The 56340-nt window shown below is 73.1% G+C and carries 48 protein-coding genes and 3 pseudogenes; 26 read left to right on the forward strand and 25 right to left on the reverse strand.

What is annotated here, in order from left to right; translation table 11 throughout:
• Window positions 1-67: 67 nt before the first annotated feature.
• Window positions 68-1447 carry a cytochrome P450 gene (locus AB0A97_RS25735; RefSeq protein WP_361154213.1) on the reverse strand — a complete coding sequence of 460 codons (1380 nt, stop codon included), beginning with the start codon at window positions 1445-1447 and terminating at the stop codon, window positions 68-70.
• A gap of 34 nt (window positions 1448-1481) precedes the next feature.
• Between AB0A97_RS25735 and AB0A97_RS25740 the strand changes: the two genes are divergently transcribed.
• Both AB0A97_RS25740 and AB0A97_RS25745 read left to right on the forward strand, forming a co-directional pair.
• The gene (locus tag AB0A97_RS25740) at window positions 1482-1883 is read left to right on the forward strand and encodes a hypothetical protein (RefSeq protein ID WP_030021429.1); all 402 of its coding nucleotides are present in this window, start codon (window positions 1482-1484) and stop codon (window positions 1881-1883) included.
• 169 nt (window positions 1884-2052) lie between these two features.
• Entirely contained in the window at window positions 2053-2949 is an 897-nt protein-coding gene (locus tag AB0A97_RS25745) for an aminoglycoside phosphotransferase family protein (protein ID WP_361154216.1), read from the forward strand.
• A 41-nt stretch (window positions 2950-2990) separates the two neighbouring features.
• Here AB0A97_RS25745 and AB0A97_RS25750 read toward each other — a convergent pair whose 3' ends face one another.
• The 4 genes from AB0A97_RS25750 to AB0A97_RS25765 all read right to left on the reverse strand — a co-directional run bounded on the left by AB0A97_RS25750 (window position 2991) and on the right by AB0A97_RS25765 (window position 8383).
• On the reverse strand, window positions 2991-4976 hold the full coding sequence (locus tag AB0A97_RS25750) for a primary-amine oxidase (protein WP_361154218.1): 1986 nt from the start codon (window positions 4974-4976) through the stop codon (window positions 2991-2993).
• 3 nt (window positions 4977-4979) lie between these two features.
• On the reverse strand, window positions 4980-6587 hold the full coding sequence (locus AB0A97_RS25755) for an APC family permease (protein ID WP_361154221.1): 1608 nt from the start codon (window positions 6585-6587) through the stop codon (window positions 4980-4982).
• Window positions 6588-6745: 158 nt separating this feature from the next.
• Window positions 6746-7699 (reverse strand): hypothetical protein, encoded by a 954-nt coding sequence (locus AB0A97_RS25760; protein WP_361154223.1) that lies wholly within the window; start codon window positions 7697-7699, stop codon window positions 6746-6748.
• Window positions 7700-7996: 297 nt separating this feature from the next.
• Window positions 7997-8383 (reverse strand): peptidase inhibitor family I36 protein, encoded by a 387-nt coding sequence (locus AB0A97_RS25765; protein ID WP_361154226.1) that lies wholly within the window; start codon window positions 8381-8383, stop codon window positions 7997-7999.
• A 235-nt stretch (window positions 8384-8618) separates the two neighbouring features.
• On the opposite strand from AB0A97_RS25765, the gene AB0A97_RS25770 reads away from it, so the two are divergent.
• Entirely contained in the window at window positions 8619-9257 is a 639-nt protein-coding gene (locus AB0A97_RS25770; RefSeq protein WP_361154229.1) for a hypothetical protein, read from the forward strand.
• Between the two features lie 43 nt (window positions 9258-9300).
• On the opposite strand, the gene AB0A97_RS25775 is transcribed toward AB0A97_RS25770, so the two are convergent.
• Window positions 9301-10956: an FAD-binding dehydrogenase gene (locus AB0A97_RS25775; protein WP_361154231.1), complete on the reverse strand. Its 1656-nt coding sequence runs from the start codon at window positions 10954-10956 to the stop codon at window positions 9301-9303.
• Window positions 10957-11190: 234 nt separating this feature from the next.
• On the opposite strand from AB0A97_RS25775, the pseudogene AB0A97_RS25780 reads away from it, so the two are divergent.
• The 8 genes and pseudogenes from AB0A97_RS25780 (at window position 11191) to AB0A97_RS25815 (ending at window position 18170) form a co-directional block, all read left to right on the forward strand.
• A pseudogene (locus tag AB0A97_RS25780) lies at window positions 11191-12079 on the forward strand (DMT family transporter).
• Window positions 12080-12304: 225 nt separating this feature from the next.
• Window positions 12305-13255 (forward strand): MBL fold metallo-hydrolase, encoded by a 951-nt coding sequence (locus tag AB0A97_RS25785; protein WP_361154234.1) that lies wholly within the window; start codon window positions 12305-12307, stop codon window positions 13253-13255.
• A gap of 149 nt (window positions 13256-13404) precedes the next feature.
• Window positions 13405-13938, forward strand: a complete 534-nt coding sequence (locus AB0A97_RS25790) for an NUDIX domain-containing protein (protein ID WP_361154237.1) — start codon at window positions 13405-13407, stop codon at window positions 13936-13938.
• A gap of 110 nt (window positions 13939-14048) precedes the next feature.
• Window positions 14049-14459 carry a DUF202 domain-containing protein gene (locus tag AB0A97_RS25795; RefSeq protein WP_125047986.1) on the forward strand — a complete coding sequence of 137 codons (411 nt, stop codon included), beginning with the start codon at window positions 14049-14051 and terminating at the stop codon, window positions 14457-14459.
• Between the two features lie 3 nt (window positions 14460-14462).
• On the forward strand, window positions 14463-14801 hold the full coding sequence (locus AB0A97_RS25800) for a DUF202 domain-containing protein (protein ID WP_361154239.1): 339 nt from the start codon (window positions 14463-14465) through the stop codon (window positions 14799-14801).
• Window positions 14802-14932: 131 nt separating this feature from the next.
• Window positions 14933-15991 (forward strand): phosphotransferase family protein, encoded by a 1059-nt coding sequence (locus AB0A97_RS25805; protein WP_361154241.1) that lies wholly within the window; start codon window positions 14933-14935, stop codon window positions 15989-15991.
• Window positions 15992-16000: 9 nt separating this feature from the next.
• A complete protein-coding gene (locus tag AB0A97_RS25810) occupies window positions 16001-17215 on the forward strand; it encodes an acyl-CoA dehydrogenase family protein (RefSeq protein WP_361154243.1) in 1215 nt (404 codons plus the stop codon).
• 55 nt (window positions 17216-17270) lie between these two features.
• A complete protein-coding gene (locus tag AB0A97_RS25815) occupies window positions 17271-18170 on the forward strand; it encodes a bifunctional helix-turn-helix transcriptional regulator/GNAT family N-acetyltransferase (protein ID WP_361154245.1) in 900 nt (299 codons plus the stop codon).
• A gap of 18 nt (window positions 18171-18188) precedes the next feature.
• On the opposite strand, the gene AB0A97_RS25820 is transcribed toward AB0A97_RS25815, so the two are convergent.
• The 3 genes from AB0A97_RS25820 to AB0A97_RS25830 form a co-directional block, all read right to left on the reverse strand.
• Window positions 18189-18785 carry a TetR/AcrR family transcriptional regulator gene (locus tag AB0A97_RS25820; protein ID WP_030021412.1) on the reverse strand — a complete coding sequence of 199 codons (597 nt, stop codon included), beginning with the start codon at window positions 18783-18785 and terminating at the stop codon, window positions 18189-18191.
• A 107-nt stretch (window positions 18786-18892) separates the two neighbouring features.
• Window positions 18893-20548, reverse strand: a complete 1656-nt coding sequence (locus AB0A97_RS25825) for an AMP-binding protein (RefSeq protein ID WP_361154247.1) — start codon at window positions 20546-20548, stop codon at window positions 18893-18895.
• On the reverse strand, window positions 20545-21339 hold the full coding sequence (locus AB0A97_RS25830; RefSeq protein ID WP_361154250.1) for an SDR family NAD(P)-dependent oxidoreductase: 795 nt from the start codon (window positions 21337-21339) through the stop codon (window positions 20545-20547). Before AB0A97_RS25830 ends, AB0A97_RS25825 begins: the two co-directional genes overlap by 4 nt.
• Window positions 21340-21590: 251 nt before the next feature.
• Between AB0A97_RS25830 and AB0A97_RS25835 the strand changes: the two genes are divergently transcribed.
• Both AB0A97_RS25835 and AB0A97_RS25840 read left to right on the forward strand, forming a co-directional pair.
• Window positions 21591-22937 (forward strand): DUF1343 domain-containing protein, encoded by a 1347-nt coding sequence (locus AB0A97_RS25835; RefSeq protein WP_361154252.1) that lies wholly within the window; start codon window positions 21591-21593, stop codon window positions 22935-22937.
• Window positions 22938-23037: 100 nt separating this feature from the next.
• Entirely contained in the window at window positions 23038-24054 is a 1017-nt protein-coding gene (locus AB0A97_RS25840) for a methyltransferase (RefSeq protein WP_361154254.1), read from the forward strand.
• 81 nt (window positions 24055-24135) lie between these two features.
• On the opposite strand, the gene AB0A97_RS25845 is transcribed toward AB0A97_RS25840, so the two are convergent.
• Window positions 24136-24567 carry a hypothetical protein gene (locus tag AB0A97_RS25845; protein WP_361154257.1) on the reverse strand — a complete coding sequence of 144 codons (432 nt, stop codon included), beginning with the start codon at window positions 24565-24567 and terminating at the stop codon, window positions 24136-24138.
• A gap of 244 nt (window positions 24568-24811) precedes the next feature.
• Between AB0A97_RS25845 and AB0A97_RS25850 the strand changes: the two genes are divergently transcribed.
• The 6 genes from AB0A97_RS25850 to AB0A97_RS25875 all read left to right on the forward strand — a co-directional run bounded on the left by AB0A97_RS25850 (window position 24812) and on the right by AB0A97_RS25875 (window position 32767).
• A complete protein-coding gene (locus AB0A97_RS25850) occupies window positions 24812-26119 on the forward strand; it encodes an MFS transporter (RefSeq protein WP_361154594.1) in 1308 nt (435 codons plus the stop codon).
• Window positions 26120-26352: 233 nt separating this feature from the next.
• Window positions 26353-27720, forward strand: a complete 1368-nt coding sequence (locus AB0A97_RS25855; RefSeq protein WP_361154259.1) for a serine-threonine protein kinase — start codon at window positions 26353-26355, stop codon at window positions 27718-27720.
• Window positions 27721-28157: 437 nt separating this feature from the next.
• Complete coding sequence (locus AB0A97_RS25860; RefSeq protein WP_361154262.1) at window positions 28158-28775, forward strand: hypothetical protein; 618 nt, start codon at window positions 28158-28160, stop codon at window positions 28773-28775.
• A gap of 78 nt (window positions 28776-28853) precedes the next feature.
• Window positions 28854-29738 carry a 3-keto-5-aminohexanoate cleavage protein gene (locus AB0A97_RS25865; RefSeq protein WP_361154265.1) on the forward strand — a complete coding sequence of 295 codons (885 nt, stop codon included), beginning with the start codon at window positions 28854-28856 and terminating at the stop codon, window positions 29736-29738.
• Between the two features lie 19 nt (window positions 29739-29757).
• Window positions 29758-31137, forward strand: coding sequence for an OFA family MFS transporter (locus AB0A97_RS25870; RefSeq protein ID WP_361154267.1), 1380 nt, complete (start codon window positions 29758-29760; stop codon window positions 31135-31137).
• A gap of 187 nt (window positions 31138-31324) precedes the next feature.
• A complete protein-coding gene (locus AB0A97_RS25875; protein ID WP_361154270.1) occupies window positions 31325-32767 on the forward strand; it encodes an amidase in 1443 nt (480 codons plus the stop codon).
• Window positions 32768-32858: 91 nt separating this feature from the next.
• Here the strand turns inward: AB0A97_RS25875 and soxR are convergent, their stop codons facing one another.
• The 4 genes from soxR to AB0A97_RS25895 all read right to left on the reverse strand — a co-directional run bounded on the left by soxR (window position 32859) and on the right by AB0A97_RS25895 (window position 36163).
• Window positions 32859-33506 carry a redox-sensitive transcriptional activator SoxR gene (soxR, locus tag AB0A97_RS25880; RefSeq protein ID WP_361154273.1) on the reverse strand — a complete coding sequence of 216 codons (648 nt, stop codon included), beginning with the start codon at window positions 33504-33506 and terminating at the stop codon, window positions 32859-32861.
• Window positions 33507-33607: 101 nt separating this feature from the next.
• Window positions 33608-34069, reverse strand: a complete 462-nt coding sequence (locus tag AB0A97_RS25885) for a MaoC family dehydratase (protein WP_361154275.1) — start codon at window positions 34067-34069, stop codon at window positions 33608-33610.
• Window positions 34070-34272: 203 nt separating this feature from the next.
• The gene (locus AB0A97_RS25890; protein WP_361154277.1) at window positions 34273-34899 is read right to left on the reverse strand and encodes a TetR/AcrR family transcriptional regulator; all 627 of its coding nucleotides are present in this window, start codon (window positions 34897-34899) and stop codon (window positions 34273-34275) included.
• 112 nt (window positions 34900-35011) lie between these two features.
• Entirely contained in the window at window positions 35012-36163 is a 1152-nt protein-coding gene (locus AB0A97_RS25895; RefSeq protein ID WP_361154280.1) for an acyl-CoA dehydrogenase family protein, read from the reverse strand.
• Between the two features lie 106 nt (window positions 36164-36269).
• Between AB0A97_RS25895 and AB0A97_RS25900 the strand changes: the two genes are divergently transcribed.
• A complete protein-coding gene (locus tag AB0A97_RS25900) occupies window positions 36270-36917 on the forward strand; it encodes a TetR/AcrR family transcriptional regulator C-terminal domain-containing protein (protein ID WP_361154282.1) in 648 nt (215 codons plus the stop codon).
• Between the two features lie 83 nt (window positions 36918-37000).
• Complete coding sequence (locus AB0A97_RS25905) at window positions 37001-38011, forward strand: urea transporter (protein ID WP_361154285.1); 1011 nt, start codon at window positions 37001-37003, stop codon at window positions 38009-38011.
• Here AB0A97_RS25905 and AB0A97_RS25910 read toward each other — a convergent pair.
• The 6 genes from AB0A97_RS25910 to AB0A97_RS25935 form a co-directional block, all read right to left on the reverse strand.
• Window positions 38008-38262, reverse strand: a complete 255-nt coding sequence (locus AB0A97_RS25910) for a hypothetical protein (protein WP_361154287.1) — start codon at window positions 38260-38262, stop codon at window positions 38008-38010. The two genes, AB0A97_RS25905 and AB0A97_RS25910, sit on opposite strands and share 4 nt — an antisense overlap.
• 153 nt (window positions 38263-38415) lie before the next feature.
• Window positions 38416-39498 (reverse strand): Zn-dependent alcohol dehydrogenase, encoded by a 1083-nt coding sequence (locus tag AB0A97_RS25915; RefSeq protein ID WP_361154290.1) that lies wholly within the window; start codon window positions 39496-39498, stop codon window positions 38416-38418.
• A gap of 114 nt (window positions 39499-39612) precedes the next feature.
• Window positions 39613-41031, reverse strand: coding sequence for an aldehyde dehydrogenase family protein (locus tag AB0A97_RS25920; protein WP_361154292.1), 1419 nt, complete (start codon window positions 41029-41031; stop codon window positions 39613-39615).
• Between the two features lie 139 nt (window positions 41032-41170).
• Window positions 41171-41941 (reverse strand): class I SAM-dependent methyltransferase, encoded by a 771-nt coding sequence (locus tag AB0A97_RS25925; protein ID WP_361154295.1) that lies wholly within the window; start codon window positions 41939-41941, stop codon window positions 41171-41173.
• A 71-nt stretch (window positions 41942-42012) separates the two neighbouring features.
• Complete coding sequence (locus AB0A97_RS25930; RefSeq protein WP_361154297.1) at window positions 42013-43314, reverse strand: MFS transporter; 1302 nt, start codon at window positions 43312-43314, stop codon at window positions 42013-42015.
• Between the two features lie 3 nt (window positions 43315-43317).
• Entirely contained in the window at window positions 43318-44832 is a 1515-nt protein-coding gene (locus AB0A97_RS25935) for a citrate:proton symporter (protein ID WP_361154300.1), read from the reverse strand.
• 282 nt (window positions 44833-45114) lie between these two features.
• Here AB0A97_RS25935 and hmgA point away from each other — a divergent pair, with 282 nt between their 5' ends.
• The 3 genes from hmgA to AB0A97_RS25950 all read left to right on the forward strand — a co-directional run bounded on the left by hmgA (window position 45115) and on the right by AB0A97_RS25950 (window position 48177).
• Entirely contained in the window at window positions 45115-46440 is a 1326-nt protein-coding gene (gene hmgA, locus AB0A97_RS25940) for a homogentisate 1,2-dioxygenase (protein WP_361154303.1), read from the forward strand.
• A gap of 48 nt (window positions 46441-46488) precedes the next feature.
• Entirely contained in the window at window positions 46489-47238 is a 750-nt protein-coding gene (locus tag AB0A97_RS25945) for a GntR family transcriptional regulator (protein WP_361154306.1), read from the forward strand.
• 69 nt (window positions 47239-47307) lie between these two features.
• Complete coding sequence (locus tag AB0A97_RS25950; protein ID WP_361154309.1) at window positions 47308-48177, forward strand: poly-gamma-glutamate hydrolase family protein; 870 nt, start codon at window positions 47308-47310, stop codon at window positions 48175-48177.
• A 504-nt stretch (window positions 48178-48681) separates the two neighbouring features.
• On the opposite strand, the gene AB0A97_RS25955 is transcribed toward AB0A97_RS25950, so the two are convergent.
• The 4 genes and pseudogenes from AB0A97_RS25955 to AB0A97_RS25970 all read right to left on the reverse strand — a co-directional run bounded on the left by AB0A97_RS25955 (window position 48682) and on the right by AB0A97_RS25970 (window position 53234).
• Entirely contained in the window at window positions 48682-50508 is a 1827-nt protein-coding gene (locus AB0A97_RS25955) for a trypsin-like serine protease (protein WP_361154312.1), read from the reverse strand.
• Between the two features lie 596 nt (window positions 50509-51104).
• Window positions 51105-51267: pseudogene (locus AB0A97_RS25960) on the reverse strand (tautomerase family protein); the annotation flags it as partial.
• A gap of 120 nt (window positions 51268-51387) precedes the next feature.
• Window positions 51388-51633, reverse strand: a pseudogene (locus tag AB0A97_RS25965) (3-ketoacyl-ACP reductase); the annotation flags it as partial.
• A gap of 239 nt (window positions 51634-51872) precedes the next feature.
• Window positions 51873-53234 carry an MFS transporter gene (locus tag AB0A97_RS25970; protein ID WP_361154314.1) on the reverse strand — a complete coding sequence of 454 codons (1362 nt, stop codon included), beginning with the start codon at window positions 53232-53234 and terminating at the stop codon, window positions 51873-51875.
• Window positions 53235-53504: 270 nt separating this feature from the next.
• On the opposite strand from AB0A97_RS25970, the gene AB0A97_RS25975 reads away from it, so the two are divergent.
• Window positions 53505-54710: a type ISP restriction/modification enzyme gene (locus tag AB0A97_RS25975; protein ID WP_361154597.1), complete on the forward strand. Its 1206-nt coding sequence runs from the start codon at window positions 53505-53507 to the stop codon at window positions 54708-54710.
• Window positions 54711-54768: 58 nt separating this feature from the next.
• A complete protein-coding gene (locus tag AB0A97_RS25980; protein ID WP_361154317.1) occupies window positions 54769-55974 on the forward strand; it encodes a CaiB/BaiF CoA-transferase family protein in 1206 nt (401 codons plus the stop codon).
• Window positions 55975-56007: 33 nt separating this feature from the next.
• Here AB0A97_RS25980 and AB0A97_RS25985 read toward each other — a convergent pair whose 3' ends face one another.
• Window positions 56008-56271 (reverse strand): hypothetical protein, encoded by a 264-nt coding sequence (locus AB0A97_RS25985; RefSeq protein WP_073768393.1) that lies wholly within the window; start codon window positions 56269-56271, stop codon window positions 56008-56010.
• Window positions 56272-56340 lie beyond the last annotated feature (69 nt).

Below are 56340 nucleotides of genomic sequence, written 5' to 3' on the forward strand. Positions count from 1 at the left end.
CCGTGCCCGGCCCACGACCGCTCCGGCCGTACGTCCGTCCGTCCCCCGCCCGCCACTCCCCCGCCCGTCACCCCACCGCGCGCAGCCGCACCCGCGCCGGACCGGCCGCCTGCAAGGTGATCCCCGCGGTGAGCGGCACGTCCCGGTCCACCGCCGTCAGCTCGTACGAGCGCAGCAGGACCGCCGCCGCCAGCACGGACTCCAGCATCGAGAAGTGCTGTCCGATGCAGGCCCGCGGGCCGCCGCCGAAGGGGAACCACGCGTAGCGGTGGCGCGCCGCCTCGCGCTCCGGTGTGAACCGCAGCGGGTCGAAGCGTTCCGGGTCCTCCCACAGGTCCGGGTGCCGGTGGGTCACCCAGGGCGAGACGATCACGTCGGCGCCGTCCGGGATGCGGTAACCGCCGATCTCGGTGGCCGCGACTCCGCGCCGGCTGACCACCGGCGCCGCCGGGTACAGCCGCATCGCCTCCTTGAGGGCCATGGTCAGCCGCGGCAGCCGGTCCAGGTCGGCGGCCTCGGGGTCGCGCCCCGCCAGTACGGTGTCGATCTCCTCCCGTACCAGCGCCTGTTCTCCGGGGTGCCGGGCGAGCAGGTGGAGGGTGAAGGCCAGCGAGGTCGCGGTCGTCTCGTGCCCGGCCAGCAGGAAGACCAGCACCTGTTCGCGGATCTCGGTGGCGTCCAGGCCGCCGTCCTCCGCGGTGCCCGCGCGGGTGAGGAGCGAGAGGAGGTCCGCGCCCTCGCCGTCGCCGGGCGTCCTGGCGGCCCGCCGGCCGGCGGCGATGCTGTCGCAGACGGCGTTCAGCTCGGCCGTCGCGGCGGCGGCCTTCCGGTTGGCGGGGGTGGGCCAGTGGCGGGGCAGGTTGCGGGGCGAGAAGCCGCGCCGCACCACATACTTGTTGATCACCGGGAAGCAGCGGTGCACGGTGGCGACCGCGGCCTCCACGTCCGTACCGAACAGGATGCGGGAGACGGTGCGCAGCGCGAGCCGGTTCATCTCGCCCACCAGGTCGACGGTGCCGCCGGCCGGGGTACGCCAGCGGTCGGCGACGGCCTGCGCCTCGGACGCCACGGCCTGTGCGTACCCGTCCACCCGGCGCTTGGTGAACAGCGGCTGCACAATACGGCGTTGACGCAGGTAGTCGGCGTCCTGACTGGTCAGCAGGCCGTTGCCGAAGGACTGCCGGACCTCTTCGTAGAACGGGTGGTCCTTGCGGAAGTTCGCCGCCCCGGACGCCAGGACCTGCTGGCTGCCCTCGGGCGAGAAGACCGCGTGGAAGACGCTGCGCAGGCCGGGCGGCCCGGCCACGAAGCGGACGATGTCGCCGTGTTCGCGCCGGGCGCGCGTGAACGTGTCGAGGGTGGACCGCCGCAGGTCGAACATCGAGCCCAGGAACGGGACTCCCTTGGGGCCCGGTATGGGCGGGGCGGGGTGCGTCGTGGAGGTCATGGGGGCGATACCTACCCCGCGTAGCATGGGCCGAATGATCAATAAGCGTTCCGGCCGCGCGCCCGCCGAAACCCCGTGCCGCGTCACCGTCTGCCGCGGTTGCTGCTGCGGCGATCCGCGCAAGGTCCCGGGCGTGGACCACGCGGCGCAGATACCCCGGCTGCGGGCCGCGCTGGCGGGCGCGGCCGAGGTCCGCGCCTCGGACTGCCTGGACGTCTGCGACCAGGCCAACGTCGTGGTGGTCCAGCCGTCCCGCGCGGGCCGGGCCGCGGGCGGACGCCCGGTGTGGCTGGGCCTGGTCAACGACGACGGGGCGCTGGACGACGTCGCCGCCTGGATCAAGGCCGGCGGCCCCGGCGTCGCGGAACCGCCGGGAGTGCTGGACCTGTACACGTTCACCGTGTCGCGCCGGGTGCGGGAGGCGCTGGAGGACTGAGGGCCGGTGGCTCACGGGCCGAGGGGTACGGCGCGCGGGTGACATCCGCCGGGAAGCCGCCGCTGATCGCCGGGCTCCCGCCGCGAAACGCCGGACCACCGCCACGGAACACGGGCGTCGGCCGGACATCCGCCCTTCTCCGGCGGCCCGCTGGGGCATGATGGCGATCATGACGGATGAACGTTGGCCGGAGGCGGCAGAGGTGGCCCGGCTGGCCCAGGACGCCGTTCCCGGCGCGGCCGCGGCCGATGTCCGGCCCGTCGGCGAGGGCGGCGATCACGCGTCCTGGTGGGTGGGGCCGGACCACGTGGCCCGGTGCGCGCTGGACCGGGGCGGCTCGGAGCGGCTGCGCCGGGAGATCGCGTTGCGCGAGCTGATCGGGGACCGGGTCGGTGTGCCGCTGCCGGTCAGTGTGGCGAACGGTGAGTGGGCGCGCGGACGTGCCTTCACCCTGGACACCCGGCTGGGCGGGGTCTCCGCCGAACTGCGCCCGGTGACGGCGGCGGGCGAGTCCGAGCTGGCGCGGCTGCTCGTCCTGCTCGCCGAGGTGCCGGTGGCGTCCGCCGAGGCGCTGGGCGTGCCGCCGGAGGCGCCGCGCAACATGCCGGGGCTGCTGCGCCGCGCCACGGCGGCGGCGGAGGCCGTCGCCGCGCGCGGCGAGTTCGCGTCCGGCCTGCTGCCGAGACTGCGCGTGCCAGGGGCGGAGAGCGCCACGGCACCCGGCACGCTGGTGCACAACGACCTCAAGGGAGAGCACCTGCTCGTCGCCGAGGACGGCCGGATCAGCGGCGTGCTGGACTGGACGGACGCGGTGACCGGCGACCCCGCCGAGGACGTCGCGGGCCTCGCGATCTCGGTCGGCGCGGTGGCCGCCGTACGGATCGCGGAGGCCGCGGGATTCGACCGCGGCGGGTGCGCCCGCGCGCTGCAACTGGCCCGCTGCGACACGCTGACGCTCCTCTCCGACCGGCTCCGCGGCATCGACGACAGTCCGCTGCCGTTGCTGCGCGCGCAACTGCGGCGCGCGTGGGAGCCGACGCCGCTCGACGGGCCGGACGGAGCCTGAGGACCCCGCCGCCGGCCCGCTTCACCCACCTGTCGGACCGCTCACCTCCCCTGAGCGTGGCAGGGCCCGCCCGCGCCGCTCTCCCGGGGCAGGTCCAGTGTCGGGTTCCGGTCGAAGAACCCGGTCGGCCGGAGGGTGAAGCCGCAGCGGTCGACCGGCATGACCGGCCAGTCCTCCAGGCGCGGCAGGTGGGTCGGCCCGAAGCAGTGCCAGAGGGTGAGGGCGGTGTTCTCCAGGGACTCGCCGGGGCGTGACCACTCGGGGACGCCGGCGCCCCCGGGGTGCTGGTTGGGGTAGTCACCGTCCGGGTAGCGGCGGCCGGGCGCGCTCCGGGTGATCCACAGGTGCTTGGCGGCGTAGGCGACCCGGGCGGCGACCGCGGAGCCGGGCTGCGCGAGGAGCGGCGGGCCGGACGGCTGCGGGGTCAGGGTGTAGGCGACGGGCTGTCCGGTGCGGTTGCGGGCGGTGGGGTTGGTGATGCGCCAGCGGCGGCCGACGGCCGGGTCGGCCAGCCGTCCGGCCTCCCCGGAGTCGGTGACGGGGGTGGCGCGCACGGTGAAGGCGTTGCCGTTGGGGTTGTCGGGGCCCATGGGAATCCGGACGATGTCGACCTCCTCCACCGTGTTCGCGTGGCCGTCCACCGCCGGGTCCAGCCGCGCGCAGAACAGGTGCTGGTGGTACGGGGCCTGGAGGCCGGGGGCGATCTCGGTGGCGTACGGGGAGACCGTGCCCGGCTCGGAGGCCGAGGTCTGCACCAGGCCGGTGGACTTGACCTCGAACTCGATGCCGCCGTCCTGGTACAGGTACCAGGAGAAGCCGTAGTCGTAGTTGCCGAGCGTGGCGACGCACGAGACGACCAGGCGGCGGGAGCGGCGGCTCTCGGCGGAGAACCCGCTGAACATGTTGGTGTGCTTCCACAGGAGGCCGTGGTCCTCCTCGTGGATGCAGACGGCGTTGGGCAGCGTCTGCGGCATCCCGTGGTCGTCGGGGAGGACCGCGTCCACGTACCGGATCTCGCCGAGGCAGTCGCAGCCCAGCCGCAGCGCGTTGGCGTTGCGGCCGAGGGTGTACTCGCCGACGTCCAGGTAGCAGATCCAGTTGCGGTCCGCGCCGGGGTCGGCGTACGGGACGGCCATCTCGGCGAGCGAGGCGCGGTGCAGTACGGGCCGTACGCGGTCGCCGTCGCGGTAGGACAGTTCGTGCAGCACCAGGCCCTCGCGGGAGTTGAAGTCCAGCCGCAGTGACCAGTTCTGCCAGGTCAGGCGGTGTCCGTCCAAGGTGAAGGAGGGGCCGTCGGGCTGGCTGATCTCCAGGGCCTTCAGGTCGGTGCGCGCGGGGCCGTTGAACTCCGCCTCGTAGCGCCCGCATGCGGCGGGCACCGGCACCGCTCCGGTGTCGATCAGCCGGACGACCCGCCGCTCGGTCAGGTCCACGTCGGCGACCAGGCCGCCCACCGGGTGGGCGAAGGGGTTGTCGGCCGTCTCGCAGCGCAGGAACGTCAGCGAGCGCAGCATCCGGCGCCCGGTCTCCTCGGCCCGGCCGAAGTTGCCGGCCGCCAGCGGCGCGCAGACGGCGAGCGAGGTGTCGGTGATGCCGCGCCCGGCCATGGCCTTGCGCCAGCCCGGGTCGGCCTTGACGATCTCGTCGCAGCGTTCGTACTCCTCGAAGAGGACCGGCGGCTGGCCGTCCGCCGCCGGGTCCAGCGGGCGGTGGGCGAGCAGGACGCGGGCGCTGACGTCCACGACCGCTTCGGCGGCGGCACCGGTCGCGGTGTCCAGGAGGGTCACGCGCAGCCGGCGGACGACCGGGGCGCCGGGGCGGTGGGCGGCGACGGTGTGCCGGTCCGGCTCGTCCAGCAGGACGAGCGGGAACCGGGTGGTGCCCCCCACCAGGCCCGCGCCGTGCAGGACGTCGCGGGCCGCGGTGATCTCGTCGGCGGTGAGCGGGTCGAGGGGGTGCGGGTCCGGGGCGTGCGGGTCGGGAGGACGGGGAGCGGGCGGCTGCGGTTCCGGCGTGCTGTGTGCCATCGGTCAGCTCTCCTCACGCGGGGACGACGGGGACGACGTACTCGCCGCCTTCTCCAGTTGAAACGCTTCGTTGCCCAGACCGATACGGGCGTGCACCTGCGGCCGCCGGGCGCGCAGGACGCGCCCGTACCCGAGTCCGACCAGCGCCGCCAGCCCGATGACCCCGGGCAGCACCCAGGTCAGCGCCGAGCCCTCCGCCGCGCTGACCAGGACGCCGAAGTCCTTGACGGCGTAGACCAGTACGGTCAGCAGCGCCAGCGCGGCCAGTCCGGCGGCCAGCAACCGCCCGGCCTGCGCCCGCCCCGCTCCGCGCCGTACGAAGAACGCGATGACGGCGACGGACGCGGTGGCCATCAGCACGATCACGCCGAGCGCGCCCACGTTGCCGCCCCAGGTGAACAGCTTCAGCACGGGGGTGGTGGGATCGCCGTCCGGAGTGCGGTCGGTGAGCGCGAAGGCGCCCACGACGAGCAGCGAGATGACGGACTGGAGCAGCGAGCCGAGCGCCGGGGCCCCGCTGGACCTGGCGGTACGGCCGAGCGCGGCCGGCAGCAAACCCTCGCGGCCCATCGCGAAGGCGTAGCGGGCCACCACGTTGTGGAAGCTGAGCATCGAGGCGAAGATGCCGGTCACGAAGAAGAGGTGCAGGAGGTCGGTGAACGTGCCGCCGAGCCGCGGGCCGGTGAGGGCGAAGATCAGGCCGGGTCCCTCCTTGCCCGCCGTACCGACGACGTGGTCCGGGCCGGTGGCGACACCGATCAGCCAGGAGCTGAGCGCGAAGAAGACCGCGACGAAGCCGACGGCGAGGAACATCACCCGCGCCACGACCGTCTGCGGCCGGCTGGTCTCCTCGGCGTAGACGGGGGCCTGTTCGAAGCCGACGAACGCGGCGACGGCGAAGCACAGCGCGGTGCCCAGGCCCGCGCCGCCGAGGGTGGCCGGGTCGAAGGCGTGCAGCGACAGGCCCTGCGGCCCGGGTGCGGCGGCGAAGGCGATGTCGAAGACGGCGATCAGGACGACCTCGGCGGCGAGCAGCACCCCCAGCACCTTGGCGTTCAGGTCGATCTTCAGCGCGCCGAGCACACCGATCAGGGCGACGCCGAGCAGCGCGGGCACCCACCAGGAGACGGTGACACCGAAGTACTGGTGCAGCAGCCCGGTCACCTCGAAGCCGAAGATGCCGTAGATGCCGAACTGCAGGGCGCTGTACGCGGCGAGCGCGACGAAGGAGGCGCCGGCACCCGCCGTGCCGCCGAGGCCGCGCGCGATGTACGCGTAGAAGGCACCGGCGTTGTGCACGTGCCGGCTCATCTCCGCGTAGCCGACGCTGAACAGCGCCATCACCACACCCAGGATGACGAAGAGCAGCGGCTGCCCGACGATGCCCATGACCTGGTACGTGGTGACCATGACACCGGCCACCACCATCAGGGGCGCGCTCGCGGCCAGCACGGACAGCAGCAGCCCCGCGGTGCCGATGCGGCCGGCCCGCAGGGCCCGCTCCTGCCCCTTGAAGGTGCTGATCTCCCCTGGACCGCCGGGACTTCCGGCACGTCCCGTGCGGTACGTGCGTCCCTGGTTGCCCTTGTTACCCGTACTGCTCGTCAGCATGGCGCGGAGGTGTCCTTTCCGTGGAGCGCGGAGGCGGGGGTGCGCGTCGTGCGTGGTGCGTGGTGCGGGTGGTGCTGCGTACGTCGTGCCGGCGGTGCTGCGTGGTGCCGGTGGTGCAGTGTGCGTGGTGCGTGCGCCGGGTGGGCCGGGCGCCGGGGTCAGGCGGTGCGGAAGGCCGTGGCGCGGGCCGCCTTGAACGCCTTGCGGGCATCCCGGTCGGGGTAGGACCAGGGGGCGGCGGTGACGTGCGGGCCGATGCGGTGGAAGAGCGCGGCGGCCTCCGCCATCCGCCCCTCGTGGTACTTGGCGTGCGCGAGGAAGTTGAGATCCACCTTGCGGCGCGGGTGGTCCTCGCCCTCCCACTCCAGCCACCAGTCGAAGGCCGCCTTCATGACCTGACGGGCGCGGCGGGTGGACCAGTGGCCGGAGGCGGCCGGATCCGCCGGTTCGAGACCGGCGGCGGCCAGGGCGCGGTAGCGCTCGGCGTGGGCGACGACGGGCAGGATCGCCAGCGGCGAGTCGGCGGGGGCCTGTTCGGCGGCCCAGTACGCGAAGTCGTAGACCTGGTGCAGCGGGTCGTCGGCGCCGTTCTGCCGCTGCTCGGCCAGGCAGGCGGCCATCAGGTGGTGGGCGTGGTGGTGGTCGGGGTGCCGGGCCCGCACCTGGTCGAAGGCGTGCTCGCGTTCGTCGGGGGTGCCGGTGCGGCGGGCGAGAATCAGCAGGCCGAGCCACGGGGTCGGGTCGCGGGGCGCCATGGCGGCGGCGAGCCGGCAGGCTTCGCGCGCTGCGTCCTGGTCGCTCCGGCCGCGCAGCGCCTGGAAGACCAGGGCGCAGGCCAGCAGGGCGGCGGCATCGGCGCTGTCCGGTTCGGCGAGACGCCAGTCACCGGCCCAGGCGGCGCTGGCCGCGCCTTCGGCGAGCACCACCAGCCGGTGGCCCCGCAGGTCCCAGTCCGTACCGGTGTCGGCCAGCAGGGTCCGTACCCGGACCCAGCGCCCGTGCGCCAGGGCGTCCACGGAGGCGGCGAGTTGGACGTCGTCCAGGGCCGGGTCGAGGACCGGCGCGTCCTTGCGGCGGGACCGGCCCAGCGGCAGGGGTGGCGGAGGGGTCACGGGCAGGAACACTCCACGACGCGCTTCACCTCCGGACGCGCCACATCCCGGACGCGTGTGAGCAGAATCGGTGCACTGATCGACACCAAAAGGTCACGCACAGCAAACCGGCCGACACAGCTTCGCGTCAAGGCGGTTCGAAGAATGACCGAAAAGCCAACTCCCTTGCACGTCAACACACTTGTCAACAAGCAGCGGGGCGCGGCGGCCCGGTGGACCGCCGCGCCGGGAGAGCCGGGAAAGCACCGCCGCTCCGCCGGACCGGGGCCCGGCGGAGCGGCGGCAGGGGATCAACCGTCAGGCCGCGCATCCGCCGTCCGGCATCGGACGGAGCGAGCTCACCGACCTGTCGAATTCATTGGTGAGGTTCGTGCCGGAACCAGGGCCGACAATCTTGAATTCGCCCTTGTAATTCTCGTCGCGGTACAGACACCAGTCGTCCGAGGTCCTGTTGAACACACTTCGAGCCTTGTCGTTCCAACCGGGAGTATTGCGGAGGTCGGCGACAGCGTCGTGGACTTCCAGCTTGGCGCCCACGCCGCCATGCTCCTGGAACAGGCAGACAGATTCATCAGCGCATTCGTACGGAGTTGCAGCCATCACGGTCTGCGGCGCCGCAGCCACCAGAAATCCTGCGGCCGCCGCGACAGCCAGCCCCTTTGTGGACATGACAATCCAGCGCATGGTTTTTCTTCCCTTCTGGCAAGAAACTTTGAATGTCCTTCGAACCAGCGAAGCGGGCAAACGTCAGGGCCATGCGATCGGACACGGAATCCCGCCCCTACCGAAAGGCCCCGCCCCCTTCCAGAACGAGCGTATGGCGCCGGACAAAAGCAGGAAACACCCGCGAGAGTGAATCGCCGCAAACCTGGGCAGTGATATCTTTTTGAGACTGCTGAAATGACGACAGGAGTCCGCCGTGGGCGACACGAAGCATGTGGTCATGCGCCTGAAGGACGTGCACTGCATCAACACCGAGGACATCACCGGCGCCGACGACTTCTATGTCGCGGGCGGCGGCGGGACGGGCCCCGAGTCGGGGCGTCGGCACACGGCCGTCCTGACGAAACCGATCAAGATCAACGACAACGACCGCAAACAGTTCCCGGACGCCGAGTCGGTGATCTTCGAGGGCGATGTGAAGACGAGCGATTTCGTGGAGGTCGCCCTTCAGTTCTTCGACGAGGACTTCAACGCGGAGAAAGATTTCGACGCCAAGTACCAGGCGCTGACGGCATCACTGGTGGCCGGCATCGGTACGGCGGTCGGTGCGGTCGCCACACCCGCGGCGGGAGCCGTGGCGGCGGCGATCCTCACCGCGACGGTCCCGGCGCTGGCGAAGGTGCTCGACACCATCGACAAGGACGACGTTCTCGGCACCGTGGAAAAGCGCGTCGCCGTCAAGGACCTCCAGACCGGCCGAAACGGCCCGTGGACCTGGAAGCTCACGAACAAGAACCCGGTGATTCATGAAGGCGTGCCGTCCAGCGCGCAGTCGAACGTGCCGGGATTCAGCGACTGGGAATACGCCGTGCGGTACGAGATCGACGTGACCTGAACCCGTTCCCGGCACTCGGCCCCGTCACTCGGCTCCTCCGTATTCAGCCCACCGCCTTGGCCGCCGCCCGGCCCGCGGTGCGTCCCGAGAAGATGCAGCCGCCCAGGAAGGTGCCTTCCAGCGACCGGTAGCCGTGCACGCCACCGCCACCGAAGCCCGCCGCCTCCCCCGCCGCGTACACGCCCGGCAGCGGTTCGCCGCCCTCGGTCAGCACCCGTGAGGACAGGTCGGTCTCCAGGCCGCCGAGCGTCTTGCGGGTGAGGATGTTCAGCCGTACGGCGATCAGCGGGCCGGCCTTCGGGTCCAGCAGCCGGTGCGGTGACGCGGTGCGGATCAGCCGGTCACCCAGGTACTTGCGTGCCCCGCGCACGGCGGTGACCTGGAGGTCCTTGGTGAAGGAGTGGGCGATCTCGCGGTCGCGCGCGACGATCTCGCGGCGCAGCGCGGCCTCGTCGAGCAGCGGTTTCCCGGTGAGCTGGTTCATCCGCCGTACGAGATCGCCGAGGGAGCGCTCGACGACGAAGTCCGCACCCCGGTCCATGAACGCCCGCACCGGGCCGGGGGCGCCGGGCAGCGGACGCTTCAGCACGTCCCGGACGCTGCGCCCGGTCAGGTCCGGGTTCTGTTCGGAGCCGGAGAGGGTGAACTCCTTCTCGATGATCTTCTGGGTGAGGACGAACCAGGTGTGGGCGTGGCCGGTCCGCATGATGTGTTCGAGGGTGCCGAGCGTGTCGAAGCCGGGGAAGAGCGGTACCGGCAGCCGTTTGCCGTGCGCGTCCAGCCACAGCGGTGACGGGCCGGACAGGATGCGGATGCCGTGCCGGGGCCAGATGGGGTTCCAGTTGTCGATGCCCTCGGTGTAGTGCCACATGCGGTCCCGGTTGACGATCCGGCCGCCGGCCGCCTCGGTGACGCCCAGCATCAGGCCGTCCACGTGTGCGGGCACCCCGGACAGCAGGTGCTCCGGCGGTGTGCCGAGGCGTGCGGGCCAGTTGGCGCGCACCAGGTCGTGGTTGCCGCCGATGCCGCCCGAGGTGACGATCACGGCCTGGGCGCGCAGCTCGAAGGCGCCGGCCACCTCGCGGCTGCTGGGTGCGCCGCGCCCGGCGTCCGACGGCTCCAGGATCTCTCCGGTGACGGTGTCGACCGTGCCCGCGCTGCGCGCCAGGCCGGTGACGCGGTGCCGGAAGCGCAGCTCCACCAGGCCGCGCGCGACACCGGCCCGCACCCGCCGTTCGAAGGGTTCGACCAGGCCGGGCCCGGTGCCCCAGGTGATGTGGAAGCGCGGTACGGAGTTGCCGTGCCCGGTGGCCTCGTAGCCGCCGCGCTCGGCCCAGCCGACGACCGGGAAGAACCGCACGCCCTGCCGGTGCAGCCAGGGGCGTTTCTCCCCCGCCGCGAAGTCGACGTACGCCTCGGCCCACTTGCGCGGCCAGTGGTCCTCGGGGCGGTCGAAGCCGGCCGCGCCGAGCCAGTCCTGCCAGGCCAGCTCGTGGGTGTCGCGGATGCGCAGCCGCCGCTGCTCGGGCGAGCCGACGAGGAAGAGGCCTCCGAAGGACCAGTGGGCCTGGCCGCCGAGGCCGCTCGCGGGCTCCTGGTCCAGGAGGATCACCTTGCGTCCCGCCTCGGCGAGCTCGGCGGTGGCCGCGAGGCCCGCCAGACCCGCTCCGATCACGATCACATCAGCGTCGTAGGCCATGGCCGCCAGTCTTCTCTCCTCGCCGCGGCGCGCCGGAGGGCCCGGCCGCCATCGTGGCTACCGATCCTCAGCGCGGGCGGACCGCGCGTCAACCTCGGGTTCCGGCGCCACTCGTACGGGGTACTCGGGCGTGCCCGGTGCCGAAGGGCGGGCGGCAAGCGGGCGACGGGTGGCCGCACGGGCGACCAGGTTCGGCCAAGTCCCCGCCTCACCGGCGGACTTGAGGTGCCTGACGTGACGGTGGTCCTGCTGGCCGTGAGCGCGGCCGGCTGCCTGGGCGTCGGATTCGTGCTCCAGCAGGGTGCGGCCCAGTGCGCCCCGATGCGGAACTTCCTCTCCCTGCGCCTGTTGCTCGACCTGGCCCGGATGCCGCGCCGGTCGGCCGGCATCGGATGCATGACCGCCGGCATGGCGCTGGGCGCGGTGGCGCTCGGCATGGGGGAGGTCACCCTCGTGGAACCGCTGCTCGCCACCAACCTGCTCTTCGCCATGGCCCTGTCCCGGTACCTCACCCGGGAGCGGCTCGGCCGGCAGGGGTGGAGCGGCCTGTGGCTGCTGGCGGGCGGGGTGACGGCGTTCATCGTGGCCGGCGAGCCGCACGGCGGCCACGGCGTCACCGATCCGGTGCGGCACCGGCTGGTCATGGGTGCCGTACTCGGCTCGCGCTGCTGCTGGCGGCCTGTGCCAAGCGCGTACGGATGAGCCGGGAAGCGGCACTGCTGGGGGCGGCGGCCGGGCTGCTGTACGGGCTCCAGGACGCCCTGACCCGGATCGGCGGCGAGCGGTTCGGGCGCGGCGGCGGGCAGCGCTGCTCACCGGCTGGGAGCCGTACCCGGTGCTCGTACTGGGCGTCGTCGCGCTGGTACTGGTGCAGAGCGCCTTCGAGACGGCGCCGCTGCGCATGTCGCTGCCCGCGCTGACGGCGGCCCAGCCGCTGGCGGGCATCGTCTGCGGGGTCGGCTTCCCGGGCGACCGGCTGAACGTGACCGCCGGGGCGCTCGCCTGGGAGGCCGCCGGGCCGGCGGCGGTCGTGGGCGGCATCGTCCTGATCGGACGGCATCCGGCGATGCCGGCGGGGGTGGCCGGGCGGCCGGAGCGGGTGCGGGAGTTGCAGGCGGGGTGAGGGAGGGTGGCGGACGGTTCGGGGGCCGCCCGCCACCCCCACCGTAACGTCGTCTCGCCATGTACACGTCGTTCAGCCGGGCCGCGCGAGAGACCCCTTGAGCAGGAGAAACAAGACCTGGCACCCCTTCCCCTTTCCGCGGTCCGGCGCGTTAGCTCTTCGTACGCACCCGTATTCGTACGCACTCCTTACAAGCCACCCGAAGCCCGAAGAGTGAGGCATGCCATGAACGATGCCCGACCCGTCCCGGAGGGCACCCGCAACGCCCGGGACGCCCACGACGCCCGGCACGCCGGGGACTCCGGGGACGCCTGGTACGTCGACAACCGCTGCACCAACTGCGATGTCGCCCGGCAGCTCGCCCCCGACCTGATCATCGAGACCGGCGGCCGCTCCGAGGTCGTACGGCAGCCGCACGGCGCCGCCGAGGAACAGCAGCTCCACGCCGCGGCGTTCGCGTGCCCCACCCGCTCCATCCGGCACCCCACCCGCCGGCTCGACCCGGCCCTGGACCCCTATCCCCTGCGGCTCGGCACCACCGACGTCCTGTTCTGCGGCCACAACTCCCCGCACACCGCCGGAGCCAACTCCTACCTCCTGCACCGCCCCGGCGGCACGCTGATGATGGTGGACACGCCGCGCTGGAGCGAGCCCCTGGCCGCGCGGTACGAGGCGCTCGGGCCCGTCACCGACGTGCTGCTCACCCACCGGGACCACGTGGCGCACGGCCGCCGCTACGCCGACCGCTTCGGGGCCCGGCTGTGGATCCACGAAGGCGACCTGGACTCCGTGCCCGACGCGGACCACGTCCTGCGCGGCACCCGGGCCACGGAGATCGCCGAAGGCGTGCTCGCCCATCCGCTGCCCGGCCACACCGCGGGCAGCGTGCTCTACGTCGCCGACGAGCGGTACTGCTTCAGCGGGGACAGCTTCTACTGGTCGCGCACGACCGGCGACGTCGAGGTGGCGGACACCGTCACCTGGTACTCCATCGAGGAACTGGCCGCCTCCCTGGACCGTACCGTCGCCGGGCTGCGCTTCGAGTGGCTGCTGCCCGGCCACGGCGGACGCAAGCAACTGCCCGCCGACGAGATGGCCGCCCGGATGCGGGGACTGGCCGCCCGTACCCGGGAGCTGCGGCCGCGGCCGGTCGACTTCACGGCCGTGCGGTGGTGAGACGGTCCGGACGGAGATCTCGACAGTAACAATGCCCAGCATCGAAGTGCCCGCATGGCACGGACGGCAGGGGCCGGGACCGGGGAGAAACTGCTGCGCGCCGCGGCACCCGTGCCGCACCGGCCCCCGTGGGCTGGTTGCATGGGGGCATGGACGGACAACAGCCACTGAGCGCGGACGAGATCGTCGACGTCGTCAGCGAGAGCGACGAGGTGGTGGGACAGGCCCGGCGGGGCGACGCCTACGCCCACCGGCTGCGGACGCGCTGCGCCTTCGTCCTCGCCCGCGACGCCGAGGACCGGATCTTCGTGCACCGCCGGACCGCGCGGAAGCTGGTCTTCCCCTCGCACTACGACATGTTCGTCGGCGGCGTGGTCGGCGCGGGCGAGACGTACGACGGGACCGCGCTGCGCGAGGCGGAGGAGGAACTGGGCGTGACCGGCCTCCCACGACCGGTCCCGCTGTTCAAGTTCCTGTACGAGACGCCCGAGCACACCTGGTGGTCGACGGTCTACGAGGTGCGCTGCACGCTGCCCGTACAGCCGCAGGAGTCCGAGGTGGACTGGCACGCCTTCCTCACCGAGGAGGAGTTGGCGCGGCGCATTCCGGAGTGGGAGTGGACGCCGGACGGCATGTCCGCCTGGCAGCGGCTGCTGGAGCGGCGGGCCGAGCGGGAACGGTGACCCCGACGACCGCGGGGAGCGGCGGCCCCGGTGGGCGGCACGAGGAGGGGCGGCCGCCGGACGGCCCCGGGCAAGGGCCCGCCGGACGAGTACCGCGTAGGGTTCTGGCCATGATCCTCACCGACAGACTGCGGTCGATCGGCGCGGGCGTACGGCTGTGGTTCACACCGGCGCGCGTCCGCGAGGAGGGCACGACGCCCGACTACCGCTTCTCCCTCGCCAACGAACGGACCTTCCTGGCCTGGCTGCGGACCGGGCTGGCGCTGGTGGGCGGCGGCTTCGCGGTGGACCAGTTCCTGCCCCGGCTGCACGACGTGCTGCGGGTGACGTTCACGGTGGTCCTGCTGGTGGGCGGCGCGCTGTGCGCGGTGCGGGCGGTCAACCACTGGGTGCGCTGCGAGCGGGCGATGCGGCGCGGCGAGGATCTGCCCGCGTCCCGCTTCCCGGCCGTACTGGCGGTCGCCGTCGGCCTGCTCGCGGCGGCGATGGTCGTCCTCGTCGTCATCGGCTGGACGCGCTGACCGATGGCCGGTTCCTTGCCACGGGAGCGGCCGCGTCCGGCCCGCGACCCCGGACTCCAGCCGGAGCGCACCCGCCTCGCCTGGCGGCGCACCACCTTGTCCTGCACGCTGGTCGCGATCCTGGCGGGGCGCCAGGTGGTGCAGCAGCGTGGCCCCGGGCCCGTGGTGGTCGCCGCGGGGGCGCTGGTACTGCTGGTGTGGGTCGCGTTCCTGGCCGCGGCGCACCTGCGGATGCGGGCGATGTGCGCGGACCGGCCGCCGGTCCTGTCCACCCGTACGGCACTGGCCCTGGCGGGCTGCGTCTGCGCACTGGCGGCGCTCGGCGCGGCGATCCTGCTCTGAGGCCCGACCGGCCCTTTCCGGCCGGGTGACCCACACCCCATGCTCTCCCTCTGGACGCCATACCGACTAGTCGGCATGATCGTAGCGGCCGCCCGACCGGAGCGGCCGTCCCTTCCGTACGGAGGAGCACGATGAGCAACGGCACCCCTCCCCCGCGTTCCGCACCCCCGGGCCTGGACCTGGAGCGGCTGCGGGACCACCTGGACCGGGAACTGCCCGGAGCGGTACGGGGACCGCTGGATGCCGAGCTGATCGAGGGCGGCCGGTCCAACCTCACCTACCGGGTCACCGACGGCACCGACCGGTGGGTCGTCCGCCGCCCGCCGCTCGGCCACGTCCTGGCCACCGCGCACGACATGGGGCGCGAGTTCCGGGTGATCAGCGCGCTGCACCCGACGGCGGTGCCGGTCCCCGAGGCGCTGCTGCTGTGCGAGGACGAGGAGGTCCTCGGAGCGCCGTTCTACGTGATGGAGCTGGTCGAGGGCGTGCCGTACCGTACGGCGGAACAGCTCGCCGGGCTGGGCCCGGAGCGGACCCGCGGGGTGGTGCTGTCCCTCGTCGACACACTGGTGGCGCTGCACGCCGTGGACCCGGCGGCGGTCGGCCTCGACGGCTTCGGCCGGCCGGACGGTTTCCTGGAGCGGCAGTTGCGCCGCTGGGGCAAGCAACTGGCGGCGTCGAAGAACCGCGAACTGCCGGGCATCGACGCGCTGCACGAGGCGCTGGGCGCGGCGCTGCCCGCCTCCCCCGCGCCCGCCGTCGTGCACGGTGACTACCGGCTGGACAACGTGCTGGTCGGCGCCGACGACCGGATCACGGCCGTACTGGACTGGGAGATGTCCACCCTCGGCGATCCGCTGACCGATCTCGGGCTGCTGGTGATGTACAGCGAGCAGGAGGACGTGCCCGGCTCCCCGATCGCCACGACGAGCGGCGCGCCCGGCCATCCGGAGGCGGCCGAGCTGATCGAGCGGTACGCGGCCGGATCCGGCCGGGACGTGTCCGGTATCGCCTGGTACACGGCGTTCGCGTACTTCAAGCTGGCCGTGATCCTCGAAGGCATCCACTACCGCTTCACCCTCGGGCAGACCCTCGGCGCGGGCTTCGACCGGATCGGCGAGCTGGTACCCGTCTCCATCGACCGCGGCCTGGCCACCCTCGACACCCTGACGACCGCCAAGGAAGGCTGAGGCACACTGATGGACTTCGCATTCGACGCCCGCACCGAAGAGCTGCGCGGCAGGCTGCTGGCCTTCATGGACGAGCAGGTGTACCCGGCCGAAGCGGTCGCCGAGGAGCAGCGGGCCGCGCTGGCCTCGCCGTGGGAGACCCCGGCAGTGGTGGAGGAGCTCAAGGCCGAGGCGCGCGCGCAGGGTCTGTGGAACCTGTTCCTGCCGGACGAGGAGTACGGCGCCGGCCTGACGAACCTCCAGTACGCGCCGCTGGCCGAGATCACCGGCCGCAGCCCGCAGTTGGCGCCGACCGCGCTGAACTGCGCGGCGCCGGACACCGGGAACATGGAGGTGCTGGCGCAGTTCGGCTCGGAGGAGCAGAAGAAGCAGTGGCTGCGGCCGCTGCTGGCGGGCGAGATCCGGTCGGCGTTCGCGATGACCGAGCCGGACGTGGCCTCCTCGGACGCCACGAACATCGAGACCCGGATCGAGCGGAAGGGCGACTCTTACGTCATCAACGGCCGCAAATGGTACATCTCCGGCGCGATGAACCCGCTGTGCCAGATCTTCATCGTGATGGGCAAGACCGACCCGGACGGCGCCGACCCGCGCCGCCAGCAGTCGATGGTGCTGGTCCCCCGCGACACCCCGGGCCTCGAAGTCCGCCGCGCCATGCAGGTGTACGGCTACGAGGACCACCACCACGGGGGCCACGCCGAGGTGGTCTTCCACGACGTCCGCGTACCGGCCGCGCACCTGATCGGCGAGGAGGGCGGCGGCTTCGCCATCGCCCAGGCCCGCCTCGGCCCCGGCCGCATCCATCACTGCATGCGGCTGATCGGGATGGCCGAGCGCGCCATCGAGCTGATGTGCCGCCGCGCGGTGTCCCGTACGGCCTTCGGCAAGCCGCTGGCCGGGCAGGGCGTCGTGCAGCAGTGGATCGCGGACGCGCGGGTGGCCGTCGAGCAGTTGCGGCTGCTGGTGCTGAAGACCGCGTGGCTGATGGACACCGTCGGCAACAAGGGCGCGCACACGGAGATCCAGGCCATCAAGATCGCCACACCGCGTACGGTCGTGGACATCCTGGACCGGGCGGTGCAACTGCACGGCGCGGGCGGCGTCAGCCAGGACTTCCCGCTGGCGGAGCTGTGGGCGGCGGCTCGTACGCTGCGGCTCGCGGACGGCCCGGACGAGGTGCACCAGCGGTCGCTGGCGCGCCGGGAGCTGAAACGCCACAGGTGACCCGGCGGCGTACGGTCCCTTGCCCCGCCCCGATTTCCCTGACTAAGGTCAGGGAATGGACGCGGTGCAGATCGGCCAGGTGCGGCGGTTCAACCGCACGGTCACCGAGCGCGTGGGCGTGCTCCACGACCACTACCTCGGCCTCGGCCGGCCCATCGGCGAGGCCCGGCTGCTCTGGGAGATCGGCGGGCAGGGGCAGGACGTACGGCGGCTGCGCGAGCGCCTGGGGCTGGACTCCGGCTATGTGAGCCGGCTGCTGCGTTCCCTGGAGGCCGACGGCCTGGTGACGGTGGAGCCGCGGCCCGAGGACCGGCGGGTGCGCACCGTCCGGCTCACCGAGGCGGGCCGCGCGGAGCGCGCCGTGCTCGACGGCCGCAGCGACGAGCTGGCCGGTTCCCTGCTGGAGCCGCTCAACGAGGCCCAGCGTGCCCGGCTGGTCGCCGCCATGGCCGAGGTCGACCGGCTGCTGACCGCCACCACGGTCACGCTGGACGTCGTCGACCCCGGCCACCCGGACGCCCGGCACTGCCTGCGGTCCTACTTCACCGAGATGCGGGAACGGTTCGAGACGGGCTTCGACCCCGCCCGGAGCCTGCTGCCCGACGCGGGCGAACTGCGCGCTCCCAAGGGCCTGTTCCTGGTGGCCCGGCTGCACGGCGAGCCCGTCGCCTGTGCGGGGCTGAAGCTGCCGCCCGGCACCGCCGAGATCAAACGCATGTGGGTGGCCCCGCACGCCCGGCGGCTCGGCCTCGGCCGCCGGCTGCTGGCCGAGTTGGAGGCGCGGGCCGTACGGCACGGTCGCGGCGTGCTCCGCCTGGACACCAACAAGGTGCTCGGCGACGCGATCGCCCTGTACCGCTCGTACGGCTTCGAAGAGGTCGCGGCCTTCAACGACGAGCCGTACGCCCATCACTGGTTCGAGAAGCGGACCGGCGGGGCCCGAGAACTCCCGTGACCCCGTCCGACGGCGCCCTCACGGCCGCAAGGCCCGCAGCAGCAGGTCGGCGAGGTGGTCGGCGACCTGCTGCGGGGCGAGCGGGCCGTCCTCGCGGTACCAGGTGCCGAGGTGGTGCACCGACCCGAAGTGGTAGTCCACGACCAGGTCGGCCGGGGTGGCGCTGCTGAACACCCCGGCGCGCTGGCCCTCTTCGACCAGCGCGCGGAACCGTTCGTGGTAGCGCCGCCGCTCGGCCCGTACCTGCTTGTCCTTCTCGGGCGCGAGATGGTGCATCGAGCGGAAGAAGATCTTCGTGTCGTCGAGGTTCTCGATGGTGGTGACCACGACGTCCGCCGCCGCGTCACGCAGCCGCTGCTCCACCGGCGCGTCGGCGCAGGCGAAGCGGTCCAGCCGCTCCTGCTGGAGCCGCAGCACCCGCCCGTACACCTCGTGCAGCAGGTCGTCCTTGGAGCCGAAGTAGTGGTAGAGGGCGCCCTTGGTCACCCCGGCGGCCTCGACGATCTCCTGCACGGAGGTACGGTCGTAGCCCCGCTCGGCGAAGAGCCGGGTGGCGGTGGCCAGCAGCCGCTGCGCCACGGGTTTGCCGCTCCCGCCGTCCTTCGTGCCGGCCATCGCCCTCACCTGTCCCTCGTGCGTCTCGTGCGTCTCGTGCGTGTTGCTGCTCGTGCGTGTTGCGTCCCGTGCGTCGTGTCGCTGCCCGCCGCCCGCCGCGGGCGCGGTCAGCCGCGCCCGCGCAGTTCCCGCCTGAGGATCTTGCCACTGGTGGTCTTCGGCAGCTCGGGCAGGATCTCCACCTGCCGCGGACACTTGTACGCGGCCAGCCGTTCCCGGCAGTAACCGGCCAGCTCGGCGGGCTCGGCCCGCTGCCCGGGCCGCAGGCTCACATACGCTTTCACCGACTCGCCCCGGTAGGCGTCCGGCACGCCGACCACCGCCGCCTCGCGCACCGCGGGATGGCCGTACAGCACGTCCTCGACCTCCCGCGGCCACACCTTGAACCCGGACGCGTTGATCATGTCCTTCTTGCGGTCGACGACGTACAGCCAGCCGTCCGGGTCCATGAAGCCGATGTCGCCGGTGCGCAGTTCGCCGTCCGGCAGGGTCTCCGCGGTGGCGTCCGGGCGGCGCCAGTAGCCGGGCACCACCTGGGGGCCGCGCACCGCGATCTCGCCCTGCTCGCCGAACGGCACGGCCCGCCCCTGGTTGTCGATGATCCGTACGACCGTGTCCGGGCCCGGCACGCCGACGGCGAGCGTCCCGGAGGACGGGTCCACGGGCGCCTCGCGGCCGGGCGGGACGCTGGCGCACGGCGCGGTGCACTCGGTCAGCCCGTAGCCGTTGTGCAGATACGGGCCGAAGGCCGCCCGGAACTTCTCCACCAGCGCGGGCGGCAGCGGCGCGCCGCCCGAGGAGAGCGTGGAGAACGACGCGAAGTGCTCGCGGGTGACGCCGGGCTGCGCCGCCAGCGCCATGTAGGCGGTGGACGGGCCGACCGTGTAGGCGGGCCGGTGCTCCAGGAAGGCGTCGAGGACGACGCCCGGCTCGAAGCGGTGGGCGAGTGCCAGAATGCCCGCGTTGGTGAAGCAGGCGGCCAGCTCGCAGACCATGCCGGTGATGTGGAACAGCGGCGCCAGCGCGAAGTACGTCGCACCGTCGGGCAGCGCCAGACCGGTGCGCTGCCGCTCGGCGTTGTAGGCGATGTTGCCGTGGGTGTTGGTGGCGCCCTTGGGGGTGCCGCTGGTGCCGGAGGTGTAGCTGATGAGGGCGGTGTCCGCGGCGGCCGGTGGTGTCACGCCGGGCGGCTCGCCCTCGTACGCGCGGGCCGCGGCCAGCAGGTCGTCGGCGCCCTCGCGCGGCCCGAGCCGCTCGCCGCGCAGCACACGGGTGTCGTCGCGCGTCTGGAGGTCCCGTTCGCAGGCGGTCAGGGCGATCCGTACGGACGGGGCCGCGGCGGCGGTCGCCCGCAGGAAGGCGTCCCACGTCCGGTCCGCGCAGACGACGGCAGTGACTTCGGCGTCGGTGAGGACGTGCGTCATCTCGGCCGACTTGTACATGGGGTTGACGGGCACGACGATGCCGCCCGCCTTCCAGACGCCGAGCAGCGCGAGGACGAAGTGCGGCGTGTTCTGGAGCATGATCGCGGCACGGTCGCCGGGCCGGAAGCCGCGGGCCGCCAGGTGCCCGGCCACGCCGTCACTGAGCGCGTCGGCCGCGGCGTACGACAGCCGCCCGTCGAAGTAGGCGAGGGCCGTGCGGTCCGGGGCGCGGCGGGTGGCGTCCCGGAAGGCGTGCAGGGCGGAAGGGTGCGGGTCGACGGGGGCGCGCTGGGCGTCGGTGAGCTGCGCCAGCCAGGGCTTGTCCTCGTAGGTGGTCATCGGGGCGTCCCCTCGGCTTCCGGCGTACGGCTCCCGGCCTGCTCCAGCTTCCGCTGGAGGTGGTTCATCCCGCCCAGCCACCGCTCGGTGTCGGCCGCCCGCGCGGTGTAGTACCCGCCGACCTCCGGGTGCGGCAGGACCAGGAACCGTTCCGCCGCCATGGCCGCGAAGAGCGCGTCGGCGACGGCGGCGGGCTCGATCGCCGTCGGGGTCAGCACCAGGTCCCCGGCCGCGCCGGTGCCCGCGAGCATGTCCGTACGCACCCCCTGCGGGCAGATGGCGTGCACCGCTATCCCCCGGTGCCGGTACGTCAGCGACAGCCACTCCGCGAAGGCGTACGCGCCGTGCTTGGTGACGCTGTACGGGGCCGCGCCGACCATGGTGAGCAGGCCCGCCGCCGACACGGTGGACACGAACCGGCCCGCGCCGCGCTCCAGCCACTCGGGCAGCAGCGCGCGGGCCGCCCGTACGTGCGCCATGACGTTGACGTCCCAGGCCAGCTCCCAGTCGGCGTCCGGCGCCTCGGGGCCGCCGCCGGTGCCGACCCCGGCGTTGGCGCAGAAGATGTCGACGGGCCCGCCGAGCGCCGCCCGGGCCGCCGGTACGACGTCGGAGGCGTCCCCGGGGACCGCGACGGCGCCGAGTTCCCGCGCGGTCCGCTCCGCCTTCGCCGCGTCCAGGTCGTTGACCACCACCCGCGCGCCTTCGGCGGCGAAGCGGCGGGCCAGTGCGGCCCCGATGCCACCGCCCGCCCCGGTCACCACGACTGTCTTGTCCCGTACGGCTTCCACCTGCGGTCTCCCTCGGTCGGCCCCTGACTCGACTGCCAGGCAGACTAACCAGTCGGTATGCCGGAGCGAAAGGGCGCGGACCCGCGGCGGCAGGGGGCCGGCGCCCCGTGGGCCGGACGCGGCAGCGGCGCGCGGCACGCCGTCCGGCGCGTTCCCCCGGAGGCCGCCGGGCGTTAGCGTGCGCACGACACGACTCTCGACACGGCTCACGACTCGGCTCACGACTCGGCTCCGACGGCGGAGGTGGACGCATGACCCTGTCCAGACGGAATCTGCTGGCCGCGACGGCGGTCACGAGCGTGATGGGTGCGACGGCGATGGCGGGCGAGGCGAGGGCGGCGGGCGCCGCACACGGTTCCACGGGCACCGGAGCGACCGGAGCCGGACCGGCAGGGGCCGCAGCGCACGGCTCCCACCTACCCCGCCCCCGTACCCGCACCGGCTTCGACCGCCTGGCCGCCGACGGCTACGCGCTCCTGTCCGGCCGCCGGGTCGGCGTCGTCACCAACCCCACCGGCGTCACTCCGGACGTACGCCACATCGTGGACGTCATGCACGCCGACGAACGGGTGGACCTGGCCGCCGTCTTCGGCCCCGAGCACGGCTTCCGCGGCACGGCCCAGGCCGGCGGATCGGAGGGCAGCTATGAGGATCCCGCCACCGGGCTGCCGGTCCACGACACGTACGGCAAGAGCGGCCGCGCGCTGGCCGACATCTTCACCCGGTCCGGCGTGGACACCGTCGTCTTCGACATCCAGGACGTCGGCGCGCGCTTCTACACCTACATCTGGACGCTGTACGACTGCATGGTCGCCGCCGTCCTCGCGGACAAACGTTTCGTCGTCCTCGACCGCCCCAACCCGGTGACCGGTCGCACCGCGACGGGCCCCGTACTGGACCGCGCCCTGGCCTCCGGAGTCGGCCGCGAACCGATCGCCCTCGCGCACGGCATGACCGTGGCCGAACTCGCCCTCCTCTTCAACGCCGAGTTCGTCCCCCGCGCCGCGGGCCGCCCGGCCGACCTGGAAACCGTCCTCATGACAGGCTGGCGCCGCCGGCACTTCTTCGACGCCACCGGCCTCCCCTGGGTCCCGCCCAGCCCCAACATGCCCACCCCCGACACCTCCCTCGTCTACGCGGGCACCTGCCTCTTCGAAGGCACCAACCTCTCCGAGGGACGCGGCACCACCCGCCCCTTCGAACTGCTCGGCGCCGACGGCATCGACCGCCGCTGGTCCGCCGCCGTCACCCGGCTGGCCACCGACATCGACCTCGCCGGCGTCCGCTTCCGGGAGGCGTACTTCGCCCCCACCTTCTCCAAGTTCCAGGGCAGGACCATCGGCGGCGTCCAGCTCCACGTCCACGACCGCGAAGCCTTCGACCCGGTCCGCACCGGCATCGCCCTGCTGATCACCGCGAAGCAGGTGTGGAACGGCTTCACCTGGCGCCCGGACCACTGGATCGACAGACTGACGGGCACCTCGCGCGTACGGACGATGATCGACGCGGGCGCCGGCGTGGACGAGGTGGCCGCGGCCTGGCAGGACGACCTGGCGCGCTTCCGGCGGGTGCGGCGCGGGTATCTGCGCTACCGGTGACGCCCTCTGAGAAGGGGGCGACGCAATCCGCCCTGGTGGCGCGCGAGGCGTACCCCCATGGTGGAACCCCGACCGCCGCTCGTGGAAGGACCGCGCCCCGATGGCCACCACGCCGCCGTACTCCCCCGCCGTCCAGCTCACCGAACACGCCCTGGCCTATCTCCACTCCGCCGCGCTGCGGGCCGCGGCCCTCCTCGGCGTCGCCGACCACCTCGCCGACGGCCCCCGCACCGCCGAGGAACTCGCCGCCGCCACCGGCACCGACGCCGCCCACCTGCGTCGCGCGCTGCGCCTCCTCGCCACCCGCGACGTGTTCCGCGAGAACCCCGACGGCACCTTCCACCTCACCCCCGCGGCCGACCCCCTCCGCTCCGACGCCCCGTCCTCCATGCGGGACGCCGTCATCATGCTCACCGACGAACCCTTCTGGCGGCCGGCCGGGCAACTCGCCGACACCGTCCGGTCGGGCCGCACCGTCTTCGAGGACATCTTCGGCGCGCCCTACTTCGGCCATCTGGAACGCGTACCGGAAGCGGGCGCCGTCTTCGACACCGGCATGGCCGGCCTCGCCGAGAGCGAGAACGACCCGGTCGCCGCCGCGTACGACTTCCCCGCCACCGGCACGGTCGTGGACGTCGGCGGCGGACGCGGCGGCCTGCTGCGCCAGGTCCTGCTCCGCAACCCGGGCCTGACCGGCATCCTCCACGACCAGGAAGCCGTCCTCCGCCACCACACCCTGGACCACCCCGACCTCGCCGGCCGCTGGCAGACCGACCCCGGCGACTTCTTCACCGCCGTCCCGCCCGGCGCCGACGTCTACCTGCTCAAGCGCATCCTCCACGACTGGCACGACGACGACTGCCTGCACATCCTGCGCACCTGCCGCACCGCCATGACCCGCCCCGGCAGCCGCCTCCTGATCGTCGACGCGGTCCTCCCCCAGGGCAACGACGCCCACCCCGGCAAAACCATGGACATCCTGATGATGACCTCCCTCAACGGCCGCGAACGCGACGAACCCGCCTTCCACCACCTCCTCACCGAAGCGGGCCTCGAACCGGCCCGCACGGTTCCCACGGAGTCGACGCTTTCGATCGTGGAGGCGGTGGTGGGGTGAGGGAGGGGGACGGCCAAGGGGAAGGAGGACGACGGGAGCGGCGGGCGCTTCGGAGCAGACGTCAGGTCGCCTCCGCCGACGTCAGATCGTCTTACGGAAGTCGATCCCCAACGCCGATTCCGCGGACACCGGTACGTGGATGCCGTCCCGCGCCCCGTCGCCGTCGACCACCAGCTCGATGGTCGCGCGGATGCCGGGTCCGGTAGCGACCGTGACCAAGATCTCCTGGGACGCGGCGGAGTTCGCCGGTCTCTGTAGCGTCCACGTACCCGTGCCGCTGAAGGTGTGGGACGGGTGGTAGCCGCTGTAGTCGTCAGGCACCTTCGTCGCGGTCGCCGACCCGTCCTCGCCCAACGTCACCTGCGCGCCGCGAGGTCCTGACCAGGTACCGACGACGTCATCCGGTTCCGCCCTCCCCGGCTCCCACCCGACCCACAGGCCGAACGCGCCGAGCGGCAACAGCACGCTGCCCACTACGGAAGCCGCGATGGCCACCCGAGCCACGGTCTTCATCAGGACGACGCCTCCCCCGTGAACGCCCCCATGTTCCACTCTGTGCGGAAAATCCTACCCATACAGGAAATCGGCGTACTACGGCCTCTCCCGCCACAGCCGTCACTGCCCCCTCGTCTCAGCAAACGAGACGCTGCATCCCACCTATTGACTACCTTGCCAACCCCGCGTGACAGTGCGCCTCGTGCACAGTGACACGACATCAGCAGCCGTTCCGGCGGACGGAACCCCGGACGTGGCGGACATGCCCCCGAGCGAGGGCGCCGCGGCGTCCGGATCTGCCACCGGTCCGGAGAGCCTCCGCCGGGTGGCCGTGGCCTCGTTCATCGGGACGGCCATCGAGTTCTACGACTTCTACATCTACGGGACGGCCGCAGCGCTCGTCCTCAACCAGGCGTTCTTTCCGACGCTCGACCCGGTCAACGCCACCCTCGCGTCGTTCTCCACCTATGCGGTGGCGTTCGCGGCGCGGCCGATCGGGTCGGTGGTGTTCGGGCACTTCGGGGACCGGGTGGGGCGGAAGTCCGTGCTGGTGGCCTCGTTGTTGCTGATGGGGCTGTCGACGGCGCTGGTCGGGCTGTTGCCGGGGTACGGGACGCTCGGGGTATGGGCGCCGTTGCTGCTGATCCTGCTGCGGTTCCTCCAGGGGATCGGGCTGGGCGGGGAGTGGGGCGGGGCCGCGCTGCTGGCGGTGGAGCACGCGCCGAAGAGGCGGCGCGGGCTGTATGCGGCGTTCCCGCAGGTCGGGCCTTCGGTGGGGTTCTTCGCGGCGACCGGGGTGTTCTGGTTGCTGTCGTCGGTGCTGGACGACGGCGCGTTCCGGTCGTGGGGCTGGCGGGTGCCGTTCCTGCTGTCGTTCCTGCTGGTCGGGGTGGGGCTGTTCGTACGGCTGAAGATCAGCGAGACGCCGGTGTTCGCGAAGGTGATGGACGCGCACGAGGCCAGCCGGGTGCCCGTGCTGGACGTCGTGCGCCGGCATCCGCGCGAGCTGCTGCTCGGCGCGGGCGGCATGATCATCGCGTACGGGCTGTTCTACACCGCGACGACGTACTGCCTGGCGTACGCCACCGGCACGCTCGGTGTCTCGCGCAACACCATGCTCGGCCTCTCCCTCGTCGCCTGCCTCTTCCTGGCGGCCGGCACCTGGCTCGCCGCCACCCGCTCGGACGGCGTCGGGCGGCGCAAGCTGGTCCTCACCGGGACGGCTCTCTCGGCGGTCTGGGGACTGATCCTCTTCCCGCTGCTGGACACCGGGCAGCCGGTGCTGATCGCGGTGGCGATCGGCGGGGCGCTGTTCTGCATGGGTGTGGTGTACGGCCCGATGGGCGCGTATCTGCCGGAGCTGTTCGGTACGACGGTGCGGTATTCGGGCGCCTCGCTGGCGTACAACCTGGGCGGGGTGCTGGGCGGCGCGGTCTCGCCGCTGGTGGCGACCCGGTTGCAGGCGGCCTTCGGGTCGGACTCGGTGGGGTGGTACGTGACGGCGATGGCGCTGGTGTCGCTGGTGTGCGTGCTGGCGCTGCCGGAGACACGGGAGCGGGAGCTGGGCTGAGGGGGCGGGCGGGGCCGGCGGATTTCCGCGCGGCCTCGGCAGCCGGGGGCGAGAGTCGGCTGCCGGGAGCGGGAGGGGCGCGCGGCCCGCGCCGGGCGCCGACTGCCGAGAACGGGCCATGCGTGGCGTATGGCCGGATCCGCCTGCCCGCAGGACGATGCGCTGCACACCGCGGCGCGGCTTCGCAACTCCGGCCCGGCAGCGTGGACCGGCGCGCCGCTCAGGGGGTCGTCATGACGGATGCAGCGGGCGGTTCCGGCACAGCGGCGGCCGGGGACATCGGCGTACAGCCGTACTGGGAGCTGACGTTCGACGCCGACGGCGATCCGGACGCCGGGCAGCGTGACCGGCTGGTGGCCGGGGTGGCGCGGCAGCGCGTCACCGACCTGCTGGTGTTCGCGCACGGCTGGAACAACGACCGGTCGATGGCCAGGCGCCTGTACGGGCGGTTCTTCGCCCCGTTCCCCGGTATGGCGGGGGCCGGGGTACGGCTCGGCTACACCGGTGTGATCTGGCCCGCGATGCGTTTCACGGACGAGCCCATTCCGGACTTCGACCCGGTGGCGGCGGGGCCGTCCGCAGCCACCGGGGACGCGGGAGTCACTGGTGCGGCCGGAGTGGCCGGTGCCACCGGCGCGGCCGGGCCGCCGGTGCTGGACGACGCGTCGCTGCGCGCGCTGACGCGTGTCTTCCCCGGCCGGGAGCTGACGTTGCGGCGCCTCCAGGAGCTGCTCGCCGAGCGGCCGGCGGCCCGTTCCGCGTTCGACGAGTTCGCCCGCCTCGGCCGCGAACTGGTGACGGTCCGCGAGAACAGCCCGGCGCACCGGCTGGCCGAGGACATGGGGACCGGCACGCCCGCGATGCTCACCGACGACCCGATGGCCGTGTGCGAGATCTTCACGGCGGCGCTGGAGAAGTGCGGCCACCAGGAGCTGTTCGGTGACGGGCTGAAGCGGCTGTGGAACGGGGCCAAGGAGTTCCTGCGGCAGACGGCGTACTACGCGATGAAGCGGCGCGCGGGCGTGGTGGGCCAGCTGGGGCTGGGCCCGGCGCTCGGCCGGCTGGTCGAGGGCGCGCCGGGTACGCGCATCCATCTGGTCGGGCACAGTTTCGGCGCCCGCCTGGTGTCGTACGGGCTGCGCGGTATGCCGCCCGGCGTCACCGGGGTGAAGTCCGTGACGCTGCTGCAAGGAGCGTTCTCGCACTACGCGTTCGCCGCCCGGCTGCCGCACGACCCGGACCGGGGCGGGGCACTGCAAGGGGTGCAGCGGCGGGTGGACGGCCCGGTGGTGTCCTGTTACTCGCGGCACGACTCGGCGCTGAGCATGCTGTACCCGCTGGCCTCCCGGCTCTCCGGCGACTCGGCGAGCTTCCAGGGCCTGTTCGACCGGTGGGGCGCGGTCGGCCACGACGGCATCCAGGCCGTGGACGGCGCCCGGCGGCTGAAGCTGGGCGCCGCGGTGCCCGGTGAGGGCTGTGTGAGCATCGACGCGTCCTCGGTGGTCCGCGACGGTCCGCCGCCGGCCGGCGCGCACAGCGACGTCTGCCACGGGGAACTGGCACACGTGGTCCTCACCGCCGGGCGGGTGGTGACGAAGTAGGGCGGGGGCGGGCGGCGCGGAAGGGGCCTGTCGGGTTCCGTTCCGATGCGCGTGTCCACCGTCCGGTTCCGTCCGGGCGACGATCGGCTCCGGACCGTGCCGGACCGGACCGGAAGCAGCCAAGTCGGCCGCGGGGCGGATCGACGGCCGCGGTGCGGGTACCAGCAGTCACCGGCGCATCTCTCGTACGGGCTGCCGGTAGCGCGCCGCAGCCGGAAGGCGGACGACCTTAACTTTCTCAAATCCCCACAGATGTACGGTGGATGATGCACACGAGGCGCGCTGAGCGCCGCGGGGGGCATCGGGAGCGAGTGGCGCCTCCGGTGCGGCGCACGTGTCGCCACCACGTATCCGCAAGACAGTTCGATGGATCCGGCGGGCGGTCCGCTACGTCCATTCCCTGTCCAGTCGGGTCCTCCCCACGGAGGTGGGATGAATTGGCCGGTTTCAGAGCTCTCGCAGAACAGGTGCGCAACCCCCGTCTCGTCGCCACGCAGCGGCGTACGGCCTTGCGCAAGTGCCTGGAACGCTTCGCCCCGTACGGGCATCGCGCGACCTGGCACCATCTGTGCACCAGGGCGGGCATCGCGACCGAGGACCGCGAACCCGACCCGGCGCGGCTGATGGCCGCGCTGGAGGAACTGGAGGAGGCCCGCGCCGTCTGGCTCGGGTACGAGAAGGAGTTCGCGGCCCGTCGGCGCCGCGAGAAGCACGACGGCATCCGGCAGCCCAGCGCGCTCGACGACTGGCACCGGCGGACCTGGGGCGGCTGTGACATCGTGCCGTGCGAGGCGCCCCACCGGCATCCGGCGGCGCCGCTGGCCGCGGTGCTGCGCAGCATGATCCGGGCGATGGAGTCCGGCACGCCGCGGTCCGGCTGCCCGGTGTGCGGTACGCGGCACTTCGTGTGGCGTGCGGACCTCGAGCGTTTCCCGGTGGCCGGGCCGGTGTGCCAGGAGTGCGGGATCGTGGCACCGCTCTCGGTGCTGACCCGTGAGGCGCTGGCGGAGGCGCGGGAGTCCTCACGCGTGCGGCGGCTGTACGTGGCGGCCTGAGCCGGGCGGGCCGGGGACGCGGGGCGGCCGCCCCGCCGACGGAACCCGTTGTCAGACCCTGCTGTCATGCTCGTGGGCATGGTGCAGGTATGCCTCAACGGCTCTCGGGACGCCGCCGGTTCCGGGGTGGTGCCGATGGTCCCGGAGGAGCTGGCCGATGCCGCGGGGAAGGCGGTCGCGGCCGGCGCCCGGGACATCCACGTCCACCCCAGGTCGCCGTGCGGACGGGAGTCCCTCACGCCCGGTGTGCTGACGCCGGTGCTGGAGGCGGTACGTGCCGTGGTGGACGTGCCGGTGGGAGTCACCACCGGCGCGTGGGCCGAGCCGGACCCGGAGCGCCGGGTGGCCTGGGTACGGGCCTGGCCGGTGCTGCCCGACCACGCCTCGGTGAACTGGCACGAGCCGGGCGCCGAGGCGGTCGCCGCCGCTCTGCTGGAGCGCGGTGTCGGCGTCGAGGCGGGCATCTGGTCGGGTACGGACGGCGCGGAGCGTTTCGCGGTCTCGCCGCTGGGGCCGCGGGTGCTGCGGGTGCTGGCCGAGGTCATGGACCCGGGCGCTTCGGCGCGGGAGACGGCGCGCGGCCTGCTGCGCGCGCTGGACGCGTACGGCGCGCACGGCCGCCCGGTGCTGCTGCACGGCGAGGACGGCGGGGCCTGGCCGGTGCTGCGGCTCGCCGGTGAGCTGGGCCTGGCCACCCGTATCGGCGTCGAGGACACCTTGCTGCTGCCGGACGGTTCGCCCGCGGCCTCCAACGCGGAGCTGGTGCGGGCGGCGCTGCGGGAGTTGGCGCGGGCGCCGTCGGAGTGCGGTACGGCGGGCGGGAGCGGCGACGGCGTGCGCGCCGGAGAAGCCGGAGAAGCCGGAGGAGCCGGAGCAGGCAGAGACGCCGGAGCGGGCAGGGCGCTTTCCTGCGGGAACGACGCAGGTCCCGGTGGCCGCGGCACTCTTCCCCGGGGTAGGTGAACGATGTACGTTCCGCGTCATGCGCGCGCCCGCCCGTTCCCGTACCGTCGCGCCGCCGGGGTGGAGCCGCTGGCTCGTGCCGCCCGCTGCGCTGTCCATCCACCTCGCCATCGGCCAGGCGTATGCCTGGAGCGTGTTCAAGCCGCCCTTGGAATCCTCGCTCCGGCTGTCCGGCACGGCCTCCGCGCTGCCCTTCCAACTGGCCATCGTGATGCTGGGGCTGTCCGCCGCGTTCGGCGGCACCCTCGTCGAGCGCAACGGCCCGCGCTGGGCGATGTCCGTCTCGGCCGTCTGCTTCTCCTCGGGCTTCCTGGTGGCGGCGCTCGGCGCGGCCACCCGGCAGTACTGGCTCGTCGTCCTCGGCTACGGCCTCATCGGCGGCATCGGCCTGGGCATCGGGTACATCTCCCCCGTCTCGACGCTCCTGAAGTGGTTTCCCGACCGGCCCGGCACGGCCACCGGCATCGCCATCATGGGCTTCGGCGGCGGTGCCCTGATCGCCTCACCGTGGTCCGCCGGGCTGCTGGACACCCTGGGCCGGGACTCCTCCGGCATCGCCCGTACGTTCCTCGTCATGGGGCTGGCGTACGCCGTCTTCATGACGCTCGGCGTGCTGCTGGTACGGGTTCCGCCCACCGGCCCGCACACCCCCGGTGCGGGCCGGGCGGCGGCCGCGCCCCGCCCGCTGGTCACCACCGCGCAGGTCTCGGCCCGTAACGCCGTGCGGACTCCGCAGTTCTGGTGTCTGTGGGTGGTGCTGTGCACGAATGTCACGGCGGGGATCGGCATCCTGGAGAAGGCCGCGCCGATGGTCTCCGACTTCTTCGCCCGCGGCTCCGCGCCGGTGAGCGCGTCGGCCGCCGCGGGTTTCGTCGGGCTGCTCTCGCTCGCCAACATGCTCGGCCGGATCGTCTGGTCGGCCACCTCGGACCTGGTGGGCCGCAAGCACGTCTACCGCCTCTACCTGGGCGCCGGCGCGCTGACGTACCTGCTGATCGCGCTGGCAGGCGACGCGTCCACACCGCTGTTCATCGCGTGTGCGGCCGTCATCCTGTCGTTCTACGGCGGCGGGTTCGCCACCGTACCGGCCTACCTGAGGGACCTGTTCGGCACGTACCAGGTGGGAGCGATCCACGGCCGGCTGCTCACCGCCTGGTCCACCGCGGGCGTCCTGGGGCCGCTGATCGTCAACGCCGTCGCCGACGCGCGCCGCTCGGCCGGGCACACCGGCTCCGACCTGTACACGACGTCCTTCTTCATCATGATCGGTCTGCTCGTCGTCGGGTTCGCCGCCAACGAGCTGGTGCGGCCCGTGCATCCCCGGCACCACGAACCGCCGCCCGCCGCGCCCCGGCCGGCGGACACCGCGCCCACCGCGCCGAAGGGAGCCGCTCCGTGACCGCCCGCCGTACCGCCCTGCTCGTCCTGGCCTGGCTGTGGGTGGGCCTGCCGTTCGGGTACGGCCTTTACGAACTGGCCCTGAAACTGAGACAACTCTTCACGGGATGAGGCCACGCACGACCTCCACCGGACCGGAAAACACCGAGTCCCGGCCTGACCACCGGCACACGCGAAGGCGGACGTCCATGGCAGAACTGCACGACCTGACCGCTCTGGAGCAGGCCGTGGGGGTGCGGACCGGCGAGCTGTCCCCCGTCGAGATCACCGAGCACTACCTCGCCCGCGCCGAGGAACTGGACGCCACACTCGGCGCGTTCCTCACCCGCACCCCCGACCTCGCCCGCAAACAGGCGGCGGACGCGGAGGCCGCGGCCTCCGCCGCGCGCCGCGAGGGCCGGGAGCTGCCGCCCCTGCACGGCGTGCCCGTACCGGTCAAGGACCTGAACCAGGTCGCCGGTGTGCGCTGCACGATGGGGTCACGGACGCTGGCCGGCCAGGTGGCGCAGATGGACGACCATGTCGTCACCAAGCTGCGCCGGGCCGGCACGATCCTGCTCGGCAAGACCAACACCCCCGAGTTCGGCCTGCCCTGCTACACCGAGAACCTCCTCGCACCGCCCGCCCGCACCCCGTGGGACCTGGAGCGTTCGGCGGGCGGTTCGAGCGGCGGCGCCGCCGCCGCGGTGGCCGGCGGGCTGGCCCCCGTGGCGCACGGCAGCGACGGCGGCGGCTCCATCCGCATCCCGGCCTCGGTCTGCGGCCTCTACGGCATCAAGCCGAGCCGCGGGCTGATCAGTTCGGGGCCGCTGCTCCACGACGTGACGGGCGTGGGCATCTCGGGCCCGCTGGCCCGCACGGTCGCGGACGCCGCCGCGCTGCTGGACGCGATGGCCGGCCCGATGCCCGGCGACCCGTACGCGGCCCCCGCGCTGCCGCCGGGCGAGACGTACACCGCGTACGCCGGGCGCGACCCGGGACGGCTGCGCATCGGCTGGCTGACCGACGTGCCCTTCCCCGGTACCGAGGTGCACCCGGACTGCCGGGCCGCCGTCACGGAGACGGCCGCGCTCCTCACGGACCTCGGCCACCAGGTCGACGCGCTGACACTGCCCGCCGACGACAGCTCCCGGCTCGCCTTCACCCGCGTCTGGTCGGTGATCGCCGCCGGCCGTCCGGTGCCGCCACAGGACGAGGCGGACCTGATGCCGCTGACCCGCTATCTGCGGGCGCGTGGCGCGGAGATCCCGGCGGTCGAGTACGCGCGTGCGCTGTACGCCTTCCGGATGCTGGGGCAGTTGTTCGCCGATCAGGTGATGCCGCGGGACGGCGGTTTCGACGTGGTGCTGACCCCGACGGTCGCCCAGCCGCCGCCACGCGTCGGTGAGCTGCGCAACGACGCTGACCCGCAGGCCGAGTTCGCCGCCGTCGGCGCCTTCACCCCGTACACGCCGCTGTACAACGCCACCGGGCAGCCCGCGGTGAGCATTCCGCTGCACTGGAACGCGGCGGGCCTGCCGATCGGTGTCATGCTCGGCGGGCGGTACGGGGAGGACGCGACGCTCGTCGCGCTCTCCGCGCAGTTGGAGGAGGCGCGGCCGTGGGCGGGCCGCAAGCCCGAGGTGTGGTGATCCGGGTGCGGTGACCCGGAGTGCGGTGGCCGGGATGTGGTGCCCTGGGGTGCGGTGCTCCGGGGCACGGTGACCCGGGGCGCGGTGAGCCTCAGCGGCGCGCGCAGCGGTCCCCGTCCCGCGCGCCGGCCGTACCGGCCACGCCGCCCCCACCCGCCGTACCGGACTCTTGCGTCCCGCCACCCCGACCGCCACTCCGACCGCCACTCCGGCCGCCGTCCCGGCGCCCCTCCCCCGCCCCGCTCCCGGACGCGCCACCGCGCCCCCGGGACGGCCCGCCGGTCCGGTCCACACGCAGCCGCCGCGCACCCGGGCCCTGCTCGCCGAGTTCGTCGTACGGGTTCGACAACGCGCAGTTCTGGAGGGACAGGCAGCCGCAGCCGATGCAGTCGGTCAGCCGGTCGCGCAGCTCGACGAGCTGGGTGATGCGCTCCTCCAGCTCCTCGCGCCAGACCTCGGAGAGCCGGGCCCAGTCGTCCCGGTTGGGCGTGCGTTCGTCGGGCAGTTCGGCGAGCGCGTCGCGGATGACGGCGAGCGGGATGCCGACCCGCTGGGCGGCACGGACGAACGCGACCCGGCGCAGCGCGTCGCGGGTGTAGCGGCGCTGGTTGCCCGCGGTCCGGGTGCTGCTGATCAGTCCCTTGGACTCGTAGAAGTGCAGGGCGGAGACCGCCGCGCCGCTCCGCGCGGAGAGCTGGCCGACCGTGAGCTCGTGGACCTTGTAAGGAAGCTGGGGCACGGCACAACCCTAACCGTGGGCAGGCCCGGGGCTGCGGGGATGCGCCCGGCCACGGGCGGCGCGGGCGCCCGGCCGGCGGCGGCGCGGCGGCCGGCACCGGGTCAGAGGTAGAAGCGGCTGAGCGTCTCCGCGACGCAGACCGGCTTCTCGCCGCCCTCACGCTCGACGGTCACCGTCGTCGCGAGCTGCACACCGCCGGACACCTCCGTCACGCCCGCGATACGGGCCGTCGCCCGCACCCGTGAGCCGACCGGGACCGGAGCGGGGAAGCGGACCTTGTCGACGCCGTAGTTGATGCCCATCTTGACGTTGTCGACCCGCAGCAGCTGCGGTACGAGGGCGGGCAGCAGCGCCAGTGTGAGATAGCCGTGCGCGATGGTGGTGCCGAACGGCCCGGCCGCGGCCCGCTCCGGGTCGACGTGGATCCACTGGTGGTCGCCGGTGGCGTCGGCGAACAGATCGATCCGCTTCTGGTCGATCTCCAGCCAGTCACTGGTGCCGAGGTCCTCGCCGACCGCGTTCCGCAGTGCGTCGAGCGAGCCGAACACCCGGGGCTCTGCCATGTCCGTATGCCTCCTCAGGCTCCGCAGACGCGGGCCGTGCCATCGGCCCGCCACCAACTAAGCGCTTGCTCAGCATGTGCGGCGAGCCCTCCCGTGTCAATGCCCTCCGGCCCCCACGGCCCCGGCCGCCCGTTCCGTCCCCGCCCCGGCGCACCCGCTCCCACCGAGGCCGCCCTCACCGGCCCCGCCCACCGGACCCGGCCCTACGGCCGCGCACCGACCATCCGCAGCACCAGCCCGGCGTACAGCTCGCCCACCTCCTCGGGCGTACGGGCGCCCTCGGCCGAGAACCAGCGGGCCACGTCCACACACAGCGACAGCACCGCGAGCGTCGTGCCCGGCACGTCGCCGACCGTGAACTCCCCGGCGTCGGCACCGTCCTGCAGGATGCCGCGCAGTGAACGGTCGGTACACCGCCGCAGGCCGGCCACGTGCGCGTAGTGCTCCTCGCTCAGCGCCTGCAGCTCGTACTGGATGACCCGGGCGGTGGTGTGGTGCCGGGCGTGCCAGCACGCGAAGGCGCGGACGGCGGCGGCGAGCCGCTCGGCGGGGCCGCCGTCGGCGCCGGCCGCCTCCTCCATGATCCGCAGGGCCTTCTCGTGGCCGATGCCGCTGATCCGGAAGAGCAGTTCCTCCTTGGTCCTGTAGTGGATGTAGAGCGCGGCGGGGCTCATGCCGGCCCGGCCCGCGATGTCGCGGGTGGTGGTGGCGTGGTAGCCGCGCTCGGCGAACGCCTCGACGGCGGCACGGACCAGACGGCGGGCCGCTTCCGGGGACACGTCGGCCCAGTCCTCCGCCGAGCCGTCCGCCTGCTCCGCCTCCGTGACCATCGCGCACCCCGATCCTCGGTCCCCCGCGGACCATCCGCGACGGACCGAACACCTTACCCCGCCGGTGAGCAAGCGCTTAGAACCGCCGGGGCGGGGCGTGCGGACCTCGCGGTCAGAACGCCGACACCCCGGTGAGGGCCCGCCCGATGACCAGCTTCTGGATCTGGCTGGTGCCCTCGTACAGGGTCATCACCCGGGCGTCGCGCAGGAGCTTGCCGACCGGGTACTCGTCGATGTAGCCGTAGCCGCCGAAGACCTGGAGCGCGTTGTTCGCGGCGCGTACCGCCGCCTCGGAGGCGAACAGCTTCGCCTTGGACGCCTCGGTGGCGAACGGTTCGCCGCGGTCGATCAGATCGGCGACCCGCCAGGTCAGCAGGCGCGCGGCGTCCACGTCGACGGCGATGTCGGTGATCAGCTCCTGCACCAGTTGGTGGTGGGCGATGGTCCGGCCGAACTGCTCGCGTTCCGTGGCGTGACCGACGGCGGCGTCCAGTGCGGCCTGTGCGATGCCCACACAGCCGGCGGCGACCGACATCCGGCCCTTGGCCAGCGCCGACATCGCAACGGAGAAACCTTTCCCCTCCGGGGCCAGCAGGGCGTCGGCGGGCACCCGCACATCCCGCAGCACCAGTTCGGCGGTGGCCTGGCCGCGCAGCCCCAGCTTGCCGTGGATCTCCCGGCGCTCCAGACCCGGCGTGTCCGTGGGGACGAGGAAGGCGCTGATCCCCTTGTGGCCGGGGGCGTCGCCGGTACGCGCGAAGAGCAGCACCACGTCGGCCCAGGTGCCGTTGGTGATGAACATCTTGCTGCCGTCGACGACGTAGGAGTCACCGTCCCGCACGGCGCGGGTGGCCAGGTTGCCGGCGTCCGATCCGGTGCCGGGCTCGGTCAGGCCGAAGCAGCCGATGGCCTCACCGGAGGTCAGCGGCGGCAGCCACCGCCGCTTCTGCGCCTCACTGCCCCAGGCCGCGACCGTCTTGGCGACCAGGCCCAGGGACACGGAGACGATGCCGCGCACCGCGGAGTCGCCGCGGCCCAGTTCCTCGGTCACCAGCGCGTAGGTGAGGTGGTCGCCGCCGGAGCCACCGTACTCCTCGGGGACCGTCAGGCCGAGGAAGCCGACCTCGCCGAGCTTCTTCACGATGCCCCGGTCGACGCGTTCGGCGCGGTCCCAGGCGGCGGCGTGCGGTGTGATCTCGCGGTCGACGAAGTCCGCGGCGAGTTGCCGGGCGGCAGCCTGCTCCGCGCTGAGCTCCAGGTTCATCAAGACCCCTTGGGGAGGGTGACGGCAGCCGGACGGCCCGGAACAGCCGGACGACTCATTAACTACCACTGCTAGTTTTTGAGTGGCAGCCTCTACTATGTGCGGCATGGCCCGACCCCGCAAGCCCCTCCTGAGCCGGGAACGCATCGTCACCACCGCGCTCTCGCTCATCGACACGGAGGGCCTGGCCGCCCTGTCCACCCGGCGGCTGGCCGCCGAACTGGGCGTCAGCGGGCCGTCCCTGTACAACCACTTCACGAACAAGGACGGGATCCTGGACGCGGTCGCCGACAAGGTGGTCGCCGAGGTGGACGTCTCGGCCCTCGCCGCGGGCGCGGACTGGCGGACCGGCCTGCTGGCCTGGGCCCGCTCCTACCGCGCGGCGCTCGCCGCGCACCCCAACATCGTCCCGTTCCTCGCCCAGGGCCCCGGCCGTCGCCCGGCCGGCCTGAAGATGGCCGACGCGGCCTTCGGCGGCATGGTGGAGGCCGGCTGGCCACCGGCCCAGGCGACCCGGATCTGCGCCATGGTCCGGTACTTCGTCGCGGGTTCCGCGCTGGGCTCCTTCGCCCACGGTTTCGTGGACGACCCGAGCGCCTACGACCCGGCCGACTACCCGCACCTGGGCCAGGCCCACCTGCTCGCCGAGCATCAGCAGCGGGTCGACGAGGGGGCGTTCGAGACGGGCCTGCTGGCCCTGGTCGACGGGCTCGCGCTGCGGCACCCGCGATCCGGCCCGCCCCCGCACAGGTAGCTGTAAGGTACATCCGCCCGGGTGGTCCCGGTGCGGAGCGCGTACGGCCGACGGCGCGCTCCGGGTGCCTGAGGGGAGACGACGTGCGAGACCCGATCGCCACGCTGCGGGACCGGGCCGCCCCCTGGTCCCGGCGCCCCGGCCCCCGTTACCTCCGCCACGTCCTGCGCGGCCAGGCCCAGGTCGACTTCCTGCCCAGCGCGGTCACCGGCGCGGTCTTCTCCCTCGCGCTGTTCGCCGCGGGCTGGGCGTACGGCCTGTACGGACTCCTCGGCGCCGCGACGGGCACCGCCACGGCGCACCTGCTCGGCGTGGACCGCGCACGGATCACCGCCGGACTCGAAGGCTTCAACGCCTGCCTGGTGGCCGTCGGTTCAGCCGTCTTCCTCGGCGCCGGACACCTGTCCACCGCCCTGCTCGCGGTGGGCGGCAGCGTGCTCGTCACGGTCGTCACCGCCGCCGTCGCACGCGTCCTGGGAAGCCGGCAACTGCCCACGCTCACCCTCCCGTTCTGCCTGGTGGCGAGCGCGCTGACCCTCGCGGCGCCGGGTTTCACCCGCCTCTGGCACCAGGCCGCACCCCCGGCGGCCCTCCCCCAGCCGGCCGGCCCGCCGACCGCGCTGTCGTTCACCGACCTGTGGCACGGGCTGTTCGCCAACGCCGCCCAGATCTTCTTCATGCCGCAGTGGTACGTCGGCGCCCTCTTCCTCGCCGGCATCTTCGTCGCGAACCGTACGGCGGGCGCGATGGCGGTCGTCGGCAGCGCGACCGGGACCGCCACCGCCTGGGCTCTGGGCGCCCCGGCAGCGCAGATCGCCTCCGGCGCGGCGGGCTACAACGCGGTGCTGGTCGCGATGGCACTGTGCGGGGTGTTCCTGCCGGCCGGCTGCCGGACCGCGGCGTACGCGGTGACGGGAGCGGCCACCGCGACCGCACTGACCCCGGCCCTGACCGCCCTCACCGCCCCCTCCGGAGGCCACGCCTTCACCTGGCCGTTCGTCCTGGTCACCCTCACCTTCCTGGCGGCGGCGCCGGCGTTTTCGCGCCTGTCAAAAGCCGGCGCACCGGCGTCTGCCACACAGGACACCCCCTAGAACTGTTGCGCCTCCGCAGCCACGTACCGCCGCAGCCCCACGTACTCCAGCACCGCGAACACCGCCACCACCACCGCGCCGACCGCCAGGAACACGGTGCCCAGGGCGGTGAGCGGCAGCAGGCCGGAGGAGGTGAGGAGCAGCATCGCCACGAAGGAGAGGGTGTTGCCCGCGACGACCGCGGCGGCCGGGCCGGCCGGGATGCGCGGGTAGCCGGCGATCAGGGCGAGGGCCGCGGCGCCGCCCAGCATGGCGACGCCGATCGGCAGGGACCAGGCGGTCGGCAGGCCGAGACGACGATGCCGTCATCGGGGCGGCGCCTCAATGACCTCCCGGGTCATGGAACCGGTGCCCGCCGGTCCGGCGCGGTGTGGCGCCGGGCCGGAACGCGGTATGGCGCCGGGTCAGAAGACGACCAGAGCGCGGCCTCCCCTGCCCTCCCGCATCGCCTGGAAGGCGGCAGGGATGCCGTCGAGGGCGATGTGCTCGGTGACCATGGCGGACAGGTCGAGTGCGCCGCTGCGGACGTGTTCGGCGATGCGGGGCAGGTCGGCGGCCGGGTCGCTGTTGCCGTAGACGCAGCCGGAGAGCGTACGGCCGAAGTGGAAGAGTTCCAGGGCGGAGAAGGTGACCTGCTGGTCCCGGCCACCGATGCCGACGACGGTGGTGCGTCCGCCGCGCCGGGTGGACGACCAGGCCGTACGGATGGTGTCCGCCCGGCCCACGCACTCGATCGCGACGTCCGCGCCATGTCCGCCGGTGAGTTCGCGGATGCGTTTGGCGGTGTCGTCGGAGGCGACGAGGAAGGCGGTGGCGCCCGCGGCGCGGGCCAGTTCTTCCTTGGCCGGGGACACGTCCACGGCCACGATCGTGTCCGCCCCCGCGATCCGCGCGGCCTGGAGGGTGGACAGGCCCACACCGCCCACGCCGAACACCGCCACCGACTCCCCCGCCCGTACCCGCGCGCTGTGGTGCACGGCGCCCCAGCCGGTCAGCACGGCGCAGCCCAGCAGTGCCGCGTCGGTGAGCGGCACACCGGACGGCAGGGGCAGCGCCGCGCGGGCCGGGACGACCGTCTCCTCGGCGAAGACCGCGGTGCCGAGGCCGGGGTAAAGGTCGCTGCCGTCGGCGGCGAGCTTGGCGTACGGGATGCCCGCCGCCTTTCCGGCGTCGGCGCACAGCCAGGGCTCGGCCAGCCCGCAGAAGTGGCAGTTCCCGCAGGCGGGGGCCCAGTTCAGGACGACCTGGTCGCCGGGGGCGAGGGTGTCGACGCCCGCGCCGACGGCGGTGACGGTGCCCGCCCCCTCGTGCCCGAGGACGGCGGGCGCGGGCTGCCGCAGGGTCCCGTCGGACAGCGACAGGTCGGAGTGGCAGACCCCGGCCGCCGCCAGGCGGATGCGCACCTGGCCAGGGCCGGGCCCGGGCAGTTCGATCTCGGCGACCTCCAGCGGGGCGCCCACGGCGGTCAGTACGGCGGCACGGGTCATGCGGAGGTGGCTCCCTGGTCGGTGGGCGTACAGGTGCGTACGGGTACGGGGCGGTACAGGTACGGGCACGGGGCGGGTACGGCGGGCCCGGGTGGCCGTCCGGGCCCGCCGTGCTCAGAGCTGGAGGGACTTGGTCTGGAGGTACTCGCTCAGGCCGTGCGGGCCCAGTTCCCGGCCGATGCCGGACTGCTTGTAGCCGCCGAACGGCGCGAGCGGGTTGAAGCGCCCGCCGTTGATGTCGACCTGGCCGGTGTCCAGGCGCCGCGCGAAGGCGACCGCCTCGTCCTCGTCGCCGGCCCAGACCGCGCCGGCCAGGCCGTAGACCGTGCCGTTGGCGATCCGTACGGCCTCCTCCTCGTCCGCGTACGGCAGGACCGCGACGACCGGGCCGAAGATCTCCTCCTGGGCGATGGTCATGCCGGGTGTGACGTCGGCGAAGAGGGTCGGGCGGACGTAGTAGCCCCGCTCGCGGCCTTCGGGGGCGTCCGGGCCGCCCGCGACGACCCGGGCGCCCTCCTCGATGCCGCGCTCGATGTAGCCGCGGACGCGGTCGCGCTGGGTGGCGCTGACGACCGGGCCGAGGCGGCTGGCGCCGTCCAGCGGGTCGCCCGGCACGTACTTGGCGATGGCCGCCGCGGCCAGTTCCAGGGCCTCGTCGTACCGGTCGGCGGGGACCAGCAGCCGGGTCCAGGCGCTGCACGTCTGTCCGGAGTTGGCCATGACGTTGGCGATGTTGACGCCGACGGCCTTGCCGAGGTCGGCGCTGGGCAGCACCACGTTGGCGGACTTGCCGCCGAGTTCGAGGGCGCAGCGCTTGACGGCGGCGCCGGCGATGGCGCCGACCTTCTTGCCCACGGCGGTCGATCCGGTGAAGGAGACCAGGTCGACGTCCGGGTGCTCGGCGAGTGCCTGGCCCGCGACCGGGCCGCGCCCGGTGACGAGGTTGAAGACGCCGGCCGGCACGCCCGCCGCGTCCACGCACTCGGCGAAGAGCTGGGCGGTCAGCGGGGTGTCCTCGGCGGGCTTGAGGACGACCGTGCAGCCCGCGGCGAGCGCCGGGGCCACCTTGGCGACGATCTGGTGCAGGGGGTAGTTCCAGGGGGTGATGGCGCCGACCACACCGACCGGTTCGTGCAGGACGGTGGAGGTGCCGATCTTCTCCTCGAAGGCGTACGAGGCGGCCAGCTCGGCGTACGAGCCGGCCACCATGACCGGGACGGCGGCCTGCACCGCCTTGCTGAACGCCAGCGGCGCGCCCAGCTCGGCGGTGATGGTCTCGGCGATCTCCTGCGCGCGCCCGGCGAGCTGGTCGCGCAGCGCGGTCAGCCGGGCGGCGCGTTCGGCGGGCGCGGTGCGGGCCCAGCCGGGCAGGGCGGCGCGGGCGGCCCGTACCGCGGTGTCCACGTCCTGAGCGGTCCCGGCGGGGACGGTGCCGATGATCCGTTCGTCGGCCGGGTTGACGACGGCGATGGTGTCCGGCCCGGCGGCGGGCCGCCAGCTCCCGTCGATGTACATGGCGTCACGCTGCTTCACGTCGTCACCCTCCCGTGCCTGCTGCTGTCCCGTGAGCCCGAAAGTACTCGCCGGGCCAAACTAGCGGTGGTAGTTTTTCGGCGCCAGCCCCCTTACCGGCCATACCGGAAGCCACCGGTCCGCGCCCGGGGCCCGGGGCTCAGCGGCGGGCCGTCAGCAGCGGCTGGAAGTAGCCGCCGTCCTCCGGCTCGTGCCAGACCAGGCGCTCGAAACCGGCGGCCGAGACGAAGGCGCTGACCTGGTCCCGGGTCAGCGCCCAGGAGGTCGCCCGCCGGCTGCGCACCTCCCAGGTGGCGCCGCGCGGCAGCAACTGGATGAGGTCGAAGTCGTAGTGCTCGCCGTCGTCGTGCCACTCCCACAGTTGGAGCGTGACGGCCCGGCCGCCGTCGGGAGTGCGGGTGACGCGGGCCGGCAGCACCTCGCGGCGTTCGCTGCGCGCTTCCTCGTAGGCGCGCATGCCGAGCAGGAGCTGACCGCCGGGGCGCAGCACCCGCCGCATGGAGCCGAGGGCCGCGCGCACCGACTCGGGGGTGATGAGGTGCGCCAGGGAGTTGTCCGCGCACACCACCGCGTCGAAGAAGGCGTCGCGGAACGGGAGGTTCCGCATGTCGGCGGCGGCGGTCGGCAGGTGCAGGCCGCGGGCGGCCGCCTCGGCCGTGGCGCGGCCCGCCGCGACCGGGCTCAGATCCGTGCCGGTGACGGCGTGCCCGGCCGCGGCCAGCCCGAGGGCCTGCGTGCCGATGCCGCAGGCGCAGTCCAGGACCCGGTGCGTCCGGTCGCCGAGCGCGGCGCGCAGGTGGCCGTCGAGGGCACGGCCCTGCTGGGCCACGGCGGCCGACCAGTCCGGGTACAGCAGGTCGTACGTCGGGGCGAGCTGGTCGAAGAACCGTGCCAACGGCGGGTCCGGCATGGGGCCACGATAGTGCGGCGGGTGCGGTTCTTCACCGGGTGGCGCGGGCTTTCGCCGGGTGGTGCGGGCCTTCACCGGTTGGCACGGGATTCGTCGCCTGCGGCGGGCGGGCTCCGGGGAACCGCCGGTGCTCTTGGGGGCGCTGACGGCCTCTCGGGACGTACGGGCTCCGACGTCCCGCGCGCCGGGCGGGCGGCCACGGCTGCCGAGGCCAGGAGCAGGACGCCGAGCAGCGCGAAGGGCGCCGCGGTACCGGCCAGTCCGGCCAGCAGGCCCGCCGTGGCGGGTGCCGCGACCTGGCCGAGCCGGTTGCCGGTCAGACGCAGGGCGAGTGCCGTGCTGCGGGCCGCCGCGGGAGCCGCCTGGACGACCGTGGTCATGGACAGCGGCTGGCCGACGCCTAGGCAGAAGCCGAGGGCGCCGAGCATCACGGCCAGCGCCCAGACCGGCACGGGCAGGGTCAGCCCGGCGCAGAGCAGGCCCGCGAGGGCGCAGCTGCCCGCCATCAGGGCGGTGCGTCCGAGAAGCCGGATCATGGGCGTCATGACCAGCCGGCAGGCGACCGTGGCCGCCGCGCGCAGGCTGAGCAGCAGCCCGACGGCGGCGGGCGCGATGCCCCGGTCCTCGCCGATGACGGGCAGGTAGGCGGTGAGGATGTCGGTCGCGGAGAGCACCGCGAGGCTCATGAAGATGCCGGCCGCGACGCCCCGGGTGCCGAGGATGCTTCGTACGGGCGTGCGTTCCGTCGTCGCCGTACGGCCCCGGGCGGGAGGCGTGGCCCCGGAGGCGGCGGCCGGGCGGTGTTCCAGGCGCCACAGGGACAGGTAGGAGAAGGCGGCGAGGGCGCCCGCGGCCAGGAGCGCGGTGGCGCTGGTGGCCGCCATGGCGCCGGCACGCCCGGAGACGACGAGCCCGGCGGCGGCCGGGCCGACGAGCTGGCCGAGGGAGGCGCCGATCGTGAAGTGGCCGAAGTTGCGGTCACGTTCGTCCGGAGCGCTGCGGCGGGCGACGATGGACTGGGCGCCGATGACGAAGCACAGGTGGCCCAGGCCCATCACCCCGCTCCAGGCGGCCATCGCGGGCAGCGAGCCCGCCACGCCGCTGAGCGCGCAGCCGCCGGTGATCAGCGCGACGCCGGCGACGAGCAGCGGGGCGCAGCGGCCCTGGTCCGTGCGGCGCCCGAGCGGTACGGCCACCAGCAGCGGCAGCAGCGCGTACACCGCCGTGATCACGCCGACCGCCCGCTCGTCGGCGCCGAGCGCGAGCGCCCGGTAGGAGACGGCGGGCCGGGCCATGCTCACCGCGGCCTGGGCGAAGGTGAAGGTGATGACCAGGCGCAGCAGCCAGCCCCGGCCGGGCGTCGCGGCGTCCACGGGTCAGATGATCCCGTACAGCAGGCCGGCCGCGAGGACGACCAGGGAGGTCAGCACCGCCCATTTCACGGTGAAGCGGGTGTGGTCGCCGAACTCCACCTTCGCCATGCCGACGAGGACGTAGACGGCCGGGACGAGCGGGCTGGACATGTGCAGGGCCTGGCCGACGAGGGAGGCGCGGGCGATCTCCAGGGCGCCGACGCCGTGCGCGGCGCCCGCCTCGGCGAGGATCGGGACGATGCCGAAGTAGAAGCCGTCGTTGGACATGAAGTACGTGAGCGGGATGCTCAGGACGCCGGTGACGATGCCCATGTGCGGGCCGAGCGCGTCCGGGATGCCGTCCACGAGCCAGCGGGCCATGTGTCCGACCATGCCGGTGCCGGTGAGGACGCCGGTGAAGACGGCGGCGGCGAAGACCATGCCGGAGACGTTCAGGACGTTCTCGGCATGGGCGGCGATCCGGGCCTTCTGGTCCGGCATGCGGGGGAAGTTGACGGTGAGCGCGGTGGCGGCGCCGAGCAGGAAGAGCACCGGGATGGGCAGGGTCTGCAGGACGAGGAGGACCAGCAGGGCGACGGTGAGGGCGGCGTTGAACCAGTAGAGCTTGGGGCGCAGGGTGGCGCGGTGCGGGTCCAGGCCCTGGAAGTCGTCGGCGCCGGGGGCCGTGGCGTCGGTGCCGGAGGCCGCGGCGCCGGTCGCGGGCTCCGCGGGAACCGTGCCGCTGTTTCCGCCCCCGACCGCCGCCGCGGGACGCGCCTTGGCCGTACGCAGGGCCGCCGTACGCAGGACGGTCGTACGGACGCGGGCCCCGAAGCCACCGGTCGCCGCGGCGAGCACCGGCTCGCCGGCCGGCTGTGCGGGCAGCGTACGCCCGGTCGCGGTGCCCGCGTCGTCGAGCGTGAGCAGGCCGAGCCGCTTGCGCTCGCGGCGCCCGAGGACGTACGCGAGCAGGAAGACCGCCACCAGGCCGGTGGCCAGCGCCGGGACCATGGGGACGAAGATGTCGCCGGCGTCCAGCTTGAGGGCGGTGGCGGCGCGCGCGGTCGGGCCGCCCCACGGGACGGTGTTCATCACCCCGTTGGCGGTGGCGGCGACGCCCGTCATGACCACCAGGCTCATCTTCAGGCGGCGGTAGAGCGGGTAGAGCGCGGACACCGTGATCATGAAGGTGGTGGAGCCGTCGCCGTCGAGCGAGACGATCGCGGCGAGCAGCGCGGTGCCGACCACGACCCGCACCGGGTCCGCCTTGCAGAACCGCAGGATGCCCCGGACGACCGGGTCGAACAGCCCGACGTCGATCATCACGCCGAAGTAGATGATGGCGAACATCAGCATCGCGGCGGTCGGCGCCAGGTCGCCCACGCCCTTGAGGACGTACTCGCCCAGGTGTGCCCCCTGGCCCACCAGGACGCAGAAGAGCGCGGGGATCAGGATGAGCGCTGCCATCGGCGACATCTTCTTCGTCATGATCAGCACCAGGAAGGTGGCGATCATGACGAATCCGAGGACTGTCAGCATGGGGGTACCTCACGTTCGCCTTCGAACACCGCCCGGGACGGCGGTCGAGGCGACGGTAGGTGGCCGAAACTTTCGTTAACAAGGTCTTGACGTGCGAGCAATACGAGCAAAACACCAGGCGTGTGAGCGCTCGCCCGGCCGGTCCGGCGCCCGGCGGGCCGCCGGTCCGGTACCGCGCACGGCTCCCGCCGGGTGGCCGAGAGTTTCCGTTGACGGGCCGGGCCCGCAATCCTAAGGTCCTCCATAGGATTGCTGGATCCCCTTGAGCGGCGGGAGCGCGCGATGACAGGCACGGGCAACGAGCGGGCGAGGAAGACGGCCGAGGGACTCGCGTACTCCTCGGGATTCGGCAACGAGCACAGCTCGGAGGCGGTCACCGGCGCGCTCCCGGTGGGCCGCAACTCCCCGCAGCGCGCGCCCCTGGGCCTGTACGCGGAGCAGTTGAGCGGTTCGGCGTTCACCGAGCCGCGCGCCCACAACCGCCGGACGTGGCTCTACCGCGTCCGCCCGTCCGCCGCGCACCCGGCGTTCACGCGGGTGGACAACGGCGCGCTGCGCGGCGCGCCCTTCACCGAGACCGCGCCGGACCCCAACCGCCTGCGCTGGAACCCGCTGCCCGCGCCCGAGACCCCCACCGACTTCCTGGCCGGCCTGTGGACCCTGGGCGGCAACGGCGACGCCACCCAGCGCACCGGCATGGCGATCCACCTCTACCACGCCAACGCCTCCATGGAACGCCGGGTGTTCAGCGACGCGGACGGCGAACTGCTGATCGTGCCCGAGCACGGCGGTCTGCTGATCCGCACCGAACTGGGCCTGCTGCGCGCCGAACCGGGGCACGTCGCACTGATCCCGCGCGGCGTCCGCTTCCGCGTCGAGCTGCTCGACGCCACCGCGCGCGGCTACGTCTGCGAGAACTACGGGCAGCCCTTCCAGCTCCCCGACCTCGGCCCGATCGGCGCCAACGGCCTGGCCAACGCCCGGGACTTCCTCGCGCCGACCGCCGCGTACGAGGAAGAGGAGGGCTCCTACGAGGTCGTCAACAAGTTCTGCGGCAACCTCTGGAAGGCGACGTACGACCACTCGCCGCTGGACGTGGTGGCCTGGCACGGCAACCACGTCCCGTACGTCTACGACCTGCGCCGCTTCAACGTCATCGGTTCAATCAGTTACGACCACCCGGACCCCTCGATCTTCACCGTGCTGACCTCGCCGTCCGACACCCCCGGCCTGGCGGGCGTGGACTTCGTGGTCTTCGCGCCGCGCTGGCTGGTCGGCGAGGACACCTTCCGGCCGCCGTACTTCCACCGGAATGTGATGAGCGAGTACATGGGGCTGGTCGAGGGCGCCTACGACGCCAAGGCGGAAGGTTTTGTCCCCGGCGGCGGCTCGTTGCACAACATGATGTCCGCGCACGGCCCCGACCGGGAGACCTTCGACCGGGCGAGCGCGGCGGAGCTGGCACCGCAGAAGATCGACGACGGGCTGGCGTTCATGTTCGAGACCCGCTGGCCGGTCACCCTCACCGGGCAGGCGGCCGGCGCCGACCACCTGCAGAGCGGCTACGACGGCGTGTGGCAGGGTCTTGAGCGCCACTTCCGTCCCTGAGCGCACCGGGCCGGCCGGGATCCGTCCGGCCCGTGATACGGAGTCGTCGTGACCACCTTCGCCCCCGACTCGCTGGACCTGAACCGCAAGCTGCCGCTGTGGTACCAGGTCTCGCAGTCGCTGCGCGCGTCCATACTCGGCCGCTCCCCCGGCGCCCCGCTGCGCCTGCCCACCGAGGACGCGCTCGCCGCGCACTACGGCGTGAGCGTGCTGACCATGCGCCAGGCGCTCAAGGAGCTGGAGACGGAAGGGCTGATCAGCCGGCACCGCAGACGCGGCACGTTCATCGAGCCGAGTGCGCGGCGCGGGGCGCCGGTGCGGCTGCTCGGTTCGGTGGACGCGATCGTGGCCCAGCAGTCCGGTATGCGGACCGAACTGCTGGGGCACGGCCCGGCCGCCGTGCCGTCCGAGCTGGCGGAGTACTTCCCGGACCTGACGGAGGTGGTCGCGTACCGCAGGCTGCGCGGCGACGCCAAGACCGGGGAGCCGACGAACCACGCGCAGAACTTCCTGCACCCCGACGTCGCCGCCCGCGTGGACCTCGCGGACCTGGAGCGCTGGCCGATGACGAAGGTGCTGCGGGACGCGGTGGGCGTGGCCATCGCCCGCATCACGGACACGGTCGAGGCGCGGCTGGCCGACCCGGAGACCGCCCGGCTGCTCCAGGTACCGCTGCTCAGCCCGATCCTGCACTACACCGGCATCACCTACGACCAGGACGGGCGGGTGGTGGACGTCGCCCTGATCCACTACCGGGGCGATCGTTTCTCCTTCACGGTGACGCTGGACGCGCACTGATCCGGCCCCGGTGCGCGGTGGCCCACCCCGGTGTGAGCGCCGGCGGAGCGGCAGGTGAAGATGTGCGACATGTCACCCATCAACCGTCGTACGGTCCTCACCGCCGCGCTCGGCGCGGCAGCCATCAGCAGCACCCCCCTGGTGACGGGCATGGGGGCCACCCCGGCCCATGCCACGTCCGACAAGGACGTGTACGACACCAACACAGATCTGTACAAGAAGCTCTCCGGCCAGGAGGGCATCCAGTTCGCGCGCCGCTACAGACGGCATGAGCTGCTCGACAACGAGCGGGGCGAGAGACACCCGTACCACCGCACGACGATCATGGCGCTGCACGGCGGCGGCATCGAGAAGGGCACCTCCGAGCTGTGCCTGGGCATAGCGGGCTACCGGCCCGACACCCTGGCGGCGCTCTTCCCGGGCGAGCCGGTGTACGACTACTGGATGTTCGAGGGCCTGCGGCTGCCCAGCATGAACCTGGGGTCCAACCGCGACCTGCACGTCACCGCCAAGAACTGCGACGACCACGTCGCGATCTCCATGGCGGCCTCCAGCCTCAACGTCCTGAGCCTGCACGGCTGCACCGCTGAGCAGGCCGGTGTACGCAGCGGCCAGGACCCCAAGGTGGTCGTGGTCGGCGGCCTGAACGCCGCTTTCAAGAAGCTGCTGCACGAGGAGCTGGGCAAGCACTTCAAGACGGTGGACGGCGACGACTTCCCGGACCTGGCCGGAGTCAACCCCGCCAACCCCTGCAACCGCACCATGCTCGGCAAGGGCGGCCAACTGGAACTCAGTACCGAACTGCGCGCGTCCTTCTTCGACAAGGACACGATGGACGGACGCCCCGGCAGCACCAACGACGAGTTCAAGAAGTTCGCCGACGCGTGCCGCAAGGCGATCACCCGCCTGGAAACCCGCTCGGACCAGGTCATTCTCTGACCACCGCGGGCGGCGCCGGCTCACCGGCCCGCCCGCCTTCAGGGCGCCTTCTCACTGAGTGTTCGGCCCGGTCTCGCCGAGTACGGATGTCCCAGCGACCTGTCCGACGAGCGCTGGCGGACGCCGGCCACCCCACCACCGGCACCGACCTCGGCACCCGTCCCTGCATCGACGTCCACCCCGCTCAACGCCCGCGGATCCACGGTGATCCCGCATCGCCGGACCATCGAGCGGAGCATCGGCTGGCTCACGCACCACCGAAGACCCGCCCGCGCCTGCGAAAGACACCCGCGTCACCCGGAGGCCATGCCCCAGCCCGCCATGACCGGCCTCATGACCCGCCGCCTCACCGGCGAAACCACACCGAACCGGCGCGACCTCCAACCCAACGGGACCAAACAGCCCCCCCAGAGCCAGCCACTCAGTCACCTGGGACCGACGGTCGTGATCACGGCGTGGACCCCGGCCACCGAATCCCACACCGTGATCGCCCGTGTCTGACGGCTATCCGACGCTCCACAGGACGCCCTGGCCCTGTCCACCAGCGGCCTTGTAGACGACCAGCTTTCCGTCGTCCTCCAGGCGCAGGAACGCCTCGGGGTTCTTGGAGGTCTTGGTGGACCAGAGGTCGCCGCCCTTGCCCTGGCCGCCGCCGGCCTTGTAGACGACGAGGTTGCCGTCGTCCTGGATACGGGCGTAGTTGCCCACGCCCGAGGTGCCACTGGCCCACAGGAGAGTGCCGTCACCGCGCCGGTACAGCGCGAGGTTGCCGTCGTACCGCATGATCAGCAGCCCCGCCTTGGACGAGGTCCACTGCCCCGGGCGCAGGTCCTGGCCGCCGGCTAGGGTGCTCGGCCGGCCCCAGGTGGCCGAGTCCCACAGCGAACCGCCCTTGCCCGGGCCGCCGGTCTTCTTGTAGACGACGAGGTTGCCGTCGTCCTGGAGGTGGAGGAAGGCGCCGGGGTTCTTGGAGGTCTTGGTGGACCAGAGGTCGCCGCCCTTGCCCTGACCGCCGCCGGCCTTGTAGACGACGAGGTTGCCGTCGTCCTGCATACGGGCGTAGTTGCCCACGCCCGAGGTGCCACTGGCCCAGAGGGTGACGCCGCTCTCACGGTGCAGGAGAACGAGGTTGCCGTCCCGCTGCATCAGGAGCGTGGTGTTCTGGTTCTCGATCCACTGGCCCGGACGCAGTTCCATCCCCGCGGTGAAGGTCGTGGGACGGCCGAAGGTGTCACTGCTCCACAGCGAACCGCCCTTGCCCTGTCCGCCGTCCTTCTTGTAGACGACCATGTTCCCGTCGTCCTGGAGGAGCAGGTAGGAACCCGGGGAGCGGAAGGTGCCGGACGCCCAGAGGTTGCCGCCCTTGCCCTGTCCGCCGGTCTTCTTGTAGACGACGAGGTTGCCGTCGCTCTGCATCTGGAGATAGGCGCCGGGGTTGCCGAAGGTCTGCGTTGCCCACAGCACCTGGCCGCCCGCCTTGTGGTACATCGCCAGGTTGCCGTCCTTCTGCATCCGCAGTTCGACGCGGCGGCCCTCCAGCTTCTCACCGGGATTCAGCCGCTGGCCCGGCATGAGCAGCGAACTCCTGAAGTGCTCGCGCAGCCAGGAGTTCAGCCCGTCCACCCGGAAGGCCGTGGCCTGGTTCGGGCCCGCGACCTCCGACCCGAAACATCCCGCACTGTTCGAGCCGGCGGCCAGCGCGACCAGCTCGGTGCCGTCCGCGTCCTCCCGGACGACGGGGCCGCCGGCGTCCCCCATGCAGATACCACCGGAGGTCCCGGCCGGCGTCAGCGTGAGCGAATCGTCGCCGACCCTGCCCGCGGCGAGGGCCGTCGTGTGCAGCCGCTCGGGGACCCACTCATCCTCGGTCCGGCCGAACCCCGCCGCCGTGAGTGGCTTCCCTTCCACGGCGGGAGCATCGGCCACGGCGATCGAGTCGACGCCTACGGCGGGCTGCGCCAGGTGGGCCAGGACCACACCACGGTCGGGGTGCGGCACCAGTTCGCTGATCTCGGTGACGAGGCCTTGCGAACCGCTCAGATCGGTACGGCCGACGGTCACCGTGGACCTCAGCCGAGGTTTGCCGGCGGAAGGCGCCGCACCGGGCTTCTCGGCGAAGCAGGCACCGGCGGTCAGCACCCACTGCGGGTCCACCAACACTCCGGAACAGGCCCGTACATGGTCACCGACTACGATCTGGGCGGTGTAGGAGTACGTGCCCTCCTTGGCGCTTTCACCGACGACAGCGTGCGCGGGTACGGCGCTCAACGCGCTCAGCGCGGTGCAAGAAGTGAGCAGCGCGGCGGCCGCGCGTGGGCGTATTCGAGACAAGGTGATTCCATCCGTTTTCTGCTGTGCGGGAAGGCGACGGTCGGTGCCGTCCATGAGTGGCGCGGCCCGATGCTGACCGGCAACCGGTCGGCCCGGGGCCTTCTCGGACCGAAGGTCCACGCCTTCTTCGGGCTCGGAGGCGGCGGAGTGCGGGACACCAAGCCGCGTGGGAGCCGGTGGAAGTCCCCATGGTGGCGACGGCCGTGGTGTTCACCGCGACGGCCACTTCGGTAGCAGCGGCGCACCGCGCTAACTCCATTCCGGTTTCCTCCGAGCGCAAAGGGGGAGCCTCCGCGCCAGGCGCCCCGTCGGTGGCCGGGAATATCGCCGCGGCACGCCAGGACAAAATGCGCGGAAGCCGTCGGAATTTTAAGCATGAGAGCGTAATGTGCCCCACGTGATAAATAGGGCATAAGCTGTAAAGCGCGCCCGGGGCATTGTGCAGCTTCTCACCACAACCATCCAGGGGGCACGGTTGTCCTTGCCACCTCGCCTGGGAAGCAGTACGGCCACCGTGCCACCGCGGCCGTCGAAGCCTGGCACGACGGCGTCGCCCCCCAGACCACACACAGAGGAGGCGGTCAGGCGTCACCGTTTACGACCGTGGTGGGGCGGGCCCCGTTCGCCGTAGATCTCCGCGCAGAGGTCGGTGGTGCGCTCGACGATCTTCTTCGTGTCTTCGGTGGTGACGGTGCCTGCGGGGACCTTGAAGTGGGCGAAGGGGGCATGAGGGGTTCTCCTTGAGTGGGTTCTTGGAATGGGCGGGGGGGGGAGAGCACGGGTCTGATGACGGGCGAACAAGTAGCGGCACGACCCTGCTGCTGGTGGGAACTCAGCTACTGACGAAGGCCTCAGCTGTGATCGGAGGTCACACCATGCCCCGTTCGCTCGCAGGACCTGGCCGTTGCCCCAGTGCCCGGCCGGGCTGGTGAGGAAAGGAGACCACCTGGGCGATGCCGCCCAGGGTGGCCAGCCTCTCCGGGGTCGGGGTCCTCGCGAGCTGGTCGATCTGCTCGGGTGCCTTGCCTTCGAGAAGCAGGTACTGGCGGTGGGGCCGAAGGCGGCGGTGTTCACGGTCACGTCCGGGCCGCGGAGTTCGCGGGCGAGGATCAGTGTGAGCGACTGCGGACGCCGGGGCGGGCGGCGGCGGCGATCCGGGACAGGAGGGGACGCGGCGGCCGGCTTGGCGAGCGGGCAAAGGGCGGGACGCCGCGTCATCTTGGGAGGAGACCGGAGGTGCCGGAACGCAACAGCCCTCTGCCGCTGCATCCATGGCCGTAAGGCTCACCGGCCTCTTCAGTCCCGGGGGGCGGCTGACCAGTCAAAACCCGGCACAACTCGGCGAGACAGGGCCAAAGGCTCAGTCAGATCCGCTCCAGGCTGCGTCCCGTGCTCCTCGGGCCCAGCAGCGCCACGTCCAGGCACAGCAGCACCATCAGGGCCGCCGATCCAATGAAGACGGCGCCGGGCCCGAGGTCCGCCAGTACGGTCAGTGCGACGAACGGCAGGATCACCGAGGTGAGCCGGGACAGCGAGTAGGCGATGCCGATGGCGCTGCTGCGCAGGCCGGTGGGGAAGATCTCGGTCTGGTAGACGTGGAAGGCGTTGGAGAAGACGTTGCTGCACACGGTCAGCGCGAAGCCGGCGCCGACGATCAGCCATCCCGCGTCGGCGAAGCCGAAGGCCAGGCCGCACCCGGCCATGCCCAGCGCGGCGGCGATGATCAGCGTCTTGCGTTCGATCCGGTCGATCAGCGGTACGGACAGTGCCGAGCCGATCGGATAGCCGCAGAAGCTGAGGGCGGCGTAGCTCAGCGACGCGGTGACGGTGTGGCCCTTGGCGGTCAGCACGACCGGCGCCAGCGAGCCGAAGCCGTAGTAGCCGACGGTCTGGAGGACCTGGAAGAGCCACCACATGACCGTACGGCGCCGGTGATCGCCGCGGAACATCTCGCCCAGCGGGACACGGCGCTGCGGCACTTCCGCCGCCACCGCGACCGACGGCAGGGTCTCGCCGGTCTCCCGCGCGACGCGCTCCTCGATGTCCGTCACGATCCGCGCGGCCTCCTCCTCACGGCCGTGCACGGCGAGCCAGCGCGGCGACTCGGGCAGCCGGGCGCGCATGAGCTGGATGAACGCCGCGCCCAGAGCACCGGCCACCAGGAGCCAGCGCCAGCCCTCGACGCCGAACAGCTCACGGGTGGCGACCAGGCGCGCGCCGACGAAGGCGGCCACCGGCACGCCGAGGAAGCCGAAGGTGTAGGCCCAGGCGATGTAGCGGCCGCGGACCGCGCGCGGCAGGAACTCGGCGAGGTAGGTGTCCACCAGGACGAGTTCGGCGCCGAGGCCGAGCCCGGCCAGGAAGCGCAGCGCGATCAGCCATTCGGCGTTCGGGGCGAAGGCGCAGAGCAGCGAACACAGGGAGTACGCGCCCAGATTGACCAGGAACATCCGGCGCCGTCCGAACCGGTCCGCGAGCACCGAGAGCACGTTGGCGCCCACGAACATGCCGAGGAACCCGGCGGCGATCACCCACGACTTGGCGGTGTGGTCCAGGTGCCAGCGCTCGGCGAGCACCGCGGCCAGCACCCCGCCGAGGAAGATCTCGTAGAGGTCGAAGAAGGCGCCGATGCCGACGGTGAAGGTGAGACGGCGGTGCCAGCGGGACGGCGGCAGCCGGTCCAGCCGGGCTCCCGCCCGCGCCCCGGTGAGCTGCGTGGCGGTCATGGCGCTCCTCCCGGCGGACGGCGGCGGCACGGGCGTACGACGGCACGGCGTACGGTGTCCCGCCGCACGGGCGCACGGCGGCACGGGCGTACGGCCTGGACCGTACCCCTCGGTGATCACTCGCAAAAGACCGCCTCCGGCCGCCGCCGTTACGATGCCCCCAGCGACCGAGCGCACCGAAGGTCCAGGGAGGGCGACCGCGTGACGGTGACACAGGCCACGGGGAGCGGCGGCGGCAGGCTCGCGGCGGCGCCCCGGCTCGACGACCTGATGCCCTGGTCGGCGGCGCCGCTGCGGCTCGGCCGCGGCTGGGTCATGGCCCCGGACGCCGCCTCGCTGCGGGCCCGCTGGGCGGCGCTGCACGCGGCCGGGGACAGCGCGGCGCGCGAGCGGCTGTTCCGGCCCAGCCGCGCCCGTACGCTGCGCACGGCCGTCCCCCAACTGCCCGGCCAGGCCACGCCCACCGGCCGGCTCGCGCACACCGGCGGGCCGTGCCCCGACCCGGTGCGCGTCCTGCACGGCCCGTACGACCAGCAGTGGCTGCTGCCCGACCACCGGCTGATCGACAGCGCCCGGCCGGAGCTGTGGCGGGTCGCGGACGGACGGCAGGTGTTCGTGGTGGAGCTGGGGCACGTGCCGCAGACGGAGGGGCCGGCGCTGGTCGCCTCCGCGCTGCTGCCGGACGGCCGGTCACCGGCCGGGCGTCCCGGCCGCATCCGGCCCTTCTACCGGCGGCCCGGCGGCTGCGAGCCGAACCTGGCTCCCGGCCTGGCCGAGCTGCTGGCCCGCCGGCTGGACCGGCCGGTCGGCGCCGCCGAGGTGCTCGCCTGGGCGATGGCGAGCGCCCGGTCCACGCCGTCCGGCGCCGTCGTGCCGCTGACCGCCGACGCCGGGGTGTGGGACGACGGGGTCGGGCTGGGCGAGCGGCTGCTGTGGCTCCAGACGAGGGGCGCGCGGGGTGACGGGACGGCGTACGGGGCGCGCGCCGGTGACCGTCCTCGGCTGCCCGGCGGCCGACGGCCCTACGTACGGGCTCCGCTGCCCGCCCGCGGGCTGCCCGACGGCATCTCCTACCTGCCGGACGAGGAGGCGCTGGTCCTCGGCCCCGGCCGGGTCTCCCCCGTACCGCGGGCGGCCTGGGAGGCCGAGGCGGGCGGCGTGCCCGTGCTGGAGGCGTGGTTCGAGCGCCGTACGGCCGCGGTGGCCGAGCCGGGGAGCCTGGAGGCGGTACGGCCCACCGGCTGGCCCCAGGAGTGGACCACCGAACTGCTGGAACTGATCACGGTGCTGGCGCTGGCGGCCGAACTGCGCCCGGCGCTGGAGGACGTGCACCGGCGGACGGCGGACGGTCCGCGCGTCGAGGCGCCCGAACTGCGCGCGGCGGGGGTGCTGCCGCCGCCCGCCGCGGCCCGCCGCCCGGCCTCCGTCCTGGACCACCACGAGGAGGGCCCGGAGGGGCAGTTCGCCCTGTTGTGACGCGGCCGGGCGGCCCGGCGCGTTGCCCGGCGCGCGGCGGTGGGTAGGTGATCCGACCATGGACCCCACCGCGCCGGAGCCGCCGCCCCTGGAAGGCATCACCGTCGTCGCCGTCGAGCAGGCCGTGGCCGCGCCGTTCGCCACCCGGCAGCTCGCCGACCTCGGCGCCCGGGTGATCAAGGTGGAGCGGCCGGACGGCGGTGACTTCGCCCGTTCCTACGACACCTCCGTACGCGGCCTGGCCTCGCACTTCGTGTGGGCGAACCGCGGCAAGGAGTCGCTGGCACTGGACCTGAAGGACCCGCGCGGGCGCGCGCTGCTGGACCAACTGATCACCGACGCCGACGTGTTCGTGCAGAACCTGGCGCAGGGCGCGGCCGCCCGGCTCGGGCTCGACGCGGCGGCGCTGTGCGCCCGGTACCCGCGCCTGGTCGCCGTCGACATCTCCGGCTACGGCCCCGACGGCCCGTACGCGCACAAGCGGGCCTACGACATGCTCGTGCAGTGCGAGGCCGGGCTCGTCTCGCTGACCGGGACGCCGGAGGAGCCCGCGAAGGCCGGGATACCGGCGGCGGACATCGCGGCGGCGATGTACGCGTTCTCCGGGGTGCTGGCCGCGCTGCTGCGCCGCGGCACGACCGGGCGCGGCGGCCCGGTGGAGGTGGCGCTGCTGGACGCCCTGGCCGAGTGGCTGGGACATCCGCTGTACTTCGGGATGTACGGGGGCACACCCCCCGCGCGCACGGGGGTCGCGCACGCCGTGATCGCGCCGTACAACGCCTATCCGACGGCGGGCGGGCAGCCGGTGCTGGTGTCCGTGCAGAACGACCGGGAGTGGCAGCGGCTGGCGCGGCAGGTGCTGGAGCGGCCCGGACTGGCCGAGGATCCGGCGTTCGCGACGAATGTGGCGCGCGTCGGCAACCGGGACAGGACAGACGGTGTGGTGGGTGAGGTGCTGGCCGGTATGGGCGTCGAGGAGGCCGTACGGCGGCTGGAGGCGGCGGGGATCGCCTGCGCGCGGCTGAACGGGGTGGCGGAGCTGGCCGGGCATCCGCAGTTCGCGGCGCGGGACCGCTGGCGGGAGGTGGGCTCACCGGCCGGGCCGCTGCGTGCGCTGCTGCCGCCGGTCACGCTGCCCGGGAGTGCGGGGCCGGTGATGGGTGACGTCCCGGCCCTCGGCGAACACACCGACGCGCTGCTGAGCGCTCTGGGTCTGACGAGCGAGCGGATCGCAGCGCTGCGCCGGGACGGTGTGGTCGCCTGAGGGACCGGGAACGGTACGTCGTCCGGCCGAACCTCAGCCGTGGCCGCCGAAGAGCGACCGACGCAGCCTGCGCAGCGGTGCGAACAGCGACACCCTGGCGCCGCGGCTCGTCCTGCTGCGCCGGTGATCACGAGCAGTGAGCTCCTGCATCAACGATGTCGCGCCCTCCGTCTCCCGGTGCGGGACGGCGGGTCCGCCCAGCACCGCGAGATGGCGGTCGAGCCGCGCGCTGGACGCGCCGCTCCCGCAACTGATGGCAGGCACTCGTGGCCTGCTGCGCATTGTTATCTGTTCCATGACACTCCCCACCCGTACGAGGGCACCCGGCCCGGGCAGGGTAACCCTATCTCTCTCCCGCGACACGCG

The sequence above is a fragment of the Streptomyces sp. NPDC045470 genome (genome assembly GCF_040646595.1).
Classification (GTDB): Bacteria; Actinomycetota; Actinomycetes; order Streptomycetales; family Streptomycetaceae; genus Streptomyces.

What these genes read in the sequence shown, in the direction of transcription:
- AB0A97_RS25735 (WP_361154213.1), bottom strand. Translation starts at nt 1,447, where the DNA reads ATGACCTCCACGACGCACCCCGCCCCGCCCATACCGGGCCCCAAGGGA.
- AB0A97_RS25740 (WP_030021429.1), top strand. Translation starts at nt 1,482, where the DNA reads ATGATCAATAAGCGTTCCGGCCGCGCGCCCGCCGAAACCCCGTGCCGC.
- AB0A97_RS25745 (WP_361154216.1), top strand. Translation starts at nt 2,053, where the DNA reads ATGACGGATGAACGTTGGCCGGAGGCGGCAGAGGTGGCCCGGCTGGCC.
- AB0A97_RS25750 (WP_361154218.1), bottom strand. Translation starts at nt 4,976, where the DNA reads ATGGCACACAGCACGCCGGAACCGCAGCCGCCCGCTCCCCGTCCTCCC.
- AB0A97_RS25755 (WP_361154221.1), bottom strand. Translation starts at nt 6,587, where the DNA reads ATGCTGACGAGCAGTACGGGTAACAAGGGCAACCAGGGACGCACGTAC.
- AB0A97_RS25765 (WP_361154226.1), bottom strand. Translation starts at nt 8,383, where the DNA reads ATGCGCTGGATTGTCATGTCCACAAAGGGGCTGGCTGTCGCGGCGGCC.
- AB0A97_RS25775 (WP_361154231.1), bottom strand. Translation starts at nt 10,956, where the DNA reads ATGGCCTACGACGCTGATGTGATCGTGATCGGAGCGGGTCTGGCGGGC.
- AB0A97_RS25785 (WP_361154234.1), top strand. Translation starts at nt 12,305, where the DNA reads ATGAACGATGCCCGACCCGTCCCGGAGGGCACCCGCAACGCCCGGGAC.
- AB0A97_RS25790 (WP_361154237.1), top strand. Translation starts at nt 13,405, where the DNA reads ATGGACGGACAACAGCCACTGAGCGCGGACGAGATCGTCGACGTCGTC.
- AB0A97_RS25795 (WP_125047986.1), top strand. Translation starts at nt 14,049, where the DNA reads ATGATCCTCACCGACAGACTGCGGTCGATCGGCGCGGGCGTACGGCTG.
- AB0A97_RS25800 (WP_361154239.1), top strand. Translation starts at nt 14,463, where the DNA reads ATGGCCGGTTCCTTGCCACGGGAGCGGCCGCGTCCGGCCCGCGACCCC.
- AB0A97_RS25805 (WP_361154241.1), top strand. Translation starts at nt 14,933, where the DNA reads ATGAGCAACGGCACCCCTCCCCCGCGTTCCGCACCCCCGGGCCTGGAC.
- AB0A97_RS25810 (WP_361154243.1), top strand. Translation starts at nt 16,001, where the DNA reads ATGGACTTCGCATTCGACGCCCGCACCGAAGAGCTGCGCGGCAGGCTG.
- AB0A97_RS25815 (WP_361154245.1), top strand. Translation starts at nt 17,271, where the DNA reads ATGGACGCGGTGCAGATCGGCCAGGTGCGGCGGTTCAACCGCACGGTC.
- AB0A97_RS25820 (WP_030021412.1), bottom strand. Translation starts at nt 18,785, where the DNA reads ATGGCCGGCACGAAGGACGGCGGGAGCGGCAAACCCGTGGCGCAGCGG.
- AB0A97_RS25825 (WP_361154247.1), bottom strand. Translation starts at nt 20,548, where the DNA reads ATGACCACCTACGAGGACAAGCCCTGGCTGGCGCAGCTCACCGACGCC.
- AB0A97_RS25835 (WP_361154252.1), top strand. Translation starts at nt 21,591, where the DNA reads ATGACCCTGTCCAGACGGAATCTGCTGGCCGCGACGGCGGTCACGAGC.
- AB0A97_RS25840 (WP_361154254.1), top strand. Translation starts at nt 23,038, where the DNA reads ATGGCCACCACGCCGCCGTACTCCCCCGCCGTCCAGCTCACCGAACAC.
- AB0A97_RS25845 (WP_361154257.1), bottom strand. Translation starts at nt 24,567, where the DNA reads ATGAAGACCGTGGCTCGGGTGGCCATCGCGGCTTCCGTAGTGGGCAGC.
- AB0A97_RS25850 (WP_361154594.1), top strand. Translation starts at nt 24,812, where the DNA reads ATGCCCCCGAGCGAGGGCGCCGCGGCGTCCGGATCTGCCACCGGTCCG.
- AB0A97_RS25855 (WP_361154259.1), top strand. Translation starts at nt 26,353, where the DNA reads ATGACGGATGCAGCGGGCGGTTCCGGCACAGCGGCGGCCGGGGACATC.
- AB0A97_RS25865 (WP_361154265.1), top strand. Translation starts at nt 28,854, where the DNA reads ATGGTGCAGGTATGCCTCAACGGCTCTCGGGACGCCGCCGGTTCCGGG.
- AB0A97_RS25870 (WP_361154267.1), top strand. Translation starts at nt 29,758, where the DNA reads ATGCGCGCGCCCGCCCGTTCCCGTACCGTCGCGCCGCCGGGGTGGAGC.
- AB0A97_RS25875 (WP_361154270.1), top strand. Translation starts at nt 31,325, where the DNA reads ATGGCAGAACTGCACGACCTGACCGCTCTGGAGCAGGCCGTGGGGGTG.
- AB0A97_RS25885 (WP_361154275.1), bottom strand. Translation starts at nt 34,069, where the DNA reads ATGGCAGAGCCCCGGGTGTTCGGCTCGCTCGACGCACTGCGGAACGCG.
- AB0A97_RS25890 (WP_361154277.1), bottom strand. Translation starts at nt 34,899, where the DNA reads ATGGTCACGGAGGCGGAGCAGGCGGACGGCTCGGCGGAGGACTGGGCC.
- AB0A97_RS25895 (WP_361154280.1), bottom strand. Translation starts at nt 36,163, where the DNA reads ATGAACCTGGAGCTCAGCGCGGAGCAGGCTGCCGCCCGGCAACTCGCC.
- AB0A97_RS25900 (WP_361154282.1), top strand. Translation starts at nt 36,270, where the DNA reads ATGGCCCGACCCCGCAAGCCCCTCCTGAGCCGGGAACGCATCGTCACC.
- AB0A97_RS25910 (WP_361154287.1), bottom strand. Translation starts at nt 38,262, where the DNA reads ATGCTGGGCGGCGCCGCGGCCCTCGCCCTGATCGCCGGCTACCCGCGC.
- AB0A97_RS25915 (WP_361154290.1), bottom strand. Translation starts at nt 39,498, where the DNA reads ATGACCCGTGCCGCCGTACTGACCGCCGTGGGCGCCCCGCTGGAGGTC.
- AB0A97_RS25925 (WP_361154295.1), bottom strand. Translation starts at nt 41,941, where the DNA reads ATGCCGGACCCGCCGTTGGCACGGTTCTTCGACCAGCTCGCCCCGACG.
- AB0A97_RS25935 (WP_361154300.1), bottom strand. Translation starts at nt 44,832, where the DNA reads ATGCTGACAGTCCTCGGATTCGTCATGATCGCCACCTTCCTGGTGCTG.
- hmgA (WP_361154303.1), top strand. Translation starts at nt 45,115, where the DNA reads ATGACAGGCACGGGCAACGAGCGGGCGAGGAAGACGGCCGAGGGACTC.
- AB0A97_RS25950 (WP_361154309.1), top strand. Translation starts at nt 47,308, where the DNA reads ATGTCACCCATCAACCGTCGTACGGTCCTCACCGCCGCGCTCGGCGCG.
- AB0A97_RS25970 (WP_361154314.1), bottom strand. Translation starts at nt 53,234, where the DNA reads ATGACCGCCACGCAGCTCACCGGGGCGCGGGCGGGAGCCCGGCTGGAC.
- AB0A97_RS25975 (WP_361154597.1), top strand. Translation starts at nt 53,505, where the DNA reads ATGCCCTGGTCGGCGGCGCCGCTGCGGCTCGGCCGCGGCTGGGTCATG.
- AB0A97_RS25980 (WP_361154317.1), top strand. Translation starts at nt 54,769, where the DNA reads ATGGACCCCACCGCGCCGGAGCCGCCGCCCCTGGAAGGCATCACCGTC.
- AB0A97_RS25985 (WP_073768393.1), bottom strand. Translation starts at nt 56,271, where the DNA reads ATGGAACAGATAACAATGCGCAGCAGGCCACGAGTGCCTGCCATCAGT.